Origin of the sequence: Marinobacter sp. M5B (assembly GCF_042604615.1) — a bacterium.
Lineage (GTDB): Bacteria > Pseudomonadota > Gammaproteobacteria > Pseudomonadales > Oleiphilaceae > Marinobacter > Marinobacter salarius.
The window spans coordinates 4,244,952-4,300,768 of record NZ_CP156894.1 but is presented as its reverse complement, the minus strand read 5'-3'; the positions used below and the strand labels follow the sequence as shown (position 1 = coordinate 4,300,768).

Sequence of the window (55,817 nt, the reverse complement as noted above, 5' to 3'; positions counted from 1 at the left end):
TGTGGTGGACTATTACCGCCGCCGCGCTGAAGGCGGTGTTGGTTTGCTGATTACCGAAGGCACTACAGTGAATCATCCTGGCGCCAACGGTTATCCGAATGTGCCGTTCTTTCATGGCGACACAGCCCTCGCCGGCTGGAAAGATGTGGTTGATGCGGTCCACGAGGCTGGCGGGGCCATTTTCCCGCAGTTGTGGCACGTGGGTGCCGTACGCAAGGAAGGCACCGAGCCGGACCCATCCGTACCCGGTTACAGCCCTTCCGGCCTGTTTTCACCGGGCAAACCCAACGGCAAGGCGATGAGCAAGGACGACATTGACGACGTCATCACGGCGTTTGCGGACGGTGCTCAGGATGCGAAGGCGTTGGGCTTTGACGGTGTGGAGATTCACGGCGCCCACGGTTATTTGCTGGATCAGTTCCTGTGGGAAGGCACCAACCAGCGTGATGATGAATACGGCGGCAGCATGGAGAACCGTCTGCGCTTCGTGGTTGAGATCGTTGAAGCGGTCCGCCATCGGGTAGGCCCGGACTTCCCCATCATGCTGCGTTTCTCCCAATGGAAACAGCAGGATTACGAAGCGAAGCTGGTGAACACACCCGAGGAACTGGAGCAGTTTCTGAAACCGTTGGTGGATGCCGGTGTGGATATCTTCCACGCCTCCACGCGCCGCTTCTGGGAGCCCGAATTCGAAGGCTCTGACCTGAACCTGGCAGGCTGGACCCAGAAACTGTCTGGCAAGCCGACCATGTCCGTTGGCAGTGTGGGCCTGACGGAGGACTTCATCAGCGGTACTTTCGCCAGTAAGAAGGAAGCGGTGGAGCAGTCCGGCATCGACGAACTGGTTGAGCGCATGAACAACAGCGAGTTCGAATTGATCGCCGTTGGCCGCGCATTGCTGCAGGACCCCGAGTGGCTGGTGAAAGTGAAGGACGGCCGTATTGGCGAGGTCGAGCCGTTCGCGAAAAAGTCGCTGGCAAAGCTCTACTGATCAGACAAGGCGTTGACAACAGGCCCCGGCGAGACACCGGGGCTTTTTTGTGTCTGTCCGGGCTGTAATTTAACCTGTTGCCGAAACCCGTATGATTAATGCTCTTGTTTTCAACTAAAGGGATACACCATGAAGTCTGTAACTTCTCTTTCAGCCATTGTCCTGCTTGCGTTGACTCTGGTTATGGCCGGCTGCGCCACGGTCGGCCAGGACTTTGCCACCCATAACGTTGACCAGATCGAGATCGGCGATACCACCCGCGCCGATATCCAGGAGATGTTTGGTGAGCCCTGGCGCACCGGTATCGAGGACGGCAAGCGCACCTGGACCTACGGCAAGTATCGCTGGTCTGCTTTCGGTGACGCCGAGACAACGGACCTGGTGGTGCGATTCAACGAAGATGGCACAGTGTCTTCCTACGTCTACAACACCACCAAGTAACGATCAGATTTCCGGAGGCTGGTGAATGGATGACCAGGGTGATCCGGCGGATATCGAACAGTTACTGGACCGTATAGAAGCAGGGGCCGCTGGTCGTTCTCACGTTTCCATCGGTGAAATGATGGATGCAGTCGGGCGCCGGACCTTTGGGCCGCTGGTGCTTCTGGTTGGCCTTATTCTGGTGACGCCCCTCAGTGGCGTGCCGGGAATGCCGACCCTGTTGGGCCTGCTCACACTGCTGACGTTGGGGCAGGTTCTGTTGGGTCGGACCCAGTTCTGGCTGCCCAGCTTGTTGCTCCGGCGTCAGGTTCCCCGCCAGAAGCTTGTACAGGGGCTCCATTTACTGCGCCCGGCCGCACGGCGGATCGACCGCCTGATACGCCCAAGATTCACTTTCCTCGTCAAGGGTCCTGGCCTCTACGCCATGGCGCTTGCGTGCATGGTGATTGCGATCGTGATGCCGGCGACGGAGCTCGTGCCATTCAGTGCCAGTATTGCTGGCGTGGCGCTGATGACATTCGGCCTTGCGATGATTTCGAAAGATGGTCTCCTTGCCGTGCTTGCCTGGGGTGTTTCGCTGGCGGGGCCGGTGATGTTGGTGCGAACCATCGGCAGCTGAATAAGGCCAGATTACGTAAAGTCGGGGGTTATGAACTAAATTGTCAGTAGAAGAACGCCTCATTCACAGGCGAAAGAGGAGAAACACCATGATACGTTTATTCTATCTGGTATCTTCGATTGACAGTGCAAAAGAAATCTCCGACGACCTTCACGAGCACGACGTCACTGACTGGCGCTTCCACATTGTCAGCAAGGACGAGGCCGGCCTCTACACTCACCAGTTACACACCGCGTCCATCCTGGACCGAACGGATCTGCCCAGGTACGTGGAGCGCGGCGCCATAGCCGGCTTTGTGCTGGCGCTGGCCTTCCTTGTACCGTTGGCCTTGCTGGAAGTTCTGAACATGCCGGCGGCGGCCTGGATAGCCCTGTTTATCTTTGTGGTGGTAGCGGGCGCCTGGATTGGTGGCTTTGGTGGTATCCAGAGTGAAAACTACCGTATCGAGCCGTTCCATCATGATATTGAGGCAGGGAAGTACTTGATCATGGTGGATGCCCCGAAGGACCACATTCCCAAGGTCAAGGAACTGATGGCGAAGAACCACCCCGAGGCCAAGTTGCAGGGCAAGGATTCCAGCATTAACAATCCGTTTGCCGGCCGGCGTCGGCATAAGATCAAACAGGCCTGATGCGAGGCACTGTTCAAAACGGAATGGCTTCATGACAAAGAACGGTGTCATTCTCACCGGCGGTGGCGCGCGGGCGGCGTATCAGGTCGGCGTGCTTCGCGCTATCGCTGACATGTATCCGGACTGGAACCACCCGTTCAATGTCATTATCGGTACCTCGGCCGGGGCGATCAATGCCATGGCCCTTGCCGGTAACCGGGGGCTGTTTCGCCACAGTATTGATCATCTCGATAAAGTCTGGTCGGAACTGACTATGGACCGGGTATTCCGGGCGGATACCTTTAGCCTGATGCGCAGCTTCAGCGCCATCGCCCGCAAGATGATCAGTCGCCCCATTGAAAGCGGGCCGGTTTCCTTTCTGGATAATTCGCCACTGCGGGAATTGCTGGAGCGGGAGATCGACCTGCAGAGCATTCGGCAAACCATTCAGGAGGGCCACATCGACGCTGTGGGCCTGAATGCCTGCGGTTACGCGACTGGCCAGAATGTGTGTTTCTTTGAAGGGGCTGAAGGGCTGCAAGGCTGGTCGGTCGGACAGCGTGGCGGCACCCGCACAGAGCTGGCAGTGGACCACATCATGGCGTCTGCGGCTATTCCCACTCTGTTTGCGCCGGTGAAGATCAACCGCGAGTACTTTGGTGATGGCGTGACCCGCCAGATGGCCCACATCAGTCCGGCATTGCGACTGGGTGCGCGCAAGGTGCTGGTGATCGGGGTTAGTGCCAACGCGATGTGCCCGTCCAGGCGCCCGGAAAAGCCCGGTATGCCAACGCTGACCCAGGTACTGGCCCACGTGTTCAACGGCATGTTCCTGGATACGCTGGATTACGACATCGATCGCTCACGGCTGATCAACCAGTTGCTGGAACTGATCCCAGAGAAGAAACTGAAGGAGTCCGGGCTGGACCTGAACCCGGTGGATATTCTGGAAATTTCCCCTTCCGAGCCCATCAACGAAATCGCCATGAAATACATTGACGCCATGCCGCTGGTGTTGCGACGGTTGACCGGTGCTTCGGACAACGCGCCTTTTTCCAGCGCCAATCTCGCCAGCTTCCTGCTGTTCGACAAACGCTTCTGTCGCGATTTGATTGAGCTGGGCTACCGGGACGGCCAGAGCCAGTCCCGGCAGATTGAGCGGTTTTTTGAGAAGGAATCCGGGGCTGAAGAATCAGCCCCTTAACCCACCAACCAGCTTGTCGATGCTTTCCTTGGCATCGCCAAACAGCATGCGGGTGTTGTCTTTGAAGAACAGCGGGTTTTCCACGCCTGAATAACCCGTGGCCATGCCCCGCTTGAGGACAACCACCTGGCGCGCTTTCCACACCTCAAGCACCGGCATACCGGCAATCGGGCTGCCCGGGTCTTCTGCGGCGGCCGGGTTTACGGTGTCGTTGGCACCGATAACCAGCACCACATCGGTGCTTGGGAAATCGTCGTTGATTTCGTCCATTTCCAGCACGATGTCATAGGGCACATGGGCCTCGGCGAGCAACACGTTCATGTGTCCGGGCAGGCGACCCGCCACAGGGTGAATGCCGAAACGCACGTTGACGCCACGGTCCCGCAGGATTTTCGTCATTTCGCTGACGCCGTTCTGGGCCTGCGCCACAGCCATTCCGTAACCCGGCACGATAATCACTGAATCGGCATTGCGCAGTTCCTCGCACACATCATCCGCGGAGGACTCATAGACAGACTGGTCAGTATCGGCCGCGCTTGAGCTGCTGCTGGTCTGGCCGAAGCCGCCCAGGATGACGCTGATAAACGACCGGTTCATAGCCTTGCACATGATGTAGCTGAGGATGGCACCGCTGCTGCCTACCAGGGCACCCACCACAATCAGCAGGTCATTACCCAGCATGAACCCGATAGAGGCCGCCGCCCAACCGGAGTAGCTGTTGAGCATGGACACCACCACCGGCATGTCGGCACCACCGATGGCCATGATCAGGTGAATGCCGAGCACCGAGGCGATGACCGTCATGATGACAAGGGAAATCAGCCCCAGCGCCATGCTGTCGGTACCGAGGAACCAGGCACCCAGCAATACGCAGGCAATGATGGCCACCAGGTTCATCAGGTGTCGGCCCGGCAGGGTCAGGGCTTTGCTGTCGATGCGGCCATCCAGTTTGCCGCAGGCCACCAGCGACCCGGTGAAGGTCACGGCGCCGATAAAGATACCGACAAACACTTCCACCAGCTTGATGGTGTGTTCGGCACCCGTGGTGGCTACCAGGGGCTCGATATAGCCTGAGAAACCGACCAATACCGCCGCCAGGCCCACAAAACTGTGCAGCAAGGCAACCAGTTGCGGCATCTGGGTCATTTCCACCTTGTTGGCGATGGGGATACCAATACCGGCGCCCAGCAGCACCGCAATCACGATCGCGATAACACCACCGTCCACGCTGGCCAGGGTGGCGCCAACAGCGATGATGATGCCGGCGACACCATAAAGGTTCCCGCGCCGGGCGGATTCCTGATGGCTAAGGCCACCCAGGCTGAGGATAAAACAGATACTTGCGACCACGTAGGCCACGCTCACCAATCCTGTGCTCATATCGGGCGCCTCCTACTTGCGAAACATTTTGAGCATGCGATGGGTGACCCGGAAGCCGCCCCCCACGTTGATGCTGGCAATCAGCACCGCGAAAAAGGCCATGATGCCAACGGCCAGATTCTCCGCCTGGGCCAGGTGGAGAATGGCACCGATCACAATGATGCCACTGATGGCGTTGGTCACGCTCATCAGAGGCGTATGCAGGGACGGTGTCACGTTCCAGATAACCTGCCAGCCGATAAAGCAGGACAGGACAAACACCGTGAAGTGCTGCAGGAAGCTTTCCGGCGCATGGGCACCAACCCCGTAGAGCGCCAGGGCCGTGACCAGCAGCAGCGCGCCCTTGCCAAACTGGCTGCGGCGTTTGGCGTCTTGCCTCGCGGCCTCCTTGTCGGCAGCCGTGGGTTCTTCAGTGCCGGGCGCCGGCTTGGGGCTGACCGGCGCTTCCGGTTGAGGTGGTGGCCAGGTAACGTCGTTCTCCCGCACCACCGTCAGGCCACGGATCACATCGTCTTCCATGTTGACCTGGGGCTGGCCGTCTTTCTCTGGTGTCAGTTCAGTGATCAGGTGTGCCAGGTTAGTGGCATAGAGATCGCTGGCCACCTTGGCCATACGGCTGGGCAGATCGGTGTAGCCAATCAGCGTTACGCCATGATGGTGAGCGACCTTGCCGGGCTCCGTCAGCTCGCAGTTGCCCCCGCGTTCCGACGCCAGATCGACAATCACACTGCCGGGTTTCATGGATTTCACCATATCGGCGGTGATCAGCTTGGGCGCAGGCTTGCCGGGAATCAGGGCAGTGGTGATGATGATATCCACCTCTTCGGCCTGTTCCGCGAACAGCGCCATCTCCGCCTTGATGAACTCGTCGCTCATCTGCTTGGCGTAGCCGCCGCCACCGCTGCCGTCCTCGTCGTCGAAATCCAGCACCAGGAACTCGGCGCCCATGCTTTCAACCTGTTCTTTTACTTCCAGACGGGTATCAAACGCCCGCACAATGGCGCCCATGCTGTTCGCGGCGCCGATCGCGGCAAGGCCTGCGACGCCGGCCCCGATTACCATGATTTTCGCCGGTGGTACCTTGCCAGCCGCCGTCACCTGGCCGGTAAAGAACCGCCCGAAGTTATTGGCCGCCTCAATCACCGCGCGGTAGCCGGCAATATTGGCCATGGCGCTCAAGGCGTCCATCTTCTGGGCACGACTGATACGGGGCAGGCTATCGATGGCGAAGGAAGTAATCTTTTTGGCCGCCAACTTCTCCAGCAGCTCGGGATTCTGCGCTGGCCACAGGTAGCTGACCAGGAACGCCCCTTCCTTCATCAGATCCACTTCGTGTTTCTTGAGCGAAGGGTTTTTCATCGGCGCGCGGACCTTGAGGATAAAATCCGCGTCCTGCCAAAGCGATTTGGTGTCCGCCGCAATGGTAGCGCCCACTTTTTCGTAGGCGTCGTCCGTGTAATTCGCGGCCTCACCCGCACCGGCTTCGACCATCACCTCATAGCCAAGGCCTATCAGCTTATGCACCGAGGGCGGCGTTGCCGCTACCCGTCGTTCATCCTCGAAAATCTCCCTGGGGATACCGATCTTCATTGTAAGTACGTCCTCCGGAATGACCGATTCACTGAAAATCTCGGTTTTTACTTATAGGTAGACGCTAACAGATTTACAAAGGTTTTCCTAAAAACGAACAAAGCGAAAAAACGGAAAGGTAAAACGAAAAAAATAATAAGCCCGTTAGAGGTCCTTCTCTAACAGTGCCTGTACCTCACTTTCGGCCAGCCCATCCAGCATTGCCCCCCGAAACTGCCGGTTGATAAAACGCTCGGTTTCATGCTGGATCATTACCCGCTGCGCCGGTTTCTCGATGTAATCCAATGCCCTGAAAAGGATATAGCGAATGGTCATGCGGGAGATCTCATGAATCGTCTCCGTCGGCACAGCACTGACCAGCCGCCGCTCGATAATATCCTCCGCCATCTCGCGCGCGCTGGCATCCAACTGCGCCTCAAGCGCCCTGCGCAACAAAGCCGACGGCCCGTGAAGCTCCCGCACCGCCACGGTCGTCGCTGCCGGGTTGGCCAGGAAGTAGTGGTAAACAAACGTCACCGTATCGTGGGACGCCTGCTCCGACGACTCCGCCATCCGCCGCAACTCCCGCACGCCGGCTTTCATGTCTTCGGCAATGTACCCAAGTACCTGCAGACCGAACTCGTCCAGATTCTTGAAGTGCCGATAAAAAGTATTGGGATTCAGTCCGGCCTCACGGGCCAGTTCCCGGAGACCGAGAGATGTCAGGCTGCGGCTCTGGGTAATCAACCTGAGCGCCGCCTGAATCAGCTTCAGTTTTCCACCGGTAATCATGTTCATTGAGCATGCACCTAAAGTATGCGGACGAGTTGGGGGAGGGGATTCCCGAAACTGTGCGGAGCCATGGATGGCGGAGCTCAAGCCGCACATGGATGTCTTGAGGCGTGTTTCGGGAATCCCCTCCCCCAACTTGTCCTTCTCCAAAGTTTGGTATGAGGGACAGTTGCTTATCAAACGAGGCCAAACGGTCAAATTCTGTAGATCAAAAGTATACAGCTGTCTACTTCGTTGGGTATACATGTGTCTACCGCCAATCATCATGGCGAAACAGACAACAACAGGCAAGGCCAAAAGGCCAGCGAACAACGAGGTGGAAAACATGAGTCAGACAGTAAAAATCGCCATCATCGGTACCGGATTCTCCGGCCTGGGCATGGGCATCAAACTCAAAGAAGCCGGATACGACAACTTCGTCATCCTCGAACAAAGCGACGACGTCGGCGGCACCTGGCACGAAAACCACTACCCCGGCTGTGCCTGCGACGTCCAATCCGCCCTCTACTCCTTCTCGTTCGAACAAAACCCCAATTGGACCCGCATGTTCGCCCAGCAGAAAGAAATCCAGGCCTACCTGCGAAGCTGCGCCGAAAAATACGACCTCATGAAACACGTGCGCCTGAACACCCACGTGGCGGGTGCCCGCTTTGACGAGAAAACCCAAAGCTGGACCGTCGAAACCTGCGACAGCCCCAAGCTCTGGGCCTACATGCAGGACAAGGGCCTGAACCCCGGCGACAAACTCAACCGCAAAGACAAGGGCCTGCCCAAATTCAGCACCTTCAAGGCGGATGTTGTGGTTTCCGGCATGGGCGGCCTTAGCACCCCGGCATACCCCAACATCAAAGGCATCGACACCTTCACCGGCAAAAGCTTCCACTCCCAGGACTGGGACCATGACTACGACTTCAAGGGCAAGCGCGTAGCGGTGATTGGCACCGGCGCCTCAGCCATTCAGTTCGTACCGGAAGTGGCCAAAGACGCAGCTCACCTCGACCTCTACCAGCGAACTCCACCGTGGATCGTGCCCAAGCCGGACCGGGAGATCCGCCCGCTGGAACGGATGATGTTCCGCAAGTTCCCGCAGACCCTGAATGCCTTTCGCCAGAGCATCTACTGGATGCTGGAAGCACGGGTGCTGGGGTTTGTAGGCAACCCACGAATCCTCAAAATCGGCGAACTACAGGCACGCCGCCATATCCGCAACCAGATCAAGGACAAGGAATTGCGCAGGAAAGTCACCCCGGATTTCCACTTCGGCTGCAAGCGGGTGCTCATCTCAAACAACTATTACCCGGCCCTGGCCCAGGATAACGTCGAGGTGCTGACCGACGGCATCCGCGAAGTGCGTGGCAATATGATCGTGGATAACAACGGCCATGAGAGGGAAGTGGACTGCATCATTTATGGCACCGGCTTCAAGGCCCAGGACCCGATACCCACAGGCATGGTACATGGCCGTGGCGGCCAGGACCTGCTGGATGCATGGAAAGGCGGTGCCGAAGCCTACAAGGGTAGCGCCATTGCCGGCTTCCCCAACTTCTTCATGCTCATGGGCCCCAATACCGGCCTCGGCCACAGCTCCATGGTCTATATGATCGAAAGCCAGATCCAGTATGTGCTGGATGCCCTGAAGAAAATGGACAAGCACGGCTGGAAGAGCGTGGAAGTGAAGGAAGACGCCCAAAGCCAATACAACGCCTCTATTCACGCCAAGCTCGGCGACTCCGTGTGGCAGACCGGCTGCAAGAGCTGGTATGTAAACGAGAACGGCAAGAACACCACGCTGTGGCCGGGCTTCACCTGGCAATTCCGCCAGCAGACGAAGCGGTTTGACGCGGGGCAGTATGTGTGTGAGCCAGAGGCTGTTGAAGCGGGCGAGGCTGTTGTGACTTGATCGCTGGCCCCAATGGGGCCATGGTTTGGTAATGGGAGCAAATGGAGCACGCACCATGACCAAACCAACCCTTCCTGACCTATCCCGAATTCAGGCAGCAGAGCAGCGCATTCGACCGAAGCTGGGCGAAACACCGCTCCTGACTGTGCCTGACCTGAACGCCGCAATCGGCCAGCCACTGGGTCTGAAATGCGAGAGTCTTCAGCGCACCGGCAGCTTCAAGGCCCGGGGTGCCCTGAACTGGCTGCTGACCGCCAGTGCTGACGAACTCAAGTCCGGCCTGGTGACGGTTTCCGCCGGGAATCATGCAATCGGCCTGGCCTGGGCGGCGGCCATGCAGGATGTTCCGCTCACGGTGGTGATGCCGGAAGGTTCCAGCCCGTTGAAGATTCACCGCACCCGGGCGCTGGGTGCCGAGGTTATTGTGCACGGTAATATTCAGCAAGCGGTGGCCCGGTGCCACGAATTACGGGACAACAGCGGGTTAACATTGGTCCACCCTTATAACGACGTTCGAATTATGGCCGGGCAAGGCACCGTTGGTCTGGAATTGCTGCGCCAGCAGCCGGATGTGGATCGGATACTGTGCCCCATCGGAGGCGGCGGTTTGATTTCCGGGCTGGGGCTGGCCATTAAGGCACAAAAGCCGGAGGTGGAACTGATCGGCGTGGAGCCGGAAGGCGCGGCCACCATGTTCAACGCCTGGCATAAGCAGGATGCCAGCGCCAGCCTCGACTCGGTGGATACCTGGGCCGCCAGCCTGGCACCGGCAGTGGTCGGTGACTGCACCTATGCCGCGTCCCGTCAGGTGGTGGACCAGATCGTGACGGTTACCGAGTCGGCTATCCGGGAAGCCACACGTCGCCTGCTGACTGAAGCCAGGCTCTATGTAGAGCCTGGTGCCAGTGTCGGGCTGGCGGCGTTATTGGAAAACCAGGTTGCGCCTGATCCGGACAGGGCCACGGTTCTGATTATTACTGGTGGTAACCTGGACCCGGAGCAGGTTAGTCAGTGCCTGAATAGGCTGGCTTAGCTGACCAGCGTTCCGCCATCCACCGCCAGGCACTGTCCGGTAATGTGTCGTCCGGCTTCAGACGCCAGCAATATCGCAGCACCTTTCAGGTCTTCTTCGCCACCAAAGCGCTTCAGCGGAATGCGCTCAAGCATTTTGTCGCCTTGTGCATCCAACAGTCCCTGAGACATCTTGGACGGGAAGAAGCCTGGACAAAGCGCGTTCACATTGATGTTGTAATGACCCCATTCGGACGCCAGTGCGCGGGTGAAGTTCACCATGGCGCCTTTGCTGGTGTTGTAAGCGATGGTTTGCATACCTTCCGGGTTGCCGGATAGCCCCGCAATGGAGGCAATGTTGATGACCTTGCCGGTTTTGCGCGGGATCATGCAGCGCTTGCCGACGGTCTGGGTGAGGAAGAAGCTGGCGTTCACATTCAGGTTCATTACCTTCATCCAGCCTTCGGGCGGATAGTCTTCTGCCGGGGCGCCCCAGGTGGCACCGGCGTTGTTCACCAGAATGTCGATGTCGCCGAGCTGCTTGACCACCTGATCCACGACCTTGGGAATACCTTCCAGATCGCCCAGGTCTGCGGCGATGGTCACGACCGTCACGCCCTGGCTTTCCAGGCGTTCTTTGGCCGCATCCAGCTCGTGCTGTTTGCGGGCGCTGATGGCGATTTTCGCGCCCAGTTCACCCAGCGCCTCGGCCATTTGCAGGCCCAGGCCACGGGAGCCGCCGGTGATGAAGGCGACTTTTCCGGACAGGTCCAGTAGCTGCTTTACGCTCATAAAATCGTCCTTTTGTGAGTCCGGTGGTTCAGGCGCTGGCGGCCATCAGGCTATCGCTGACTTGTGCCAGATGATGGTCCGCGTCGCCGAACAGCAGGTTAATAGTGGTCAGCCGCTTGAACAGATGGGCGGCGAACATTTCGTCGGTCACGCCCATGCCGCCGTGCAGCTGGACGCCTTCCTGAGCCACATAGCGCGCACCTTGGCCCACCAGCGTCTTGGACATGGACAGGGCGTTGCGGCGCTCTTCGGTGTCGTCTGAATCGGTGGTGTTGGCGGCCAGAATGGCCATGGACTTGGACTGCTCCGCCTGAATGAACATGTCCGCCATGCGGTGCTGAAGCACCTGGAATTTGCCGATGGGCACACCGAACTGCTTGCGGGTCTTGATGTAGTCCAGCGTGGTTTCGTTCATGGCCTCCATGGCCCCCACGGCTTCCGCACACACTGCTGCAATCCCCAGATCGATGGCTTTCTCGATGTGCGGGAACGCCTGATCCAGTTCGCCCAGCAGATTGTCGGCGCTGACGGCGACATTGGAGAAACTGATGTCTGCGATGCGGTAGCCGTCATGAGCGGCGTAGTCGTCAATTTTCACGCCTTTGGCATTGGCATCGATGATGAACAGGGACAGCCCGGTCTCGTCATTGGCGTTGCCGCTGGTGCGTGCAGAGACGACCAGTTGGTCCGCCTGGCCGCCGTGGATGACGGCGGTTTTCTGGCCGCTGACCATAAAGTGGTCGCCGTCCTTGCGGGCGGTGGTCTGTACCTGGCTCAGGTTGTAGCGCGCGCCGGGTTCGTAGTGGGCCAGCGCCATTTTGCGCTCGCCGGAGGCAATGGCCGTTAGATAGTCGTCTTTCTGGGCATCGTTGCCCAGATCACCAATCAGCCCGCCGGCCAGAACGACCGTAGCCAGATAGGGCTCAACCACCAGGCCCCGACCGAAGTTTTCCATCACCACCATGGTGTCGACGGCGTTGCCATCCAGACCGCCAAAGGCTTCGGGGAAGGTGAACGCCAGCAGGCCCATATCCGCCAGGGCGGCCCAGGTGTTCGGGTCGGTGCCCTTGCCGGATTCGATGAAGGTGCTGCGCTTTTCAAAGCTGTACTCGTTGGTCACAAAGCGGCGCAACGAGTCGTTCAGCATTTGCTGTTCGTCGGTAAGATCGAAATTCATAAGACCGCCTCCTTTAAAGACCAAGCACGAGCTGGGCAATGATGTTGCGCTGGATCTCGTTGGACCCGCCAAAGATCGACAGCTTGCGCATGTTGAAGTAATCGCCGGCCGCCGGGGTAGCATCGATGGACCCGGCACGGGGGCCGTTGTAGTCCAGTTCCAGGGCGTCCGGAATGTGCGCAATGGCATCCTGTCCGGTGGCTTCCATCAGCAGTTCAAACAGTTTTTGGCCGATCTCTGTGCCACGGATTTTCAAAATCGATGCCTGGGGGCCGGGGCCGCGCTTGTCGGTCAAAACCCGCAGCACGGTCAGCTCCAGCGCGCGCAGCTCAATATCCAGTTGCGCCAGACGATCGCGGAAACGGGTATTTTCGATCAGCGGCCGCTGGCCGTCCTGCTCCTCGTTGGCCACGACTTTCAGGCGCTTCATCAACGCTTTCCACTGCCCGACGTTCGCCAGCCCGGTACGCTCGTGCCCAAGCAGGAACTTGGCGTAGGTCCAGCCCTGGTTCTCTTCGCCGATCAGGTTCTCGGCGGGCACTTTCACGTTATCGAAATAGACTTCGTTAATCTCGTGCTCGCCATCCAGCATGATGATGGGCTTCACATCGATGCCGGGGTCGTTCATGTCGATCAGCAGGAAGGAGATGCCCTGTTGCGGCTTGCCTTCGTTGCTGGTGCGCACCAGACAGAAGATCCAGTCAGCGTGCTGGCCAAGGGTGGTCCAGGTTTTCTGGCCGTTGACGATGTAGTGATCGCCTTCGCGCTTGGCGGAGCAGCGTAGTGACGCGAGGTCGGAGCCGGAGCCCGGCTCGGAATAGCCCTGACACCACCAGTCTTCGCCGCTGAGAATGCCCGGCAGGAAGCGCTTCTTCTGCTCGTCGTTGCCGAAGGTTATGATCACCGGGGCGACCATGCGCAGGCCAAAATCGAGCTGGCGCGGGGCACCGGCGAGGGCACACTCTTCTTCAAAGATGATCTGCTCAATCGGGCTCCAGCCCGGGCCGCCGAACTCTTCCGGCCAGGTGGAAGCGCCCCAGCCTTTGTCGTGCAGAATCTTCTGCCAGCGCTGGGTCATGTCTTTGTCGTGGCGCAGGCGTTTCTGAACGCGCTCGCGGATGTCGTCCGGGAGGTTGTCGTCCAGGAACTGGCGAACGTCGGCTCGGAAGGCCTCTTGCTCGGGTGTGTAATTTAGATCCATGTTGCACCTCTTGTCTGTTTGGCTGAGGTAGATGGTTTTAACTTGTGAGTGGCCTTTTGGTTTCTGATGCCGGGCCTATGTACTCGGGGGCGGCGCCGAATGGGTATCCCCTTTCAAAACACGCTCCTTCGGCCCATCCATGGGGCGCTTGGACTCCGCCATCCATGGCTCCGTACAGTTTTGAAAGGGGATACCCATCCGACGCTTCGACACTGTGCTTGCCTATTTTTGAGAACACTTTGCGGGGCACCGCACTGCGCTTAACGGTTGCACTTGTTCGCCTTCGCACACAGCTCTGGGTGGCCGTTGGGAGTGGGTGTCCAAAACCGTGCGGAGCCATGGATGGCGGAGCCCGAGCGTCACATGGACGTGCCGTAAGGAGCGTGTTTTGGACACCCACTCCCAACGGGCACTTCCACCCAAGATAAGGGCAATCGAGGCTTCAGGCAGCAACCAAAGCTTTAGGCAACCTCAAACAAGCCGGCAGCACCCATGCCAGTGCCTACGCACATGGTGACGACCACGTATTTGACGCCGCGGCGTTTACCTTCGATCAGAGCATGGCCGACCAGACGGGAGCCGGTGGTGCCGTAGGGGTGGCCTACGGCGATGGCGCCGCCGTTGACGTTCAGGCGGTCCATGGGAATGCCGAGTTTGCGCTGGCAATAGAGAACCTGAACGGCGAAGGCTTCATTCAGTTCCCACAGACCGATGTCGTCGACGGACAGGCCGGCGCGTTTGAGCAGTTTGGGAACCGCGAAGACCGGGCCGATGCCCATTTCGTCGGGTTCGCAACCAGCAACCGCGAAACCACGGAAGATGCCCAGCGGAGTGGCGCCGCGCTGTTCGGCGACTTTGCTGTCCATCAGCACGCAGGCGGAGGCGCCGTCGGAGAACTGGCTGGCGTTACCCGCAGTAACCACGCCGCCTTCCATCGCGGAGCGGATTTTGCTGACGCCTTCCAGGTTGGTTCCCGGACGGATGCCTTCGTCCTGGCTGACGGTCACTTCCTGGCTGCTGAGCTGGCCGGTGGCTTTGTCAGCCACGCCCATGGTGGTGGTGATGGGCACGATTTCGTCGTCGAATTTGCCGTCTTCGCGGGCCTGAGTGGCCAGGTTCTGACTGCGGACGCCGTATTCGTCCATGTCTTCTTTTTTGATGTCGTAACGTTTGGCTACGGTTTCCGCCGTGTCCAGCATGGACCAGTACAGCTCCGGCTTGTGCTTTGCCAGCCAAGGTTCCATGAAGTAGTTCTGGTTCACGTTGGCCTGCACGGTGGAGATGGATTCCACACCGCCGGCGACCATTACTGGCACCCGGTCCACTGCAATGTGGTGGGCGGCCATGGCGATGGCCTGCAAGCCGGACGAGCAGAAGCGGTTGATGGTCGCGCCGCCTACGGTCACAGGCAGGCCAGCACGGATGGCACCCATGCGGGCCACGTCGTTACCGGTGGAGCCTTCTGGCAGGGCGCAGCCCATCAGCACGTCTTCGATCTCGTTGGGGTCGACCTTGGAGCGCTCGACCGCGTGCTGGATGGCGTGACCGGCCAAAGTTGCGCCGTGGGTCATGTTCAGGCCGCCGCGCCAGGATTTGGCCAGGGGCGTGCGGGCGGTGGATACGATGACAACATCATTAGACATAACAATTCTCCTTCGTTCGAAGCGCCTGTTTATCGATAAAGGGCAGGCGCCCCGAGGGTATTGGTGGACCGGTTATTTAGCGTCGAAGCCTTTGCCTTCTTCGGCACGCTTGGCCAACAGGGCTGCGGGCTCCCAGAAACCAGGCTGGGTGTGGCGGTCTTCGGTGAAGGCCTGCATGGCGCGAACCACGTTGGGCAGCCCGACTTCTTCGGCGTAGTGCATGGGGCCACCGCGGAACACGGGGAAGCCGTAACCGGTCAGGTAGACCATGTCGATGTCGGAGGCGCGCTGGGCGATGCCCTCGTCCAGAATCTGGGCGCCTTCGTTCACCAGTGCATAAACGCAACGTTCAACGATTTCCTGATTGCTGATCTTGCGTGGTTTGATGCCCAGTTCAGCGCGGACTTCGTCCACCACTTTATCCACTTCCGGGTCGTGCAGGGCGTTGCGGTTGCCCGGCTCGTAGCGGTAGAAACCGGCACCGGTCTTCTGGCCGTAGCGGCCCATTTCACAGATGCGGTCGGCCAGAACCATCTTCACCATGTCCGGGTTTTCTTCGTACTGACGCTTGCGGATGGCCCAGCCGATGTCGCCGCCGGCCAGGTCGGCCATGCGCAGCGGGCCCATGGCAAAGCCGAACTTCTCGATGGCCTTGTCGATCTGCTGAACGCTGGCGCCTTCTTCCAGCATCAGCAGGGCTTCGCGCTGGTACTGGTTGATCATGCGGTTGCCGATGAAGCCGTCGCACACGCCGGACACCACGGCGGTCTTCTTGATGGCCTTGGCCAGCTTCATGGCGGTGGCCAGCACGTCTTTGGCGGTTTTCTCGCCGCGCACTACTTCCAGCAGTTTCATGATGTTGGCCGGGCTGAAGAAGTGCAGGCCGATCACGTCTTCCGGGCGTTTGGTGAAGCTGGCGATCTTGTCCAGGTCCAACGTCGAGGTGTTGGAGGCCAGGATCGCGCCCTGTTTGCACACCTCGTCCAGCTTCTCGAACACGGACTGTTTGACGCCCATCTCTTCGAATACGGCTTCGATCACCAGATCCACGTCGCTCAGGTCGTCATAGGTGAGGGAAGGTTTGAGCAGAGCCATCTTGGCCTTGGCGTCGTCTTCGCTCATGCGGCCTTTCTTCACACGGCCCTCGTAGACTTTGCGAATGGCTTCCACGCCACGGTCGAGGCCTTCCTGCTTCATCTCGACCAGCGTCACTGGGATGCCGGCGTTCAGGAAGTTGATGCTGATGCCGGTGCCCATGGTGCCGCCGCCGATTACGCCGACAGATTTGATGTCTCGGGTCGGGGTGTCAGACGGCACGTCGGAAATCTTGCTGGTCAGGCGCTCGGAGAAAAACGCGTGACGCAGGGCGCGGGATTCCGGGGTCTGCATCAGGTTCACAAAGGCTTCGCGCTCCACTTCCATGCCCTTGTCGAATGGCATGGTGACGGCGGCTTTCACAGCTTCGACACACTTCAGCGGGGCCGGGTAGTTCTTGGCCATGGCGCCGACGGTGTTCTGGGTGAACATGAAGAAGCCTTCCGGGTTCGGGTGCTTGGCTTTCAGGTCGCGCACTTTTTTCAGTGGCAGGTTCTCGCTGACCACCTTGGTGGCGTAGGCGATGGCCGCGTCCAGCAATTCGCCGTCGATAATCTCATCGAACAGGGCGCTGCCCTTGAACTGTTTGGCAGGTACGACGCTGCCGGAGACGATCATATTTACAGCGTGCTCAGCTCCGATGACTCGTGGCAGGCGCTGAGTACCGCCGGCGCCTGGCAGCAGGCCCAATTTTACTTCCGGCAGGGCGATTTGCGCGTCCGGCTTGGCGATGCGGTAGTGGCAACCCAGGGCCAGTTCCAGTCCGCCGCCCATGCAGGCGCCGCTGATGGCCGCGATCACCGGCTTGCGGCTGCTTTCCACGTAGTTGACTACCGTGTTCAGGTTGGGTTCGGCAAAGGCTTTGGGAGAGCCGAACTCGCTGATGTCGGCGCCGCCGGAGAAGGCACGGTCGGAGCCGATCAGTACCACGGCTTTCACTGCATCATCGGCTTCTGCCTGCTGGATACCGTTAACAATACCCCGGCGGAGTTCAAGGCCCAGGCCATTGACGGGCGGGTTGTCGAGTCGGATGACGGCGATGTTGCCGTTCACATCGTAATGGGCAGTACTCATGTAGCAGCTCCCTGATACTGGCATTGGATAGTAGGCGGTGTACGGAAGACCTGTTGAATTATCCATACACTGGTGTATTGTTTGTCCATACACTAATGTATGTTTTGGGCGGGGTCAACGCTTTCAAACATGACTCCGCTGTTGATGTAGAATTCACACCCAACAGCCAGTAGCAGGACCAGATTCCACCATGACGGATGCCAAACCTCAGAAACGCCGCAGCCGCAAGACGCCGGAAAAAGCGCAGTTGACCCGCGACGACTGGCTGGATGCGGCCGCCGGCGAGGTTGCAGCCGGTGGTTTCAGCAACCTGAGGGTGCTGACCCTGGCAAAAAAGCTCGGTGTGACCCGTGGCAGTTTTTACTGGCACTTCAAGGATCACGAAGACCTGGTGGTGCGCTTCCTTAACCGCTGGCGGGACCGGCGTCTGCACGAGCTTCAGTACTGGAAACCCAAGGGTGGGGATGTCGAAACCGAATTGCGGCAAATTCTGGAACTATTGCTCACGGATGCGTCCCGTAATATCCGTCGCCTGCAGGTGGAGCTGGCGGTGCGGGATTTTGCCCGCAGGAATGACTACGCGGCTGATCTGGTCACGCAGGTGGACGAAGCGCGCATCAACCAGAACTGCGAGCTGTACGAACGGCTGAGCAGCGATCCCCAGCGCATTCGCGATCTGTCGCTGCTGATGTACGTGGCCACCATCGGCTCCCAGGTGGTGCTTACGGGGAAGAAGGGCGATGCTGAAACCATACGCCGGGTGGAAGACTTGATGGCGCGCGTGGCGTTGGGGCAGCGTGATGACGGTTAGATGGCTGGCCCTGATCCTGCTGGGGCTCTGTGCCGGTGCCGTTCATGCAGCCGGAGATGAATGTATGGACGGCGCCACCACTGAACTGGAACAGATGTATTGTCGCGTAGTGAGCGAAGGGCTTGGCGGGGGCTTGCCGTCCCCCACGGATTTCAAGCGCAACGATCCGCAGGTGCAGGCATTGCTTCTGCGGCGCCCTGCCGGGCGACTGGGCCTGGAAGTGCCTGAGCCGGGTGCTCCCGCGCAAGCCGACTCCAGCCCCGGATCGTCTGGCGCGGAACCGGAACCCGTTCGAACCGGGTCTGAAGAAGACCCGTCGCAAAGCGGGTTGCTTTCGGATTGCCAACTGGAAGGCCAACGCATTGCCTGTCCCCGACGCCGCTATGATCTGGTTTCGAACCAGCCCAACAGTCAGCTCGCAGGTGGTGCCCTGAAGGAGGATAACCGCCTTGGCTTGCGCCCGTTCGAAGGCAACCGCGATGATGAAGAGGCTGTCCGCCGATATCTCTCCAATGCCTATGATCGGTACATTCCCAAGATGGTGGATATTGGTCTGGGAGCCAACACTATGAGCTTCACCGCCTTTCACAACGCATTCCATACCATGGAAGACGGCGGTGTCGACTTTGCCCAACGTATGGAGCAGACCTTCACCCTCCTCAAGCAGGACAAGAAAAATCTGGGGATCAAAGCCCGTTACCACGACGAGCTTCCCGACGACCTCTCCCTGTGCTCGGTCATCAACCGTGACATCATCGTGTGTGACAATGTCGGCACCAACTGGGTCTTCGTCAGTCCATCCCGCTAGCGTTTCAGTCGGTTGTCAGAAAACTGTTCAGGTAGCCCGCCACGGCCGCGGGCTGTTCTTCCTGTAGGAAGTGGCCCGCCTCCACCTGTTCCACCCGCAGATCCTCGAAGCATTCCTCGATATGATTGAGGTACTCCGGAATGATCACCCGGTCCTTGTTGCCATAAATATACAGGGCGGGCATGGGCCACGTATGGCCCGCCGTGGTGGCCCAGCGTTTGGCGTCTTCGTGGAAGGTGCGGTAGTAATTGGAGCTGGTACCCGGCGTTCCCGGAATCCGGAAGGTGCGCACGTATTCGTCGAATGCGTCCCGTGGAAACGGTTCGCGGTTCCAGGTGCGCAGGAAATGCCCCAGCCAGGTCTCTTCGGCGCCGGGAATCATCGCTTCAGGCAGGCCTGGCGTCTGCATGAAGTGCTGATACCAGTAGGCTGCACCGCTGCTGGCGCGGACCTTCTCGATCACTTCCTGGTTGCCCTTGAGGTTGTTGATGATGGCGATGTTCATGATCACCAACCTTTGCACCCGGTCGGGAATGGCCAGTGCGACTTCCTGGGCGACGATGCCGCCCCAGTCGTGGCCCACCAGCTGAAACTCATCAATACCGAGCTGGTCCAGCAGGCTGATCACATCCTGTGCCATTTCCTGCTTGCGGTAGTGTTCGATGTCCGGGCTGCGTTCACTGTCGCCCAACCCTCGCAGGTCGGGGGCGATGATGTGAAAACCCGCCTTCAGATACGCTGCCACGTGCTCCCAGCAGTAGGAGCTCTCCGGCCAGCCGTGGATCATCACCAGCGCCTTGCCACCGGGTGCCCCGCCTTCTCGCCAGGCGAAGCGTCCCCGGGGCGTTTGTCGCTGTTTTGGTTCAGACAGGTGCATGGCTGGGCTCCGTGAATGCGAATGGTACTGCTGCCAGACCATAAACGGACTGACGCAATCGCGCAATCAGAGGGTGTCCACCGGCCTGCCCAGATCCCGAAGCACCGTGTCTACAACCATGGGGCTCCATAGCAGGCGGTGGTGGCCCAGGCCACGGGTGCGGAGTACGTTGGCGTTTTCCCAGTTGTTGAAAACCCGTTCGCTTTCGTCTGGCGAGATGGAGGTGTCATCGTCATCAATGACCATCAGGCCTCGCTGGGTGAGGGTCCGTGACAGGGCTTCCAGGTCTAGTTGCTCCCAGACGGATTTGCCGAAACGCTCCTCCATCAATTGCAGATGCACCGCCAGAACGTCCTGACTCAGGCCGAGTTGACGGCCCAGGTTATCCATCACCGCCGTGAGGCTGACAGGGGGCGCCAGCATGACCAGATAATCAGGCTGAAGGCCGTCCGCGATTGCGCGGGCAGCGGCAATGCAGCCAATGGAATGGGCCAGCACCCCGTGGACCCGGCCGACGCTGGCCGCCACCCTGGCAACGACTTCGGCCATCTCGAACAGGTTGGTGCTCTCGCCCTGGGCACGGCCGTGGGCGGGGGCGTCGAACAGCACCACACGATAGCCGGCTTCCACCAGCGGGTTGACCCAGGCGCCGAACTGGATGCCGGCACCGGCCCAGCCGTGAACGCCCAGAATCACAGGCCCCTGGCCCCAGGAATACACCGGAATGGTCCGGGCGCCGTGCTGCAGCTGGGTATAGCTGTCAGCATTGTCCAGCAGGTATTCATAGCGGGATGGCATGGGCAGGCGCGAGGGCCTGAACGCCATGCGGTTAACCAGCCGGCCGGCTTTTTCAGGAGCCATTCGACCGTAGAGTTGAAGTGCCAGGCGGATGGGCGAAAACCCCTTCGGGCCTTCAACCTTGTGGGTTGTCGGTCGCTCGAAGATCACTGATTGAGTGTTCAGTTGTGAGGTCATGGTGAAAGTCCTTCTTCCAGTGGTAGTGGATGACAGGTTCAGGTTAGGGCTTGCGGGTTGCCAGCAGGAGTGTCATATTTGACATATAAAGTGCTGAAAGGGCCATTTCCATGTTCAACGTTGCCATTGTTGCCTTTCCCAACTGCCATGCCTCCGGCGTGCACGGCATCATGGATTTTTTCACCGTTGCCAACTTCTGTGGCCGCGCCCCGGCTGGCCGCAGCGAGCCCCTGTTTAATTGCCAGGTGGTGACGGTGGACGACCAGCCAGTCCGCGGGTACAGCGGCGCGGTGGTGACGCCAACCTGCAAGCGTGGGGATTTCGAGCCGGACCTGATCGTGGTGGGCTCCTCGGTGGAAGCCGCCGTGGGCGCGGAACGGCTGGAGAAGACGCTCGCACCCTCAAGACCGCTCTACGGCTGGTTGCGGGAAGGCCTGGAGAGGGGCGCCGTGCTGGCGAGCGTCTGCACCGGCAGTTTCGTACTGGCGGAGGCCGGTTTGCTGGACGACCAGGTTGCCACCACCCACTGGCGGGCAGCGCCGCTGTTCCGTGCCCGCTATCCGCACCTGCGCCTGGAGGAAGACCAGTTGCTGGTGGATAACGGCCGCATCATCTGTGCCGGCGGCGCCACGGCGTTTGTGGATCTGTGCAGTTACCTGGTGGAGCGCTTCTCGTCACCGGCGGTTGCCTTGGCCTGCAGCAAGATGCTGGTGCTGGACGGCCGCCGGGCGGAGCAAACGCCCTACATGGCCTTCTACAGCCAGAAAGCTCATCAGGATGACGCTATCCGCAAGGCACAGTCCTGGCTTGAACAGCACTACGCCGATGCACTGACCATCGACGAAGTGGCTGCCGTAGCGGGCCTCGGCACCCGCACCTTCAAGCGTCGTTTCAAGGAAGCCACTGGCGAAACCCCGATCGGCTACCTGCAGCATCTGCGGATCGAGGCGGCCAAGCACCTGCTGGAGTCCAGCCGCGAACAGACTGCACGCATCATCTGGAGTGTGGGTTACGAAGATGCCAGTTCGTTCCGGAGGCTGTTTAAACGCACGGTAGGCTGTACCATGGAGCAATACCGCAAGCGTTTCAGCTATGTATCCCCAAAAGTGGCCTGATGCCCCGACGATCCCCGACCGAAGACAGGACTCCCATGCCCGGCAAAAACTCCACCCGCCTCAACAAATACATCAGCGAGAGTGGCATGTGTTCCCGGCGGGAGGCCGACCGCTATATCGAGAACGGCAACGTTGCCATTAATGGCAAGGCGGCCCAGGTGGGCGATCAGGTGCTGCCCGGTGACAAAGTCACGGTGAACGGTCAGTTGATCGAGCCGCGAGACGAAGAGGACCTGATCTTTATCGCCCTCAACAAGCCCGTGGGCGTGGTCAGCACCACCGACCCGGCGGAGCGCCGTAACATCGTCAACCATGTGGGTCATGGTGAGCGGATCTTCCCCATTGGCCGACTGGACAAGGACTCCCAAGGGCTGATTTTCCTCACCAGCAACGGTGATCTGGTGAACAAAATCCTGCGCGCGGGCAACAACCACGAGAAGGAATACCTGGTCACCGTCAACAAGCCGGTGACCGCAGAATTCGTGCAGGGTATGAGCGCCGGGGTACCGATACTGGGCACGGTCACCAAACGCTGCAAGGTCGAAAAGGTGTCCCGTTTCGTGTTCCGTATTACCCTGGTTCAGGGCCTGAACCGACAGATTCGTCGCATGTGCGAGTTCTTTGATTACGAGGTCACGAAGCTCGAACGTGTGCGCATCATGAATATCAGCCTCAAAGGACTAGCAGTCGGAGAGTGGCGGGATCTGGGGCCGAAGGAGCTGGCCGGGTTGTTTGACATGATCCGCGATTCGTCCTCGGAAGTGAGCTCCGATACCCGTAGCGAAACGAAAAAGCCGGCGAGCAAGCGGCCTGGCAAAAAGCCCGGGACATCGCCATCGGGACCGCGTGGAAAGGGCGCAAAGGCAGGACAGTCCGGTAGGCCAGGAAAGCCCGCTGGAAAACACGGCAAACCCTCGCGCCCGGGAAAACCCGGCAAGCCCGGAAAGTCACGCAAACCCAGGCAGAGCAGCGTTAAGCGCTAGGATACGTTCAGTTCCGTACGGCGCTGTGACGCAACTGTCGCTATGCTATACCGCTTTTACCCCTGACCGGATATTCTGAATGTTTGAAGCGTTTATCAGTACCTACATCAGCAGCACGATCCGCTTTATGTTCCTGCTGGCGCCGTTTTTCGTGGTCACCATGTTTCTGGCGTTAACCCGGGGGCTGCCGGCGTCTGAAAAGCGTTCGATCATCCGCCGTTCCACCGTATCCGCAATGATTCTGGGGTTGGTACTGTTCTTTGCCGGCCCACTGTTGTTCAGTGCCATTGGCATTACCCTGAATTCGTTCCGGATCGGTGCTGGCAGCCTGCTGTTCCTGACCGCCATCAGCCTGGTCACCAGTGGTACCCGCAACCACGCCACGGGGTTGCCGGATGAAGACCGCGATGACATTGCCGTGGTGCCACTGGCGATTCCGGTGATGATAGGCCCTGCGACCATCGGTGCCATCCTGGTTTACGGGGCCGAGCTGAACGCTGTGCCGGAAGTGGCCGGAGGGCTTCTGGGGCTGGTGTCGGGGCTGGTTATCCTGGCGGTTCTACTGCACTTGTCCGGATACCTGGAAAAGGCGCTGGGTAAGACCGGGCTGAACATTCTCTCCAAGATCAGCGGCCTGATTCTGTCTGCCATGGCGGCGGAAATTGTATTAACGGGCATCGCTGGATTTATTGCTTCCACGTCGGCCTCCTGATGTCTTTCGATACCGTAGCGCACAATCGCAGTCGCCAGCAGTTTAACGGGGTGTCTTCCGTGTGGCTGTTCGGCTATGGCTCGCTGATCTACAAGGTGGACTTCCCCTTCCTTGAGCAGCAGCCGGCGACGATTGAAGGCTGGGCCCGGCGTTTCTGGCAGGGCTCCCATGATCATCGCGGTACTCCGGAGGCTCCCGGGCGTGTGGTCACGCTGATCAGCCAGCCTGGTGCGACATGCAAGGGTATGGCCTATCGGGTATCACCGGACGTGTTTGAGCACCTGGATGTACGTGAGAAAAACGGCTATTTGCGCTTCAGCACACCCATGAGGTTCGATGATGGCAGTAGTGCGGAAGGCCTTGTCTACATTGCCACCGAAGATAATGAGGCCTTCCTTGGCCCCGCACCTTCCCTCGATATTGCCCGCCAGATTGCCAGTTCGTCTGGTCCGAGCGGTCCTAACAGTGAATATTTGTTTAAGCTGGCCGAGGCATTGAGAGCCCTTGGTGATCACGATCCCCACGTGTTCGAGCTGGAATCCCACCTGCGTTGATTCTGTCGTGACGGTCAGCCGGCCACGGCAACTGTAAAGACTGTCCGCGCCTGCGTAAAAGAAGTGCAAAGCCGTCGCCGATCGCCTGACTTTCCCCGGAAGTTCCGTACTCTGAAGTCAGGGAGCAGCCACAGAGTTTTCGTGGATGCTAATCCGGGATCTGAAAAGATCGGGAGAAGAGCGATGAAAGCATTTCTGATTGGCAGTTGTTTCGTTGGCCTGATAATGGCCACCAGCCCGGCTGTGGCAGACTCTGACAGGCGGGAGAACCACAGGGCAGGGTTCCACCAGAAAGTGGACCACGACAGGGGCATACCCCACCACAAGAAGCTTCTGTCATCCCGGTACCGCGATGCGGATGCACACCACGGCCACCGGGATCGCAAGCATGGCTGGAAAAACAAGGCTCACAACCGACACAAACACGGTTGGAAGCATAAGAAGTACCACCAGAAAAGGCATGGTTACCAACACCACTGGAACAACGATCGCCACTATTATCGGGACGACCGTGGTACCGGTTTTCGATTCTATTACAACAACAGCACCTCCCCCATGGAGTATCAGCTACTGCAGGGTGCTCAGTTACTGATTGACGTAACCCGTTGATCATCGGGTTGAAGCCTCTCACCGGCGCCTGTGAACGGCGCCGGCTCTTTAGTCCAATCATTATCAGCGGGGATTCTGCCTCAAAAAAAAAGACCGCTTCTAAACAAAAGCGAACATTCACCGCGCTGACCTGCGGATCAAAGCCCCTCCACAATTAGAATATCTACCTCAGATGCCCCTCGGCGTGCCTGTCGCGCTTTTTTGTATGCTTCTGAGTGATAGCAATTGTAGGCGTGTTGGTAGCTAGGGAACTCGATAACCACCGTTCGTTGCGGTGATTCTCGGCCTTCAAGAGCTTCGTTGCGGCCGCCTCTGGCGATAAAGCGCGCTCCGTACGCCTGAAACGCTTTTGGGGCTAGTATTTGGTAGTCGGCGTAGTTGTCGGGGTTGGTCACGGTGACGTTCGCGATCCAATAGGCTTTGGCCATACTTGGTTCCCTGAATTAAATGGTATTCTATATTATGGTATGCCAAAATTGCAGAGAGCGAAAGACGGTGTCAATTGATTCCATAGAGTGATGAACATTATGAATTTCGACCCGACCGAGAGCCTGATTGAAGACATCCGCAACGGACGCATGGTGGTCCTGCTGGACGATGAAGACCGTGAGAACGAAGGCGACCTGGTGATGGCCGCGGAGTTCGTCACACCGGATGCCATCAATTTTATGGCCACCCATGCCCGGGGGCTGATCTGCCTGACTCTGAGCGGGGAACGCTGTGAACAACTGGACCTGTGGCCGATGGTGGCCAATAACGGGGCCAGCTTCGCGACGGCGTTTACCGTGTCCATAGAAGCCCGTGAAGGGGTGACCACTGGCATTTCGGCGGCGGACCGGGCGATGACAGTGAAGGCCGCCGTCGCCCCGGATGCTCACCCCCGGGATCTGGTTCAGCCGGGCCATATTTTCCCGCTGCGGGCTCGCGACGGCGGCGTACTGAGCCGCGCCGGGCACACCGAGGCGGGCTGCGATCTTACGCGCCTGGCGGGTCTGGAGCCGGCGGCGGTGATTGTCGAGGTTATGAACGACGACGGCAGTATGGCGCGACGTCCGGATCTGGAGGCCTTTGCCCAACGCCATGGTATCAGGATTGGCACCATTGCGGACCTGATCCAGTATCGGCTGGCGAGAGAGAAAACCGTCGAACATACCGGGCAACAACCGTTGTCCACCGCACACGGGGATTTCGTCCTGCACACTTATGAGGATCTGATCACCGGCGATGCGCACTTGGCCTTGACCATGGGCGATGTCAACGGACCAGAGCCTACACTGGTCCGGGTGCACTCGGTGGACCCGCTGCGTGACCTGGTGGGGGCGGATTACCAAGGGCCGAGGGCTTGGTCCCTGTGGTCGGCATTGGAAAACGTGGCGCGGGCAGGGCACGGCGCGGTGGTGATTCTGGCCAGCCATGAATCCCCCCAAAGCCTGCTGTCGCGCGCGACACGGCAAAACACGCCACCACCAGATGCGTCATCGATCCGCTATTCGAGTGTGGGAACGGGCTCCCAGATTCTGTCCGACCTGGGTATCCGCAAACTGCGATTAATGGGCGCACCGCTGAACTATAAGGGGTTGTCCGGGTTCGATCTGGAAGTGGTTGAGATCGTCGAGCCGTAATGGTGAAGTGGTCCGGCAGGCAGGAGGCTTGCTGCTTGCCGGACCGGTCAGCGCATGAAATGAATGTTGCCGGTTTCCATGCTGCCGGTGTAGATGCCGTAGGTGCCGCCGGCACGCTCGGCGATATAGCGTTCCAGAATCTGGTGAATGGCTGGATAGAAAATCAGCTCCCAGGGAATCTGCTCGGGGGCAAACCAGTCAACGGCCTGGGTTTCGTGACCGGGGGGATCATTCCAGGCGAGAACGTTGGCCCGGTAGATGATGTACAGCTCATTGGTAGGCGGCACACTGAAAATGGAGTAGGGGGTAGTCACTTCAGCGTCAATGCCGGTTTCTTCCCAGACTTCGCGGCGAGCCGCTTCCTCAACGCTTTCCCCGCGCTCCATGAAGCCCGCTGGCAGCGTCCAGGTGCCTACGCGAGGTGGGATACCCCGCTGGCAAAGGAGCAGGTGCCCGTCCTGTTCAATGATGGCGCCGGCAATAACTCGGGGGTTGTCGTAGACAATGCCGCCACAGGCGGTGCAATAATCCCGCTCGTGGGTGTCTCCGGCAGGAATTCCCCGGGAAAGGGGGCCGCTACCGCATTGTGCACAGTACCTGAGCATAGCATGCCTCACCGCAGGCTTTGGGTCGTGTTTAGGGGTGGTGTGATCGGATCGACGGCTTTGCCCTGCTTTTCCGCGAGCGCTGCCAGGGCGACCCTTGAAGCCGCCTTGATGTGTTCAACGCAGGCCTCGTGGGCGGCTTCGGGATTTCGTGCCTGAATGGCATCGACGATTTTCGTCATTTCCTTGAAGCTGTCCACGTAGCGCTCCTTCTGCGACACTGATGTGGCGCGCAGGTAGTTGACGCGGGCCTGCAGTTGGCTCAGGAACTGTCCGGCGATGCGGTTGCCCGCACCTTCGTACAAAACGCCGTAGAAGTCACTCACGGCATTGACGATGGCGACTGTGTCGCCGCTGCGTAGGGCTGCCTTGAGGATCTCCCAGGCGTGATCGAACTCTGCCATCTGTTGCCGGGAGGCTTTTTGGGTGAATAGCTGGACCACCATGCTTTCCAGTACGCAACGCAGTTCGTAGATATCGCGTGCGTCTTCCAGGGTAATGATGGCAACCCGGGGCCCACGGCTGCTTTCGCTTTCGACCAGGCCCTCGGCTTCAAGGTGGCGTAGAGCTTCACGCACTGAGGTCCGGCTGACCCCCAGTTTGTCGCAGAGATCCCGTTCCACCAGGCGGTCGCCGGGCAGAAGCTGGAAGCTCATGATGGCCTGGCGCAGCTTGTCTAGCACCATCTCCCGCAATGTCGGTTGATTGCGAGTGACTTTGAGGCTGTCGTCCAATGGGGTCCGTTGCATTTCTTCTCCTGGGTACAGGCAATGGCTAAATTTCGCCCATTTCGCTGAGCACGTCGCGGGCCTGACGGAAGGCGTCGATGGCGGCGGGAACACCGCAGTAAATCGCCGTCTGCATCAGCACCTCACGGATTTCATCAACGCTCATGCCGTTATTGATAGCGCCCCTTACGTGAAGGCGCAGCTCGTGTGGACGGTTAAGGGCCGTAATCATAGCCAAGTTTATCATGCTGCGATCGCGGTCGCTGAGGCCGTCCCGCTGCCACACGTTTCCCCAGCAGTATTCGGTGACCAGTTCCTGGAGCGGCTGGTTAAAAGAATCGGCGTTGCGCATGGATTGGTCAACGTACTCTGTACCCAGGACCCGCCTGCGTTTCGCCAGGCCGCGTTCAAAACGTTCTTCTGACATGGGAATGTCCCCGTTCAGGTGAGTCAGGAGGCGCGCGCCAGGGCGCGCAGGTTCTCCGGCAGTTGATCCATCTTGCCGCGGCAGTACAAGAGAGGGTCGACCTCGCTGCCGCCGCACCACAGTTTCTGTACTTCGCCAACTAGAATAGCGTGATCGCCGCCCGGGTAATCTTCCCAAATGCGACACTCAAGACAGGCCGCCGCGCCGTTGATCAGGGCATTTTCCAGTTCGGAACGATGCCAGTCGATGCCTTCGCCTTTATCGCGACCTTTGCCGGCGAACCGGTAGGCGATCGCCTGCTGATCCTGACCCAAGATGTGGATTGCAAAGCGGCCAATGCGTTTGATGACCGGATAGGAATCCGAATTCAGGCTCGGGCAGATCAGTACCAGCGGCGGTTCCATGGAAACGGCGGAAAAGGCGCTGGCGGTAAACCCTACCAGCCGACCGTCGTCGTCAATGGCAGTGACCACAGTAACACCGCTCGGAAAGGCGCCCAGGACCTGTTTGTAGTCTTGTGTTTCGATCATGGTTCTCTCCCGCATTAACGCATAATGAAAGGGTCAGGCATGGGATCTGTGGACAGGTTGATCCACAGGGTCTTAAGGTCGGTGTAGTCGAGCACCGCGTCGATACCGCATTCGCGACCGTATCCGCTGGCGCCGAAGCCGCCGATCGGGGCCATTGCCGATACCGCACGGTAGGTGTTCACCCAGAGGATGCCGGAGCGCACGTCGCGGGCCAGGCGATGGGCGCGGCCTACGTTTTGTGTCCAGAGGCCCGCAGCCAAGCCGTATTCGGTGTCGTTGGCGAGCCGCAGCGCTTCCGCCTCGTCATCAAAGGGGACAACGGCTACGACCGGGCCGAAGACTTCCTCCTGGACGATGGGCATCTGGTGGGAATCGCAGGTCAGGATGGTGGGCGAGTAGTACCAGCCGGCCCTGTCTGTGATGCGTTCGCCGCCATAGACGAGTTTGGCGCCATCGGCTTTGGCCTGGGTGACCATGCGGTCGATGGTTTCCAGCTGTGCTTCGGTGGCGATGGGGCCCATCTCGGTGTTGGTTTCCGCCGGGTCGCCGATGCGGATGCCAGCGGCACGATCGCGCAGTCGCTGAACCACCTCGTCGTAAATGCTGCGTTGCACCAAAAGGCGTGAGCCGGCTACGCAGCTCTGACCGGATGCCGCGAAGACGCCGGCGACCACGCCGTTGATGGCGCTTTCCAGATCCGCATCTTCGAACAGGATGTTGGGAGATTTGCCGCCCAGTTCGAGGGACAGCTTGGCGAAGTTCTCGGCACTGTTACGCACCACGTGGCGGGCAGCCGTGGCGCCGCCGGTAAAGGCGATCTTTCGCACCAGCGGATGGGCCGTCAGTGCGGCACCTGTGGACGGACCAAAGCCAGTGACCAGATTGACCACGCCTTTGGGGAAGCCCGCCATTTCCACCAGGCGCATCAGTTCGACCAGGCTCGCGGAGGCGTGTTCTGAGGGTTTGATGACGATGGTGTTGCCCGCAGCCAGGGCCGGAGCCAGTTTGATGGCGGTCAGGTACAGTGGGCTATTCCACGGGATGATGGCAGCCACCACGCCTATGGGTACCCGCACCGTGGCACCAAACATATCTGGCTTATCCAGGGGCAGGGTTTCGCCCACCACCTTGTCTGCCAAGCCAGCGTTGTAATAGAAAAACTCGGGTAGATAGCCGACCTGGCCGCGGGTCTCGCGAATGAGCTTGCCGTTGTCCCGGCTTTCCAGTTGTGCCAACGTCTCGGCATTATCAGCAATTAGCTGGCCGAGACGGTACAGTAATTTGCCTCGCGCGGTGGCGGTCAGGCCTGCCCACTCCGGGGCTTCGAAGGCGCTGTGCGCGGCCTGGACCGCGTCGTTGACGTCGGTCTCGTCCGCATTGGGCACGCGACACCAAACCTCACCGGTGGCCGGGTTGTAACTGTCGAAGGTGGCGCCGGAGCGGGCGCCCCGCCAGTCACCGTCAATGAACATCGTCAGCGAATCCAGGTTCATCCGGGAATCTCCTCTTGCAGGGTACGGTTGTGGACGTTATCCAGAAAGCGGACCAGCAGGGCATTGACCTCGCTGGCTGCTTCCACCGGGGCCATGTGCCGCTGGCCGCGTAAAATGTGAACGTGGGCGTTAGGCAAGTGTTCCGCCAATGCGCTCGCCATTTGTGGTGTCGACCCCGGGTCCAGCTCGCCGGTGACGATGAGCACGGGCACACGGATCGACGCCAGCTTATCCTGTCCGAAGCTGTCCTGGGTCACGAACAGTGCGTAACTCCGATAATACCCTTCTGGGTGGTTGTTGGTTACCCGGTCGCGAACGGCAGCTATGCACTCGGGGTGAGCGTCGCGAAACGACGGACTGAACCAGCGTTCCAGGGCACCATCCACATTCGCTGTCGGCCCCTGTTTACGGGTCTCGACCAGGCGCCGGATAGCACCGGCGCGTTGCCGCTCATTGCGGTTAAACACACTGGACAACACCACCATCGCGTTTAGCCGGTCAGGATGGCGCAAGGCAAAAGCTCTAGCTACCAGCCCACCCATCGAGAATCCCACGACGGTCGCGGCGGGCAGGTCCAGTTCGTCGAGCAGGGCCAGCAGCTGGTCGGCATAGTCGTCCAGTGTGGCGTCTTCTGTTGGCAGGACGCTCTCGCCATGGCCCAGCATATCGTAGGCGATCACCTCATAATGCTCGGCAAGCGCCTCCACCTGGGCCTGCCACAAGGTGGCATCCAGCCCAACGCCGTGTATCAGCACGACCGGCGCGCCCCGGCCGACTCGCCAGTAGCGGGTCCCGGAGGGACTCTTTTGTGCGTCAGTGAGTTTCATCTGACCTCCCGTGAAGCTCACTGGTTGCCGGCCTGTTCCGCTTCTTCGGCCAGTTCCTTCAGATCCTGGTAGCGGTTGCCGATGCGTGGGTGCAGGCGGCCGCCATCCGAGGCGCCGAGGGCTACGACAATCTCGTTGGCGCGCGGGGCATCCTCAATGCGCATCTCCAGGGTAATGTAGTGGGAGCGGAAGCCCTCATCGTCCTTGTGCATCATCGGGATCTGGATGGAGGATCCCGGCGCGCCGCGCTTGTTGGTGAAGCTCAGGTAGCTCTTCGCGCCAACGGCTTCCCGGTAGTGATTGCCAAAGCGCAGGGTGTGAATGATGGCCGACGCATGCTCGATCTCGCCTTCGGCACCGACGACGGCGGCCTTGCCGTACGCCTCGATCTGCTCGCTGCCAATTTCATCCAGTATGTGCTTGACGATCAGTTCACCGAGTTCCGAACAGCCACTGCGGATTTCCGGCGACAGGTCTTCTACAAAGCCCCGGCCGCTCCATGGATTGGTCACCACAGCCGCGACACCGACCATGGTCACGGGTTTGTCTCCCGCTTTACCGCCTTCAATGTAGGTGGTCTCTCGAAAGGTGGCGATCTTGCGAATCTCGAAGCTCATTTGCGCTCTCCTCGTGGTTTTGGCGCGGACCTGTCCGGGCTGTCGGGCGATCCTTGATTTTGGTATACCATAATACATTGAATTGATTTCGACAATGTTTAAGCAGTTTGGATCTGAGAATGGTCATCGATTTAGTCGATTCAAAAATTTAAAAAGTATATGTAACAGAGCTTTAAGGTTAATTTTTCAGTTATTTCAGTTCTTGGCTTAGAAAATCTTTGCATTCTGTATGATGGTATACCAAGATATTTGAGAGGTCCTCAGATGGCCTGTGTACGAAAAACGAGCGTTAGCGCTCGGCAGGCTGCTGAAAATCAACAAGAACGCCAACGACGGAACTCAGGAGAGCCTGAATGCACAATCCTCAATCCAGTATGCCCGGGCAAGGCTTCTTTGCCGGGGTAAATAAGACGATGGCCATTGCCTCCATCACCATGGTGGCGGCTTTCGTGCTGTTCACAGTGTTGCAGCCGGAACTGGCCAACACCATTTACACGGGGGTCAAGCAGTACATCGAGAGTGAGCTTGGCTGGTACTACATTCTGACGGTGAATGTGGTGCTCTTTGTTTCCATTGCGATTGTCGTCAGCCCCTACGGCAAACTGCGGCTGGGGAAAGACGACGAACGACCGGAATTTTCCAACTTCACATGGTTTGCCATGCTGTTCAGTGCGGCCGTCGGCACGGGGCTCCTGTTCTGGAGTATCGCCGAGCCCTTGAGCCACCTGCAGGGGAATCCGTTCATCGCGACGGAGGGGATTGCGCCCAATACCTTGGATGCGGCGCAAACCGCTCTTCGCGTCACGATCTTCCATTGGGGCTTCCACGGCTGGGCGATCTATATCCTGGTTGGCACCATCCTGGCGTATTTCGCCTATCGGCGTGGACTGCCGCTGACGATTCGCTCAGCGTTCTATCCGCTGCTCGGTGAACGCATCTACGGCCCGATCGGCCATGCCATCGATCTGCTGGCGATCTTTGCCACCCTGTTCGGGACAGCCACCACGCTGGGTCTGGGTGTCTCACAGATGAATGCGGGGCTAAACAGTCTGTTCGGTCTGGAGATTTCCAGCACCAATCAGGTGTTACTGGTCATGGGTGTGACTGTGGCAGCTACATTGTCTGCCGTGTCCGGTTTGAAGAAAGGCATCCGCTTCCTTAGCGAATGGAATATTCACCTCAGCATGATCCTGTTTGCGTTCTTTATTCTGGCAGGTCCCACTGTATTCCTGTTGACCATTTTCACCACCAGCGTGGGTGATTACCTGGGCAATCTTTTGCCGATGGGGTTCTGGACGAATCCCGATCCCGAAAGCCAGTGGCAGGGTTGGTGGACGCTGTTTTACTGGGGCTGGTGGCTGTCCTGGGGCCCGTATGTGGGAATGTTCATTGCGCGTATTTCGCGAGGACGCACGATTCGCGAAGTGCTGTTCGGCGGGATGATGGCGGCCACTCTGGGTGCGATGTCCTGGATTGTGATTTTTGGTGGCACTGCTCTTCACCTTCAACTGTTCGGCGGTGTTGACCTGGCGACGGTAGCCAACGACAACGTGACGCAGGTGTTGTTCCAGACCATCGAAGCTCTCGATGTGCCTTGGGCCTCCAGTTTCATGGTTGGTATGGCCACGTTAATGATCGTGACCTGGTTCGTAACCTCAGCTGACTCCGGAACCCTGGTGATCTGCACCATCCTGTCCCAGGGCAATCCGCATCCGCCCCAAGCGTACCGAGTGATCTGGGGGTTGGGCCTGGGCGCGACGTCTGCCGTGCTGTTGCTGGCCGGTGGTTTGCAGGCCCTGCAAACCGCTGCGATTGCGGCCGCCTTGCCGTTCTCCGTGGTCCTGCTAGTGATGTGCTATTGCATGTTCAAGGCGCTGGCCAGTGAGCAGGTTGGTGGTGTGGTTGCAGTTGAACAATCTGAAGCGTCTTAACGACGAATACCGAGGAGATCCTACAATGCAGTTTTCTTTATTCCTTCATATGGAGCGCTATCCGGGCGACAAGAGCCATCAGCAGCTGTTCGAGGAACTCTGCGAACTGGTGAAGATTGCCGAAGATGGCGGTTTCCGGGCAGCCTGGATCGGTGAGCATCACGGCATGCAGTTCACCTCGTCGCCCAGTCCGATTGCCCAGCTTTCCTATCTGGCGGCCAAAACCGAGCGAATCCGCTTGGGGGCGGGGACATTTGTCGCGCCCTTCTGGGATCCCATCCGCCTTGCGGGCGAGGCGGCACTGCTGGATGTCATCAGTGGTGGCCGGCTTGAGTTCGGCATCGCCCGCGGTGCCTATCAGTTCGAATTCGATCGCCTGACCGATGGTCTCCAGGCCTCTGAGGGTGGCGAGGCTCTGCGCGAGATGGTCCCGGCCATGCGGGGTCTGTGGCAGGGCGACTATGCTCACCAAGGCAACGTCTATAACTTCCCCACAACCACCAGCGTACCCAAACCGCTGCAGCAACCACTGCCGCCAATCTGGATCGCCGCGCGGGATCCAGCTTCCCATGATTTTGCAGTCAAGAACGGCTGCAACGTGATGGTCACGGCTCTGATGAAAGGCGACGAGGAAGTGGCCGATTTGGCTCGCAAGTTTAACACCGCTTGCGCCGACCACCCGGAAGTGGACCGTCCGGAACTGATGTTCCTGCGCCACACCTACGTGCACGAGGAGAGCGATCCGGAAGGCTGGCGGCCCGGTGCCGAAGCCCTCAACCGCTTCTACCGCTATTTCATGGCGTGGTTCAAGAACGACCAGCAGGCAGTGGATGGCTTTTTTGAACCGGTATCGGAAGAAACGGTGGCCGAGAACCCGGAGTTCTCTCTCGATAGCCTGCACCGCAACATGATGATTGGTACACCCTCGGAGCTGGTCGAACGGCTCAAGGGCTACGAAAAGCTGGGCATTACCGAATACAGCTACTGGACCGACAACACGCTGCCTTTCGAGGAGAAGAAACGGTCGCTGGAACTGTTCATCCGTGAGGTTGTACCGCACTTTCAGTGAGTGACGGCGACGGCTACTCGGCTGGGAGCTATCTGTCGGGCTGTCGTTAACCGCGAACAGAGCATCAGCCTGACTCAGTCGACAATGGAAACGCACCCAAGAATCTAAGGTCCATTATGTTGAGAGGAGAATGCCTTGAATATCAATAAGACCGCATTGCTCTTGATAGATCTGCAAAAAGAGAAAGGGACTTCCGACATTGTCGGGATGGAAGAGATAGTAGCCAGAACGCAGTCGCTTATAGAGACCTGCCGGGCGCAGAGTATTCCGGTTATTTATACCCGGCACATCAATCGAGGGGATGGTGTCGGGCTGGCAAATAATGAACCGGTAAACGAAACCGGCAGCCCGCTCTATTACAACTCTGATACCGACGCCATTGACATCCTGGATGAAGTGGCGCCAACAAGCAGCGATATTGTTATCGACAAAAGCCGTTACAGCGGTTTCTTTGAATCCAGTCTGGATGCAAGGCTTAAGGAACTGGATATTCAGCATTTGCTTATCGGCGGCGTGCTGACAGACGTGTGCGTGTTGGCCACGGTGAACGATGCGTTCTCACTCAATTATCAAGTGAATCTCATCAGTGATTTGAGTGGGACCACATCGGAAGGGGCTCACATGGCGGCCACATTGATCATGGCGAACTGGATCTATGATCTAAAAATATTTCAAGCGAGTCAGATGCAAAACCTGTTAAAGGGAAAAGAGTATCAAGTATGGGAGACAGCGGCTCCCGATGAGCTGAACTTTGCACCAGAAAGCATGAAAGATGCTTTTAAAAGAATAAAAAAACACTGACAAAGAGGTATTTACAATGGGATTAAGTCAAAGCGCAGATCAAGGCGTAAGTAAAAGCACCTCCGCCTCTGCCAGTGGGGGCATAGCCGAAGCGACTGTTGAACACTATGCAACAGAAGAAGTGCCCATGGGACAAAGGAACATGGGGTTCTGGGACATGGTGTTCTTATGGTTTGGCGCTAATACCAATAATGCCTCCTGGTATCTGGGCGGGTCGGTTGCAGGTGCCACGTTTGGCGGTGCCATAATTGTAGCATTGGTTGCCAACCCGATAGCCTATCTGGTGCTCGCGCTTGTGGGGTGGATGGGTTTCAAGGTTGGCGTCTCGACCATGGCACTCACGCGACCGTCGTTTGGGGTCAAGGGAAGCGCTCTGCCCACTCTATTAAATACCACGGTGTTTACCGGTTGGGCAGTGGTGAACACATTCATTGCTGTGATTTCCATGAGTATTATCTTTTCCGAATTGTTGGGCTGGGCCTCTTTTGGTCAGCCGGGCAGCTTTTGGCCGATGATACTCAGTATCGTCTTCATGAGTGTATTGAATTTTATTGCCGTGTCGCTGGGTCGTAAATCGGTCAAGATTGTTGAGCGGGTCGGCGCTTTTATCATTCTTGGTTTAGGGTTGCTGGTGACTTATATCGTGTTTCAGCAACATTCATTTGCAGAAATCATCGCCTGGAGACCGGCTCCGGAAGATGCAATGAGCGTGGGCACCGCAGTGGACGTGATGGCGGCTTTCAGTCTGGCGTGGGTGCTTGGTATCGCCGAGTTTACCCGGTACACCCGTACAACGAAATCCGCAACAGTTGCCCCACTAATTGGTGCTACGGTCTCATTGGTGTGGTTTATCTTTGTGGGTGTGGTTGCAACCATCGGCGTCGCCCTGGTGACCGGTGAGTTTAACCCAGACAACTCAGACCCCAGCTCACTGGTGAGTGGTATGGGACTTGGCTGGGTGGCGCTGGTGCTCATCATCGTTGCCAGCGTGACCACCAATGTAGTCAACCTGATGGCCGCGGGAATCTCTGTCACCAACGTGACCAAAAAGCTGAAACCGCTGCACTCTATCTGGGCGATAACCATTCTGTCCGGCGTACTGATGCTTATTCCACTCTACATGAACAGTTTCCTATACACCTTTATGTGGTTCCTGGGTTGGGTTGGGATGGCGCTGAGTGCGTTGCTAGGCATCCTTGTTGCGGACTATTTCTTCGTTCGCAAAAGAACCTACGATGCCAGCAGCCTTGAAAAAGTAAACGGTATCTACTGGTACTACAAAGGGGTGAACCTGAAGGCGGTCGCAGTGTGGTGCCTGGGTGTCGTTGCCTATTTGTTGATGGTTGATTGGCCCCTGCTCGCGGACAACATAGGCGCGGTCTATCCAACAGTACTCATTACTGCCGTGCTTTACGCCCTTGTATCTTTGCCGGATAAGCGCGGGGCGCGGGAAAAGTAAAAACTCGAACGGTACTGCCCGAGGTAACAGGCAACGGCAGTACCGGCATCTGATATCGCAAACTTGAGGCTGTCAATGACACTAAAACTGAAAGACTCCAGATTATTCAAGACACAAGCCTACATCGATGGCCAGTGGGTGAGCGGGTACCAAGGCGCGACTTTCAACGTGGTCAATCCCGCCAATGGTGAAACAGTCGCTCAGGTAGCGGACATGGGTGCCGAGGATGCGCGTGATGCCGTCGCTGCGGCCGAGCGTGCGGGGCAGACGTGGCGCAAGGTGTCTGTGAAAGAGCGCGCCCGGCTGCTCAAGCGCTGGTTCGATCTGGTCATGGAGGAAACAGAGGCCCTTGCCCGGATTATGACAATCGAGCAGGGAAAGCCTTTGGCCGAAGCGCGCGGTGAGGTGGTCTACGGGGCGTCGTTTATTGAGTTTTTCGGCGAAGAAAGCAAAAGAATGGCAGGGGAAGTCTTGCCGGGCCCCGACTCCGGTAAGCGCCTATTGGTGACGCGTGAACCGGTTGGGGTTGTCGCGGCGATTACACCGTGGAATTTCCCGCTGGCGATGATTACCCGAAAGTGTGCGCCTGCTCTCGCGGCGGGCTGTAGCGTCGTCATCAAACCAGCTGAGGCAACCCCGTTGACTGCACTGGCATTGGCGCGCCTGGCGTTACAGGCGGGCATACCGGAAGGCCTGATTAACGTGGTTACCTGTTCCAGTCCAGCTGAGGTAGGCGATGTTCTGACGACGGATAGCCGTGTACGGAAAGTGTCGTTTACAGGCTCAACCCAGGTGGGCAAATACCTGTTGTCCCAATGCGCCGGTACGGTCAAGAAAACAGCCATGGAACTGGGTGGAAACGCTCCTTTTATCGTTTTCAACGATGCTGACCTGGACGCTGCCGTGGATGGCGCCATAGTGTCCAAATTCCGCAATGCCGGACAGACCTGTGTCTGTACCAACCGATTCCTGGTGCAGGCGGATGTCTACGACGCCTTTCTGGAGAAACTTGTTGACCGGGTGAGCGGCCTTACCGTCGGCAGCGGGCTGGATGAGGGGGTCACGGTTGGTCCGCTCATTAACGCAGCAGCCGTAGAGAAGGTGCAGAGCCACGTTAATGACGGTCTGCTCAAGGGAGCCCGGCTTTTAGTAGGCGGTCAGTCCCATGAACTGGGTGGGAATTTCTTTGCCCCGACGGTCATGGCGGACGCCACGGCAGAGATGCTTGTGGCGTCGGAGGAGACCTTTGGCCCCCTGGCCGCCGTCTTCCGTTTCGAGACGGAGGCTGAAGCTATTGAGATGGCCAACGACACTCCCTCTGGGCTGGCCGCTTATTTTTACACCAGGGATTATGGTCGAGTTTTTCGAACGATTGAGGCGCTTGAGTACGGCATGGTCGGCGTCAATGAAGGGCTGATTTCAACCGAATTGGCACCTTTTGGGGGTATCAAGGAGTCCGGACTCGGACGGGAAGGATCCCACTATGGCCTTGATGAGTTTACTGAACTGAAATATGCCTGTTTGGGAGGGCTTTGAATTATGGCTCTGACTTCGTTTTAGTAGCGCTCATTGTCGGATAAATCTGGCCAATGACCTGACTGATGGAGGCCGGTAGACTTAATGATTGCCTGAGTCGTTGCTGGTAAACCCGGAAAACGCCACAGTCATGCTACGCCAGGCAGAACTTCCCGGGCTACTTGCTCCGCTTTGCAGATTTTAGCCTGGCAATGCTCATAGTTAGCGTGTAGGTTCAGCCATAAGCGCTCGTTTGTGCCAAAATAGCGTAAGTCGGTCAGAGTGGCCTTCTGCATTTCGTCCTTGAGAACCATCGGAGCGTGGAAAAGATGGACTTGATATTTCCGGTTTCCTTTCCCTGGCCATTCGGGGAAATGCTGGAAGAGCTTGCGGCCATCAATGAAAGGATTAACAACCTCAATGCTGAAGAGTGAGTGGACTTACCCCGGTCCACTAGACACTCCTGGCCTATCAATAAATGGGGTGTGTCCATTTTATTGGGGGAAGTCCACAAGGAATCCCCATTCCTAGGCAAGGCCACCATGACCTACAGCATGGGGCTCCCAGAGCCAGAGAAGAACTTCGGCGTTGATCTATCGACCTTCTGGGAGGATTAAGGTATTGATGGAGCAGCAAGGATCGTCAACCACTTAATCCGGATACCCCAAAAACTCATGAACTAAAAGGCACAGTGCGTGACGTTTAACTTATGCGCGATGCCTTTATTCATAAGCTCAAGCCTGATGCCACGGGCCAGAATGTATAAGAAATATTTTCAATAAGTCGCTGAGAATTTGGGATTAATGCCCGCAACACGCATATCGAAGGTAATATTTACATGCAAGATATTGGGGTATCCGTCAGTGGGCTGCTGGGGCTAATTATTACCAGCTCGATACTCATTGCTGTACCTGGCCCAAGCATCATGCTTTTTATCGGGCAAGTTATTATGAAGGGCAGAAGTCATGCGTTGCGTGGCGTGATCGGCAATGCAATTGGCATGTTAAGCGTTGCGATACTTCTTTCCTTTGGACTTGGCCCTCTTATACTGAAATCCGATTTTGCTTTGCCTGCTATTAGAATGCTGGGTGCGGTCGCCTTGCTGCTTATCGGCATAGGGTATCTTGTAGCCTCAAAAGCGGCGAGTCCGGCTGCAACTGGCCGGCCAGCAAAGAGAAAGTCACCGCTCACTGCGGGAGTAATAGTGGGTATAACCAACCCCAAGGCATTGATCATGTTCGGAACCATAGTTCCAAGCTTCCTCAGCGGCAATCTTGCGAGCCCCACGAACGTCCTAATCATGTACTCGATGATACCTATCCTATTGGGTATTGCGATCGATAGCGTGTGGGTTGTAGTTGCTCACAGCTTAAGCTCCCGCCTTTTTTCCAACGCAGACAGTGTCAGAATAGTAAACCGTATCGGAGGAGGCTTAATTATTCTGATGGCCCTTATATTGGCACGCGAAGCTGTTTCTGGGTTTTTGTCAATCAACAGGTGGCCGGCACCGTGGGCGTGACCGAACTGGGGGAAGCTTTCGCTATTTGTTGAAAAACTGAGTGTGCCGTGGCATAGAACCGGGCCGCTGTTATTCCCTCCGGTAGTGATCACGGGTATTCCGTATCTGAAGATAATCGATTTCTGGTGGCCGGTTTACCCCGGCAAATGAATCAGCGGAAGTGGCGATTGGGGTTTGACGGTCTGGATCGCAAAGTTGCTTCGAATGTCCCGAACTCCAGGTAACTTGAGCAGCGTATTGCTCAAAAACTCCTTGTAGGCGCGAAGATCGGGCACCACAACCTGCAACAGGAAATCCGACTCCCCGGACACCAGGTGAGCCATCACCACTTCCGGCATAACACTTACCGCCTCGCAAAAAGCCTCGGCTTCCTTTTCCTGATGACGCTCCACTTTGATGCCAACGAATACGGTTAGCCCCAAACCCACTTTTTCCTGATCCAGGATGGCGCTGTAGCCCTTGATCACTCCGGATTCTTCAAGCAGCCGCACCCTCCGTGAGCAAGGCGACGGGGACAGGTCTATTCCCTCGGCCAGATCCGTGTTGGGCGCGCGGCCATCCGTCTGCAGTGCCTCCAGAAGCTTTCGATCAAATCGGTCTAACTTATGGATTGGCATAAGAATCTCCATATAAGAATAAAATTAGCGAATAGCACCAATTTTATATTCTTTTGTGGCTGAAAGCGCAACCATCCGCTAAGCAACGGACGGTATAATCAAGGCTTTAATACCAGCAAGAGACATGACCCGTGGCTGACCTTCTACTGTTCCTGACTGCGCTCGTTGCGATTTACCTTACGCCAGGACCGGACATGCTCCTGGTACTTGGTACCTCCGTGAGCAGTGGCCCCAGAAACGCCATGGCCGTCGCTGTGGGCCTTGCCATTGCCCGGGGCTGCCATGTCCTGCTGGCGGCGGTGGGGCTTGCAACTCTGTTTGCGACTCATCCCTGGACCTACCACACGGTACGATTACTGGGCGCGGCCTATCTGCTCTACCTGGGTTGGCAATTCTTCCGGACAGGTCATTCTCTCCCTGATCAACCCCAGTCAGCGGCAGGTACTCTGCCATCAGTGGGATATCTGGCTGATTTCCAAAGAGGGCTGGCAACCAACCTGCTCAACCCCAAATCCCTGATCTTCTGCTCTGTACTGCTTCCGCAGTTCATCCACCCGGAACTCTCAGGCATTGCCGGACAGTTCGCCATACTGGCACTGATTCTGGTGCTGACCGGACTGGTCTTTGATTTTACCTACGCAGTTCTGGGGCGGGCACTCTGGGCAGTTACCAGCGGCAATGCCCGATACCGCAGAGCCCAGAACAACCTCTTTGGCTGTCTGCTGACAGGCATCGGGCTGAAGGTTGCGTTGGGTTGATGCAGCGTAAGCGTCTGGCTATCACACCCTGCATGGGGAAGTGTATACTTGTGCAAGCTTAAGGCATCTGTACTGGTCCGCTCTAACGTTAGAGAAGAAATTGGGAGCGACACCGGGCCTTTTTGCGGCCTCCGCATACTCTAACCATTTTGTAATTCCAACAAATGGTTAGAAACATGCAAAAGTCTCACGTATTCCTCCTGTTACTCATACTTGGAACGGCCTTCTGGGGAGTGTCGTTCTCTTTCGTCAAAGTCGGTGTGGCAGACGGCTCACCTTATGTCTTCCTGACCTATAAATTTGCCCTGGCAGCAATAGTCCTCGCGGTACTGTTCGCGAAAAGATTCAACCGCCTGAACCGGAAAACCATTGTCGCCGGCGCGTTGATTGGACTTCCGTTGCTCTTGGGGAACGTGTTTCAGACTATTGGGCTACAACACACCAGTGTCACCAACACCGCATTTATCACCGGCCTGGATGTTCTTCTGATTCCGCTATTCAAGTGGGGCCTATTCCGAAAGCCAGTGCAAAACCGCATATGGATTTCCTGCTCAATTGCACTTTTCGGGCTTTATTTGATAGTCGCGCAATACGGTTTACACCTGAATGTTGGCGATCTATGGACGATGGCCTGTGCAGTGTTCTTTGCTTGCTATGTTATGGCTGTAGGGTATTTCTCACATCGATGTGACGCAATGCTGACAGTGACAATTGCGATGACGGTATGCAGTCTCGGCAGTGGTCTCGCGGCACTGTTCGATAAGGAAGCAGTATGGATGCCTTCAGATACGCACTTTTGGGAGGGGATTTTGTTTGCGGGCATGCTTGGTACTGCTTACATGTATAGCATACAAAGCTCCGCTCAAAGGTATCTTGAAGAAGAGAAAGTAGCATTAGCCTATCTTTGCGAGCCTATTTTCGCAGCCATCGCCGGCATGATCATGCTCGGGGAGCCTCTCAGTCTTCGGACCATGGCTGGCGGGGGGTTGATCTTGATCGCGCTAGTAGTAGCAGAACTTGATTTCAAGCGCCTGCAACCGCGAGATGCTTAACGGATCAGGGATCATGCCTCTTGAGTTTGGCAGACTGGGTCAACGTCATCACCGCAGCGGCATTCCCGAATATTCGGAATGTCAGGCATTCTCACCAAACGTTTTGCGCCAAACCCGAGGACTTACATGGTGACGCTGTTTGAAGTGTTGCCGGAAGGACGTTGCGGTATGAAAGCCGATTCTTTCCGCGATGGCTTCCACTGAAAGTGATGTGCTTTCCAGCAGCTCACGTCCTTGCCGCAGCCGCTCACCGACCAACCACTCCATCACCGTCATGCCGGTTGCCTTCTGAAAATGGCGTGTGAAAGTGCGCCGGCTCATGGCGGTGCGGGCAGCCAACTCATCGATGCTGTGGGTGTCGGCCAGATGTTCCCGCAGGTGATCCAGTAGCCGGTTGATGTGGGCATCCTGGGTGGAGATCGCGACCGGCTGTTCGATGAACTGGGCCTGGCCGCCCTCCCGGTGCGGCGGGACCACCATCAGACGGGCAAGGGTATTGGCGGTCTTGGCACCGTGATACTCCCGCACCAGAAACAGGCAGCAATCCAGCCCGGCTGCCGTGCCAGCGGAGGTAACCAGCCGGTCGTCTTCCACATAGAGGGCATTGGTATCCAGGTTCACCTGCGGAAACCGTTTGAGGAAGTCCTGCTCCGCCAACCAGTGGGTTGAGGCCCGTTTGTTATCCAGCAAGCCCGCATAGGCCAACGCATAGGTGCCGTAGCAAAGGCCCACCACATGAGCGCCGCGCTCATGGCAGCGGAAAAGGGCTTCAGACAACTCAGGGGGTGGTGGTTCGTTCAGATCATGCCAGCCGGGTACCAACGCAATATCAACCGCATCCAATAGTTCCAGCCCGCCTTCCGGCTGCACGGTCATGGCCCGCTCGGATGCCAGGGGCTTTCCGTCCGGGGTGATAATCAGCAACTCGAACAAGGGGCCCTCAGGCAGGGCAATGCTGAACACCATGTAAGGAACGGAAAAGTGGAAGGGGCTGAATTGTGGATGAAGAACAAGCCCGACTCTGGGTAGTGCCACGGTGTCACTCCTGAGGTTCATTTAACCTGATGATAACTGATTGGCCCGATTCTTTCGATCATTGTCTTTCAGGTCAATATTGGCGGTGATCAGATCTCCGTAGACTTTATTCCATCAACGAACACCCTGTTGGAGGATGAATACCATGTTGATTAAAACCTTCGCTGGCGCTCTGGTGCTGGCTTCGACTGTTTTTGCCGGCGCTGCTTTCGCCGAATCTGGCACTCAGGCATCCAGCCACCAGATACAGCAAATCCGTAATGCCACCATCAAAGTCACTTACGGAGAGACTACCTTTCTGATCGACCCCATGCTGGCGGAACAGGGTGCTTATCCGGGCTTTCCGAACACGTACCGTAGTGAGCTGCGGAATCCTCTGGTTGACTTGCCCATGGCGGCAGAGGACGTGATCGAGGGTACCGATGCGGTGATTGTGACCCACACCCACCTGGACCACTGGGACGATGCCGCCCAGAAGCTGTTGCCGAAAGAGCTTCCCCTGTTTGTGCAGAGCGCGGCGGATGCCGAGATGATCCGTTCACAAGGCTTCCAGGATGTACGTATCCTCGATGGCCAAGCGGAGTTTGGCGGCGTGACACTCCACAAAACCGGCGGGCAGCACGGCTCCGATACCCTCTATGCCGTTCCCGAACTGGCCAAGGCGCTCGGTGAAGTAATGGGTGTGGTTTTTGAAGCCGAGGGACGGGAAACCACGTACGTGGTAGGCGATACCGTGTGGCGTGATGAGGTGGTGCAGTCGCTGGAGCGCTTCCAGCCGGATGTTGTTGTACTGAATGCCGGCGCTGCGGAGTTTACCGGCTTTGAGGGCGACCCGATCATCATGGGCAAAGAAGATACCCTGCGCGTTCACCGCGCTTTGCCAGATGCGGACATTGTCGCCGTGCACATGGACGCCGTGAACCATATGACCCTGAGCCGCGAGGAGTTGGCGGAGTTCGTTCAGAGCGAGGGAATTGATGAGCAGGTTTTGATCCCGGCGGATGGTGAGAATCTTTCTTTCTGACCAGAACACACCTGAAATAAATGACCAAATGAGGAACCGTCTAATGAGTAAACGAGCCGTTATTGTTGTCGATATCCAGAATGAGTATTTTGCCTCCGGCAAACTGCCACTGGTGAATATTGAGCAGGCAGCCGCCAAGGCGGCACAGGTGATCGACGCAGCGCGTCAGAACAAAGACCTGCTGGTGCACGTTCACCACGAGTTTCCGGATCCGAATGCGCCTGTGTTCACACCTGGCTCAGACGGCGTGAACATCCACGAATCTGTGGCACCAAAAGGCGATGAGCCGGTTATTCTCAAGAACTATCCCAACTCATTCCTAAAAACCAACCTGAAAGAGCTGCTGGATTCTAACGACATTGAGGAAGTGGTGGTGATCGGTGCCATGAGCCACATGTGCATTGAGGCCACCAGCCGCGCCGCTTCAGACTTCGGTTACAAGGTCGCTGTGCTAGAAGATGCCTGCGCCACGATGGATCTTGAGTTCAACGGTATGACCGTGCCTGCGGCACAGGTTCATGCCACGGCTATGGCGGCTCTTGGGTTTGCCTATGGGAGTGTCCAGTCCACCCGGGATTACCTGTGAGGATCCTGCTCTTCGTATCTGTCGGGTGGTTGCTCCCATAAATTGAACGCCGACCGGCTAGAAGCATTTCAGCCGGTCGTTTCGATGGTATCGTTCGACTCGGATTCATCGCTGACTCGCTTAGAACGGATACTAAATGCCTTCTTCCATCACGCTGATCCACTGGCTGGTGGTGAACTCATCTATATTGGCGGGCCCTCCAAAACGACCGCTGTTGGTGAGTGCAGATGTTCTAACAATCTGAATGTTCGCTTTGCGACCGTAGCTTCAGTTCCGTATCTTGGCCAATCAAACTTTGGAACGCCGCATTCAGTTTCGTGTGACCTACGAAGCTGAGGAGTAACCGCAGGATTAGGTCCATCAGATGGGCGCAGGTTACTCCTTGGTATCTCTATGGACTGAACGCGTCAACTATTCACCGGCTGAGGCTGCAATACCCGGCGACTCCGATGACGCGAACGCAACCCCACCATGATAAGTGGCACCACAATCATGGCACTGCCCACGGCGAACCAAAGGTCGGGCATTTCATTGAAACCTATCCATCCAATTAGTACCGCCCAGATCAGGCCGGTGTATTCGGCGCTGGTCACCTGGTTGGCATCCACCTGCTGGTAGGCCAGCAAAACGGTGATGTTGTAGCCCAGAATAAACAGGGCAGATCCCAGTGCACTGATAAGTATGGAGCTGTCCCAGGCGGCGCCTTCCCATAAGGCCAGTGCGCCGGCAGCCGGAATAATTAATGCGTAGTTGAGGAACAACTTGTGAACGGTGGACTGCTGCTTCGGCAGTTTACGCACCATGACGGCGTTGATGGCCAGTGCAAAGGCGGAGGCCAGTGCGGCGATGGCCGCCCAGTTGAATTCCACTGGCCGCAGGATGACGACGATGCCGCCGAATCCGCTGAAGACGGCAAAGACGCTCAGCGGGGTCAGCTTTTCCCGGAACAGGATGACGGACAGCACCATGACCAGGATGGGGGCTGCGTAGAACACGGCGTTGGCGGTGGCCAGCGGGAGATTGCCGAGGGCGACGACCATGCACAGGATGCCAGCCAGGTGTATGTGGGCCCGCACGGCGTGGACCTTGATGCCGGAAAACAGGTGTTTCCGGTTGAGTTGGCCGGCCAGGGGCAGTAGCAGCAACAAGGTGATGACGCAGCGCAGGAAGGCAAACTGGAATACGGGGGCGCCGGGTTCCAGCAGTTTGATGAACACATCGCTGATCAATGCCATGGCGTTGCCGATCACCAGCAGAAGGATTGCACTGTTTACGGTTTTGCCTGACATGATTTCGGCTCCTCTTGGTTTTGCTCCGACATCGGAGTTGTCGCCCTGCACACCACCCTTTCCAAAACACGCTCCTTCGGCACATCCATGTGACGCTTGGACTCCGCCATCCATGGCTCCGTACAGTTTTGGAAAGGGTAGTGTGCAGGGCTCCCTGAATCTTGTGATGGTGAGTCTAGTGGTGTATTACTATCCGATAAAATGATCTTTAATCACTTATCATTAGAAATTTAGATAATGAAGCTTCCACCCCTCAAAGCCCTACCCGTCTTCGAAGCCGTTGCCCGGCTGAACAGCTTTTCGCTGGCGGCGGAGGAGCTGGCGGTCAGTCAGAGTGCGGTCAGTCATCAGATCAAGCAGTTGGAAACCTATCTCGGTGAGAAACTGTTCTGGCGCAGTGGCCGCACTCTGACGTTGACCGACGAAGGCCGGCAGTATCTGGATGGCGTGGGGTCGGCGTTGTTGCAGATTGAACGGGTGAGTGAGCAGTTGCTGGGCCATGAGGAGTCGCGGTTACGGTTGTCGGTGTTCAGTTCATTTGCGGTGCGCTGGCTGGTGCCGCGGTTACCGGATTTGCAGCGGGAGTATCCGCAACTGGATCTTTCCCTGGAGATGAGCAGTGAGAACCCGGTGCTGTCCGACCGGGTGGCGGACTGTTTTATCACCATCAAGCCGTCTTCCGCGGCATTCAGTTATGAGTTGCTGTATACCGAGCGGCTGTTTCCGGTGTGCAGCCAGGATTACTGGCAGCGCATCCGTCGGGAACTGGGCCGGGATTCGGAGGTTGAAGGGAGGGATGAGCCAGAGCTGTCGTCGGAGGAGGTGAGTCGTTTCCCACTGTTGTCCACCCACAGCATTTTCGATAAGGCCGCCGGCGACTGGGAAGCCTGGTATCGGGCGGTGGATCAGAAGATTCCCGGTACGGCGCGGATACAGCACTTCAGCCACATGTTGCTGGCTCTGGAGGCGGCCCGTTTTCATCAGGGCATCGCGCTGACCAACGATTACATGCTGAGCACACGACTGGATTCCGGCGATTTTGTCCGTTTGCCCAGTCACTCGGTGATGACGGGCGACAAGTTCTATTTCGCCTGGAAAACCAGCCGTCGGCGGGAGCGTGGGCTGCAGGTGTTGCGTCGCTGGTTGGTGGATGAAGCCATCCGTGGCGGCTTGCGGGGCGAGTAACAAGCCCCGGGGCCTATTTATCCGCTTTTTTCTTCAGCAGCCGATGCTGTATTTCACCGACAATGCCGCGGCGGAATACCATCACGCAGACGACGAACACAGTCCCCAGGATCACCTGTACCCAGGAGCCGAATGCTGACAGTTCATGGCTGAGTGCGCCGACGGTAATCGCACCCAGTACCGGTCCGAAGATGGTGCCAAGGCCTCCCACCAGTGTCATCAGGATGACTTCCCCGGAGGTTTGCCAGTGCGCGTTGGTTAATGCCGCAAACTGGAATATCACGGCTTTTGTGGCACCGGCGGTTCCGGCGAGTGTGGCGGAAATGATAAACGCAAGTAGCTTGAAATGGTCGACGTCGTAACCGAGCGAGAGTGCTCTGGATTCGTTTTCCCGGATGGCCTGGAGGACCTCGCCAAAGGGGGAGTTGATGGTTCGGTGGATGATGGCGAAACCAATCATGAATACCGCAAACACAAAGTAGTACATGGCGATTTCGTTGTTGAGGCTGATGAAGCCGAAGAGTTCGCCACGGGGAATGCCCTGGAGACCGTTTTCACCGCCGGTGAACGGCATCTGAAGCGCCAGAAAGTAGATGATCTGCGCCAGCGCCAGGGTCACCATGGCAAAGTAGATGCCCTGTCGACGGATGGCGAGGAAGCCGAATATCGTGCCGAGGATCAACGCAAACCCGGTGCCGGCAAGAATGCCGAATATCGGGCCGAATCCCCACTCTTTGGTCACATAACCGGTAATGTACGCCGCACCGCCGAAGAAGGCGGCGTGCCCGAACGACAACAGGCCGGCGTAGCCGAGCAGCAGGTTGAAGGCGCAGGCGAAGAGCGCGAAGCACAGCAGGTCCATCACAAAGACCGGGTAGGCATAGAAGGGCGCGCCAAGGCCGGCGACCAGCATGATGATAAACAGAACGCGGTTGATCATGGCCTTACTTCTCCTTACCGAATAAGCCCGCAGGGCGGAACAACAGCACCAGCACCATCAGGAAGAAGATCACGGTGCTGGCCGCTGGCGGGTAAAACACTTTGGTAAGGCCCTCAATCAAGCCCAGCGCAAGTCCGGATAGAATGGCGCCCATAATCGAGCCCATGCCGCCGATCACCACCACGGCAAACACGACGATGATCAGGTCCGCCCCCATTAACGGGCTGACCGAATAGATTGGCGCGGCCAGTACACCTGCCAGGCCGGCGAGGCCGGCCCCGAAGGCGAAGGTGAGGGTGATCATCAGTGGCACATTCAGGCCAAATGCCTGGGTCAGGTCCGGGTTCTCGACACCGGCCCGTAGCCGTGAACCCAGTTTGGTGTGTTCGATGACGTACCAGGTGGCAAAACAGACCACCAGCGAGAAAATGATGGCGAACAGTCGGTAGGTCGGGAAGTACATGAACCCGAGGTTTACTACGCCACTGAGGCTCTCCGGTTGCCCGGGATAGGGTGTGCCGGAGACGTTGAAGTAGTTGGCAAACAGACCCTGCAGGATCAGCGTGATACCGAACGTCAGCAGCAGGCCATAGATGTGGTCAAGGTCATAGAGACGCTTGAGCATGAAGCGTTCAATGGTCACCCCCAGAATACCGACGATCACGGGCGCCACCAGCAGTGACGCCCAGAATCCGATCTGAAGGCTGATACCGAACCACTGCTCCAGCAGAGAGTAGCCAATGAGTGCGATGAAGGCACCCAGCATGTACATGGCACCGTGGGCAAAGTTGATGATATTCAGCAGCCCGAATATCACCGCGAGCCCGAGGCTCAACATGGCGTAAAACACACCCACATTCAGCCCAAGCAGCGCCTGGGCCAGTATGACCTGCATCGACACGTTGGCTATCTCCCCTGAAGCAGTGGTTAATCGGCGTGGTTAGTTAACCAGCGAACACTTGGTGTCTTCCAGCGAGATGTAGGCCTGATCCGCGGGGATCTTCGAGACTACCCGCAGCAGGTCCCATTCCTCACTGGCTTCGTCCGGCTTCTTCACTTCCACCAGATACATGTCGTGGAGCATGGAGCCGTTGGGCAGAATCTTGCCCCCTTTCACGAACATGTCGTTAAGGGTCATGTCGCCCAGTTCGGCACGAACGGTATCGCTGTCGTCAGAACCGGTGGCTTTGACTGCTTTCAGGTAATTGGTGACCGCCGAGTAAACACCGGCATGAACCATGGTGGGCATGGCGTTGTGGCGTTCATAGAAGCGGCGGGACCAGGCTTCGGTCTCGTCGTTCTGGTTCCACACGAAGGCCGTGGTGAACTGCAGGCCCTGGGCAATGTCCAGCCCCATGCTGTGGACGTCGGTGATGAACACCAGCATGCCGGCCAGTTTTTGTCCGCCCTGCACAATGCGGAACTGGTTGGCCTGTTTGATGGCGTTCACCGTGTCCTGGCCGGCATTGGCCAGGCCAATGACATCGGCTCCGGAAGACTGGGCCTGGAGCAGGTAGGAGGAGAAATCGTTGGTGGACAGTGGCGCATTGACGTTACCGACCACCTCACCACCGAGACTTTCCACCACGGCGCCGGTGTTGTCCCGCAAAGAGTGGCCGAAGGCGTAATCGGCGGTAATGAAGAACCAGCTTTCACCGCCGTTCTTGACCATCGCCGTAGCAGTGCCAACCGGCAACGCGTGGGTGTCGTAGACGTAGTGAATACCGTAAGGCGTGCACTGTTCTTCTGTCAGTGCGGTGGTGCCGGCGCCGGTGTTCATGGTGATGATTTTCTTGTCGTTGGCCAGGCCCTGAACGGACAAGGCAACGGAGGAGTTGTCGAGGGCGGTGATCATGTCCACCTCTTCCGCATCGATCCACTCCCGGGCGGTACTGGCGCCGATATCCGGCTTGTTCTGGTGATCCGCGGAAATGATCTCAATGGGTTTGCCCATCACCGAACCGCCAAAATCCTCGACCGCCATTTTGGCGGCAGTCACCGCGCCCGGCCCTTCGAGGGCCTTGTAAACGCCGGACATGTCACTGAGGACGCCGATTTTTACTTTGCCGTCGGTCAATTCGGCCGCTGCCGTGAGGGGCATTGCCAGGGTAGCCGCTGCCACGGCGCCTGCCAGTCCAGATTTCCAGTGCTTGAACATGGTGGGATTCCTTTTGTTATTAGATTCGGGTTCAGACACTCAGGTGCCTGTTCAACTGCTCTTTCTTGGCCTCGAGATCGGCCGCTTCTATCTGCTCAACCACTCGTCCGTGCTCAATCACATAGTGTCGGTCGGCCAGCGGAGCGGCAAAGCGGAAGTTCTGCTCAACCAGAATGATGGTGAATCCCCGGTCACGCAGTTTGCGGATGACATCATCCAGGGATTTGAGGATAACCGGCGCAAGCCCTTCGGTGATCTCGTCCAGTAACAGGAGATTGGCGCCGGTACGAAGGATGCGGGCAATTGCCAGCATCTGTTGCTCGCCCCCGGAGAGCTTGGAGCCCTGGCTTTTGCGGCGCTCTTCAAGATTCGGGAACATTTTGTAGATCTCGTCCGCGGACATCCCGCCATCGGCCACCACTGGGGGAAGCTCCAGGTTCTCGTCCACGTTGAGAGACGCAAAAATCCCCCGCTCCTCGGGGCAATACCCCAGCTTGCCAACGTGGGCAATGCGGTGGGTGGGCATGTTGATGATTTCGGTGCCGTGGATCTTGATGGAGCCGGTGCGTTTGCTGACCAGCCCCAGAATCGACTTGAGCGTGGTCGTGCGTCCGGACCCGTTGCGGCCAAGCAGGGTAATTACCTCGCCTTCCCGCAGAGTCAGATCGAGGCCATGGAGAATGTGGGATTCGCCGTACCAGGCGTGAAGATTCTCGATTTTGAGCATTTCCGGGCGTTGATCAGGCTGCATCGGTGGTTCCCATGTAGGCTTCCATGACGGCGGGGTTGGTCGATACCGTGTCGTAGTTGCCTTCAGCCAACACCTCCCCGCGGTTCAGGACGGTGATGGTGTCGGCCAGCGTGGACACCACATTGAGGTTGTGCTCAACCATCACGATGGTTCTGCCATCCACCACCTTGCGAATCAGCTCGGTGACCGTGCCTACGTCCTCTGAACTCATGCCCTGGGTGGGTTCATCAAGCAGCATGAGCCTGGGCTTGAGTGCAATGGTGGTGGCAATCTCCAGCGCCCGCTTCTGTCCGTAGGCGAGTTCCACCGCCTTGGTATCGGCAAAGGGCCCCAGGCCGACCTGTTCCAGGGTGGCCTGCGCTTCTTCATTCAGTTGATCAAGAATTCGTACCGGCCGCCAGAAGTGATAGGAAATGCCCAACTTGCGTTGCAGGGCGACCCGAACGTTTTCGCGGGCAGACAGGTGGGGAAATACCGCCGAAATCTGAAAAGAGCGAATCAGCCCCTGCTGGGCAATACCCGCGGGGCGCGCGTTGGTAATGTCTTTGCCAGCGTAGATAATCTGCCCGGCGCTGGGCTTGAGGAATTTGGTCAACAGGTTGAAAAACGTCGTTTTTCCGGCCCCGTTCGGGCCTATCAACGCATGTATGGAGCCTGTCTTGACGTTGATGCTGACGTCACTGATGGCGGTAAAGCCTTTGAAATCCTTGGTCAGGTTCCTGGTTTCAAGGATGGTTGAGGATGGTTGTGTCTGCTCGCCTGCAGCCTGCTCTTCCACGGAAAGACACCCCTTTCAATTCAGGTGAGCGGCGCTGATGCCGCGTGTTTTTATTCGTTGTTGTGACAGCTGGTTTCTTGAAAGGTCGCAAATACAGCTATTTGAACCGACATTCAGTAATAGTTGGCGAATGTGGATTCTGTCAAGAATGGGAGAGGGGAACAGTGGGGGAGACACGCCCCGTTCAGGGCGTGCCTTTAGTGGTTATTCCAGTGGTTATTCTTCGTCCCGTGGCGGGCGTTCGACCACTTTGCGCTTACCCTTGGCACACCGGGACAGGGCTTTCAGCCCGTCGGCTTCGAAGGCATCCACGCGGATGACATCGTAGAGTGCTTCCAGTGCCTCAAGAAGTTTGTCGCATTCGTCTTTCTGAACAACGCCCTGCTCGCAGGCCCAGTCCACCAGTTCCTTACGCTGATGCCCCATCAGCAGGTCGATACCGCCCAGCTCGTCTTCATCCCGATTGCGCAGGGCTTCATGCAGGCGATCGCGCATGTCCTTGGTTTCATTGGCCAGCCGGTACGCGTTCAGTACACGGCCCAAAGGGTCGTCCGGATCGGTATTGATATAGCTGCCGCGGCTGATGCGCTGGCGCAGCGGCGTATCGTTCACAATGCTGGCGGCCACCTCCGTGCCCAGGGCGTCGTCCGGGCCGTTGAGGCCGGTGGCGCCCAGAGGGAACACCAGCATCCGCAGCGGCCAGCGCAACAGCGGAACCGGGAAGTTGATGATCAGCTCACGCATGGATGTCTTGAGGTCGCGCAGGCTGGTCTGAAGGCACCATTCCACCAACGGCCGCTGGTCTTCCGGGTAGCCTTCCTCGTGCCATTGCTTGATCACCGCCGTGGCGTAGTACAGGTGTACAAGGCAGTCCGCCATCCGCCCGGACAGGCGCTGACGTGCCTTGAGGCCGCCACCAACAGTGAGCAGGGTAACGTCGGTCATCAAGGCAAACGCGGCCGAGAACCGGGCAAGCTGGCGATAGCTGGACTGGATGTTACCCTGGCGGGGCACGGTTTCCAGCAAGCCGCCGCTCAGTGCCAGCACTAACGAGCGTAACGCATTGCGGGTGGTGTGGGCGATATGGCGGTAGAAGATGCCGTCGAACTTCTCGACCGCCGCCTTTTTATCGTCCATGCCCGCTGCTTCGATTTCTTCAACAATAAACGGGTGACAACGGATGGCACCCTGGCCGAACACCATCAGGCTGCGGGTCAGGATGTTTGCGCCTTCCACCGTGATGCCGATGGGCACTGCCTGATACGCCCTGGCCAGGAAGTTGCGGGGGCCGGTAATAACACCGCGGCCGGCGACCACGTCCATGGCATGATTGATCACCGTGCGCATCAGGTCGGTATTGCGATACTTGAGAACCGCTGACGGCACGGAGGGGCGTACACCCCGGTCCAGCATGCCGGAGGTCAGCAACCGTGCGGCATCCATCATGTAGGTGTAGCCGGCGATGGGCTCCAGCGCTTCCTGAACCCCCTCAAACTGGCTGATGGAGCGGCCGAACTGTTCCCGGGTCAGGGCATAGGAACCTGTGGCCATGCTGGCCACTTTGCCAGCGCCGGTGCCCAATGCGGGCAGGGAGATGGAACGCCCGATGGACAGGCATTCCAGCAGCATTTTCCAGCCTTTGCCCAACATGTCCTGGCCGCCAATCACCTGATCCATGGGGATAAACACGTCGTTGCCCCAGGTCGGACCGTTCATGAACACGGTATTCATTGGCAGGTGACGGGCGCCGGAGTGAACCCCTTCAAGGTCCTGTGGAACCATCACGCAGGTAACGCCGATGTCGTCGGAGTCGCCCAGTAGTTTGTCCGGGTCGTAGACCTTGATGGCCAGGCCAATCAGCGTCGCCACCGGTGCCAGTGTGATGTAGCGCTTGTTCCAGGTGACTTTCAGGCCCAGTACTTCCTCGCCATTCCACTGGCCCTTACAGACGATGCCCTTGTCCGGAATAGCTCCGGCGTCAGAACCGGCGACCGGCGACGTCAGTGCAAAGCAGGGGATTTCCTCGCCGCCGGCCAGCCGGGGCAGGTAATGTTCTTTCTGGGCATCGGTGCCGTATTCCATCAGCAGCTCGCCCGGGCCAAGCGAGTTGGGCACCATGACGGTCACAGCGGCGGATACGCTGCGGGTGGAAATCTTCATCACGATCTCGGAGTGGGCGGTGTGGGAAAAGCCCTTGCCGCCCTGTTCCTTGGGAATCATCAACCCGAAGAAGCCATTCTCGCGAATGAACTTCCAGACCTTGTTGGGCAGGTCGTACTCTTCGTGGGTGATTTTCCAGTCATCCAGCATGCCGCAAAGCTTCTCGACCGGCCCGTCGAGGAACGCCTGTTCTTCGCTGGAGAGGTGGGCCGGTTTGGCATCGAGCAGTTTCGACCACTTGGGTTGCCCGGAGAAAAGCTCGCCATCCCAGTCTACGGTGCCTGAGCGCAGGGCCTCGGCCTCGGTATCCGAGAGCTTCGGGAGCCGACCGCGCACCCAGTTCAGCAGCGGAGCGCTGAACTTCTCGCGCCGCAGGTCACCTGGGAGCACCAGCACCAGGCTGAGGGCAAGCAGCCCGCCACCAAACAGTATACTGAGGATGTGCCAGCCATCCTGAAACAGCCCGACGACCGTTGCAATCACAAGCACGGTGGCGGCAGTGGTGCCGCCGATGCCAAGGTAGATCAGTACCAGCGCACTGATCAGTAGAAGCAGAACACTCATGGGCGGATCTCCATATCGAGAAGAAATTCAACCTGAATCGTTCTTACCTTCGGCCAAAGCCAGAGAGGTTGCAAGCGCTTGCGCTAGTGATCTTGACGCATCAGCGAGGATTCCGACATTGATCGTTATCTGAAGCGGTTCATACATAGCCGGCTGTAAAGACCAGGCCCAGCACAATCGGCATCACCACAAGGCTTCCGAGGTTACTCATAAGCACCAGTGAGGCTACTTTATGAGGTTCCTGTTGATACTGCTCCGCCAGCATGTAGTTCAACACAGCAGAGGGCATGGCGGCGAAGACCCACAAAGCAGCTATCTGCAGGCCCGGCAGATCCAGAATTGCTATCATTGGCCAGGCAAGAATCAACCCGGATGCAGGCGCGGAAATAGCGCCCAGAACCCCGAGTTTCCAGTCGCTGAAATCCACATCCAGCATGCGAACACCAAGCGTAAAGAGCATGAGCGGGATACACACTCCGCCTAGCATGTTCAGGGTTTCCAGCAGCCATTGTGGCATGGGTACGCCACCGAAGTTGACGGTAAGGCCGGCGATGCTTGCCGCAATAACGGGTATGCGAAGCCGTCTGATGATCGACGTGTGCGGGTCCAGCATGTAGATGCCCACCGTAAAGTGCAGCAGCATTTCCACGACAAATAGGACAACGGCCGCGGGCAGGGCTGCCTCGCCGAACGCAAATACCAGTACGGGAATGCCCATGTTGCCGGAATTGTTGAACATCATCGGCGGCAGGAAGGTTTTAAGGTTCAGGTTCAGAATCCTGGCCAGCGGATAGAGCACGATGCCGGAACCCAGAACGACCACCGTTGCCGCCA

Annotated in this window: 54 protein-coding genes (2 of these 54 cut by a window edge); 26 read left to right on the top strand and 28 right to left on the bottom strand. The window is 57.9% G+C overall.

Going from position 1 to position 55,817, the window contains the following annotated elements; genetic code table 11:
- The 5 genes from AAGD24_RS19555 to AAGD24_RS19535 form a co-directional block, all read left to right on the top strand.
- Positions 1-991: the 3' portion of an NADH:flavin oxidoreductase gene (locus AAGD24_RS19555; RefSeq protein WP_041332930.1), read on the top strand. The gene continues 122 nt to the left of window position 1, outside the view; 991 of the gene's 1,113 nt are visible here — the last part of the coding sequence; the start codon falls outside the window, past its left edge; it ends in the stop codon at positions 989-991.
- Between the two features lie 129 nt (positions 992-1,120).
- Positions 1,121-1,432: an outer membrane protein assembly factor BamE gene (gene bamE, locus AAGD24_RS19550; RefSeq protein ID WP_041332932.1), complete on the top strand. Its 312-nt coding sequence runs from the start codon at positions 1,121-1,123 to the stop codon at positions 1,430-1,432.
- 25 nt (positions 1,433-1,457) lie between these two features.
- Positions 1,458-2,051: an exopolysaccharide biosynthesis protein gene (locus tag AAGD24_RS19545; RefSeq protein WP_075194639.1), complete on the top strand. Its 594-nt coding sequence runs from the start codon at positions 1,458-1,460 to the stop codon at positions 2,049-2,051.
- Between the two features lie 88 nt (positions 2,052-2,139).
- A complete protein-coding gene (locus AAGD24_RS19540; protein ID WP_075194640.1) occupies positions 2,140-2,682 on the top strand; it encodes a hypothetical protein in 543 nt (180 codons plus the stop codon).
- A gap of 31 nt (positions 2,683-2,713) precedes the next feature.
- On the top strand, positions 2,714-3,865 hold the full coding sequence (locus AAGD24_RS19535; RefSeq protein ID WP_036211581.1) for a patatin-like phospholipase family protein: 1,152 nt from the start codon (positions 2,714-2,716) through the stop codon (positions 3,863-3,865).
- Here the strand turns inward: AAGD24_RS19535 and pntB are convergent.
- The 3 genes from pntB to AAGD24_RS19520 all read right to left on the bottom strand — a co-directional run bounded on the left by pntB (position 3,854) and on the right by AAGD24_RS19520 (position 7,612).
- The gene (pntB, locus tag AAGD24_RS19530; protein ID WP_075194641.1) at positions 3,854-5,245 is read right to left on the bottom strand and encodes a Re/Si-specific NAD(P)(+) transhydrogenase subunit beta; all 1,392 of its coding nucleotides are present in this window, start codon (positions 5,243-5,245) and stop codon (positions 3,854-3,856) included. The two genes, AAGD24_RS19535 and pntB, sit on opposite strands and share 12 nt — an antisense overlap.
- Positions 5,246-5,257: 12 nt before the next feature.
- Entirely contained in the window at positions 5,258-6,835 is a 1,578-nt protein-coding gene (locus tag AAGD24_RS19525) for a Re/Si-specific NAD(P)(+) transhydrogenase subunit alpha (protein ID WP_379866083.1), read from the bottom strand.
- Positions 6,836-6,979: 144 nt separating this feature from the next.
- A complete protein-coding gene (locus AAGD24_RS19520; protein ID WP_379866082.1) occupies positions 6,980-7,612 on the bottom strand; it encodes a TetR family transcriptional regulator in 633 nt (210 codons plus the stop codon).
- Between the two features lie 319 nt (positions 7,613-7,931).
- Between AAGD24_RS19520 and AAGD24_RS19515 the strand changes: the two genes are divergently transcribed.
- Both AAGD24_RS19515 and AAGD24_RS19510 read left to right on the top strand, forming a co-directional pair.
- A complete protein-coding gene (locus tag AAGD24_RS19515) occupies positions 7,932-9,506 on the top strand; it encodes a flavin-containing monooxygenase (protein WP_379866080.1) in 1,575 nt (524 codons plus the stop codon).
- 55 nt (positions 9,507-9,561) lie between these two features.
- Positions 9,562-10,539 carry a threonine/serine dehydratase gene (locus AAGD24_RS19510; protein WP_379866078.1) on the top strand — a complete coding sequence of 326 codons (978 nt, stop codon included), beginning with the start codon at positions 9,562-9,564 and terminating at the stop codon, positions 10,537-10,539.
- On the opposite strand, the gene AAGD24_RS19505 is transcribed toward AAGD24_RS19510, so the two are convergent.
- The 5 genes from AAGD24_RS19505 to AAGD24_RS19485 form a co-directional block, all read right to left on the bottom strand.
- Positions 10,536-11,309, bottom strand: coding sequence for an SDR family oxidoreductase (locus AAGD24_RS19505; protein ID WP_379866077.1), 774 nt, complete (start codon positions 11,307-11,309; stop codon positions 10,536-10,538). The genes AAGD24_RS19510 and AAGD24_RS19505 overlap by 4 nt on opposite strands.
- Before the next feature lie 28 nt (positions 11,310-11,337).
- Entirely contained in the window at positions 11,338-12,486 is a 1,149-nt protein-coding gene (locus AAGD24_RS19500; protein ID WP_379866075.1) for an acyl-CoA dehydrogenase family protein, read from the bottom strand.
- Positions 12,487-12,499: 13 nt separating this feature from the next.
- Positions 12,500-13,687, bottom strand: coding sequence for an acyl-CoA dehydrogenase family protein (locus AAGD24_RS19495; protein ID WP_379866074.1), 1,188 nt, complete (start codon positions 13,685-13,687; stop codon positions 12,500-12,502).
- Between the two features lie 461 nt (positions 13,688-14,148).
- Positions 14,149-15,330 carry an acetyl-CoA C-acyltransferase gene (locus tag AAGD24_RS19490; protein ID WP_379866072.1) on the bottom strand — a complete coding sequence of 394 codons (1,182 nt, stop codon included), beginning with the start codon at positions 15,328-15,330 and terminating at the stop codon, positions 14,149-14,151.
- Between the two features lie 72 nt (positions 15,331-15,402).
- Positions 15,403-17,499 (bottom strand): 3-hydroxyacyl-CoA dehydrogenase NAD-binding domain-containing protein, encoded by a 2,097-nt coding sequence (locus tag AAGD24_RS19485; RefSeq protein ID WP_379866070.1) that lies wholly within the window; start codon positions 17,497-17,499, stop codon positions 15,403-15,405.
- Positions 17,500-17,689: 190 nt separating this feature from the next.
- On the opposite strand from AAGD24_RS19485, the gene AAGD24_RS19480 reads away from it, so the two are divergent.
- Complete coding sequence (locus tag AAGD24_RS19480) at positions 17,690-18,310, top strand: TetR/AcrR family transcriptional regulator (RefSeq protein ID WP_036211544.1); 621 nt, start codon at positions 17,690-17,692, stop codon at positions 18,308-18,310.
- Entirely contained in the window at positions 18,300-19,118 is an 819-nt protein-coding gene (locus tag AAGD24_RS19475) for a hypothetical protein (RefSeq protein ID WP_379866068.1), read from the top strand. Before AAGD24_RS19480 ends, AAGD24_RS19475 begins: the two co-directional genes overlap by 11 nt.
- A gap of 4 nt (positions 19,119-19,122) precedes the next feature.
- Here the strand turns inward: AAGD24_RS19475 and AAGD24_RS19470 are convergent, their stop codons facing one another.
- Together AAGD24_RS19470 and AAGD24_RS19465 are read right to left on the bottom strand one after the other, a co-directional pair.
- Positions 19,123-19,995 carry an alpha/beta fold hydrolase gene (locus tag AAGD24_RS19470; protein WP_379866066.1) on the bottom strand — a complete coding sequence of 291 codons (873 nt, stop codon included), beginning with the start codon at positions 19,993-19,995 and terminating at the stop codon, positions 19,123-19,125.
- A gap of 66 nt (positions 19,996-20,061) precedes the next feature.
- The gene (locus AAGD24_RS19465; protein WP_317307501.1) at positions 20,062-20,970 is read right to left on the bottom strand and encodes an alpha/beta hydrolase family protein; all 909 of its coding nucleotides are present in this window, start codon (positions 20,968-20,970) and stop codon (positions 20,062-20,064) included.
- 110 nt (positions 20,971-21,080) lie between these two features.
- Between AAGD24_RS19465 and AAGD24_RS19460 the strand changes: the two genes are divergently transcribed.
- The 5 genes from AAGD24_RS19460 (at position 21,081) to AAGD24_RS19440 (ending at position 24,943) form a co-directional block, all read left to right on the top strand.
- Complete coding sequence (locus AAGD24_RS19460; protein WP_041332961.1) at positions 21,081-22,085, top strand: GlxA family transcriptional regulator; 1,005 nt, start codon at positions 21,081-21,083, stop codon at positions 22,083-22,085.
- A 35-nt stretch (positions 22,086-22,120) separates the two neighbouring features.
- Positions 22,121-23,068, top strand: a complete 948-nt coding sequence (gene rluF / locus AAGD24_RS19455; RefSeq protein WP_379866063.1) for a 23S rRNA pseudouridine(2604) synthase RluF — start codon at positions 22,121-22,123, stop codon at positions 23,066-23,068.
- 79 nt (positions 23,069-23,147) lie between these two features.
- A complete protein-coding gene (locus tag AAGD24_RS19450) occupies positions 23,148-23,780 on the top strand; it encodes a MarC family protein (protein WP_036211528.1) in 633 nt (210 codons plus the stop codon).
- The gene (locus AAGD24_RS19445; RefSeq protein WP_379866061.1) at positions 23,780-24,334 is read left to right on the top strand and encodes a gamma-glutamylcyclotransferase; all 555 of its coding nucleotides are present in this window, start codon (positions 23,780-23,782) and stop codon (positions 24,332-24,334) included. Before AAGD24_RS19450 ends, AAGD24_RS19445 begins: the two co-directional genes overlap by 1 nt.
- 183 nt (positions 24,335-24,517) lie before the next feature.
- A complete protein-coding gene (locus AAGD24_RS19440) occupies positions 24,518-24,943 on the top strand; it encodes a hypothetical protein (RefSeq protein WP_379866060.1) in 426 nt (141 codons plus the stop codon).
- A gap of 137 nt (positions 24,944-25,080) precedes the next feature.
- On the opposite strand, the gene AAGD24_RS19435 is transcribed toward AAGD24_RS19440, so the two are convergent.
- A complete protein-coding gene (locus AAGD24_RS19435) occupies positions 25,081-25,371 on the bottom strand; it encodes a DUF1330 domain-containing protein (protein ID WP_288367934.1) in 291 nt (96 codons plus the stop codon).
- 99 nt (positions 25,372-25,470) lie between these two features.
- On the opposite strand from AAGD24_RS19435, the gene ribBA reads away from it, so the two are divergent.
- Complete coding sequence (gene ribBA / locus AAGD24_RS19430; protein WP_379866058.1) at positions 25,471-26,565, top strand: bifunctional 3,4-dihydroxy-2-butanone-4-phosphate synthase/GTP cyclohydrolase II; 1,095 nt, start codon at positions 25,471-25,473, stop codon at positions 26,563-26,565.
- A 47-nt stretch (positions 26,566-26,612) separates the two neighbouring features.
- On the opposite strand, the gene AAGD24_RS19425 is transcribed toward ribBA, so the two are convergent.
- Genes AAGD24_RS19425 through AAGD24_RS19395 form a run of 7 tightly spaced genes read right to left on the bottom strand, consistent with a single transcriptional unit; the run spans position 26,613 to position 31,792 of the window.
- On the bottom strand, positions 26,613-27,170 hold the full coding sequence (locus tag AAGD24_RS19425) for an NUDIX domain-containing protein (protein WP_379866056.1): 558 nt from the start codon (positions 27,168-27,170) through the stop codon (positions 26,613-26,615).
- Positions 27,171-27,178: 8 nt separating this feature from the next.
- A complete protein-coding gene (locus tag AAGD24_RS19420; protein ID WP_379866054.1) occupies positions 27,179-27,919 on the bottom strand; it encodes a GntR family transcriptional regulator in 741 nt (246 codons plus the stop codon).
- Positions 27,920-27,944: 25 nt separating this feature from the next.
- Entirely contained in the window at positions 27,945-28,325 is a 381-nt protein-coding gene (pcaC, locus tag AAGD24_RS19415) for a 4-carboxymuconolactone decarboxylase (RefSeq protein ID WP_379866052.1), read from the bottom strand.
- 23 nt (positions 28,326-28,348) lie between these two features.
- Positions 28,349-28,855 carry a flavin reductase family protein gene (locus AAGD24_RS19410; RefSeq protein ID WP_379866050.1) on the bottom strand — a complete coding sequence of 169 codons (507 nt, stop codon included), beginning with the start codon at positions 28,853-28,855 and terminating at the stop codon, positions 28,349-28,351.
- Between the two features lie 14 nt (positions 28,856-28,869).
- Positions 28,870-30,348 (bottom strand): aldehyde dehydrogenase, encoded by a 1,479-nt coding sequence (locus AAGD24_RS19405; RefSeq protein WP_379866049.1) that lies wholly within the window; start codon positions 30,346-30,348, stop codon positions 28,870-28,872.
- Positions 30,345-31,175: an alpha/beta fold hydrolase gene (locus AAGD24_RS19400; protein WP_379866047.1), complete on the bottom strand. Its 831-nt coding sequence runs from the start codon at positions 31,173-31,175 to the stop codon at positions 30,345-30,347. The genes AAGD24_RS19405 and AAGD24_RS19400 overlap by 4 nt, the downstream gene beginning before the upstream one ends.
- Before the next feature lie 17 nt (positions 31,176-31,192).
- A complete protein-coding gene (locus tag AAGD24_RS19395) occupies positions 31,193-31,792 on the bottom strand; it encodes an amino acid synthesis family protein (protein WP_275704143.1) in 600 nt (199 codons plus the stop codon).
- A 353-nt stretch (positions 31,793-32,145) separates the two neighbouring features.
- On the opposite strand from AAGD24_RS19395, the gene AAGD24_RS19390 reads away from it, so the two are divergent.
- The 6 genes from AAGD24_RS19390 (at position 32,146) to AAGD24_RS19365 (ending at position 40,086) form a co-directional block, all read left to right on the top strand.
- Positions 32,146-33,723 carry a BCCT family transporter gene (locus tag AAGD24_RS19390; RefSeq protein WP_379866045.1) on the top strand — a complete coding sequence of 526 codons (1,578 nt, stop codon included), beginning with the start codon at positions 32,146-32,148 and terminating at the stop codon, positions 33,721-33,723.
- A gap of 25 nt (positions 33,724-33,748) precedes the next feature.
- A complete protein-coding gene (locus AAGD24_RS19385) occupies positions 33,749-34,792 on the top strand; it encodes an LLM class flavin-dependent oxidoreductase (RefSeq protein WP_379866043.1) in 1,044 nt (347 codons plus the stop codon).
- Between the two features lie 135 nt (positions 34,793-34,927).
- Complete coding sequence (locus AAGD24_RS19380; RefSeq protein ID WP_379866041.1) at positions 34,928-35,593, top strand: cysteine hydrolase family protein; 666 nt, start codon at positions 34,928-34,930, stop codon at positions 35,591-35,593.
- 16 nt (positions 35,594-35,609) lie between these two features.
- The gene (locus tag AAGD24_RS19375) at positions 35,610-37,052 is read left to right on the top strand and encodes a purine-cytosine permease family protein (RefSeq protein ID WP_379866039.1); all 1,443 of its coding nucleotides are present in this window, start codon (positions 35,610-35,612) and stop codon (positions 37,050-37,052) included.
- Positions 37,053-37,127: 75 nt separating this feature from the next.
- Entirely contained in the window at positions 37,128-38,588 is a 1,461-nt protein-coding gene (locus tag AAGD24_RS19370; RefSeq protein ID WP_379866038.1) for an NAD-dependent succinate-semialdehyde dehydrogenase, read from the top strand.
- A gap of 817 nt (positions 38,589-39,405) precedes the next feature.
- Positions 39,406-40,086 carry a LysE family translocator gene (locus tag AAGD24_RS19365; RefSeq protein WP_379866036.1) on the top strand — a complete coding sequence of 227 codons (681 nt, stop codon included), beginning with the start codon at positions 39,406-39,408 and terminating at the stop codon, positions 40,084-40,086.
- 134 nt (positions 40,087-40,220) lie between these two features.
- Here AAGD24_RS19365 and AAGD24_RS19360 read toward each other — a convergent pair whose 3' ends face one another.
- Positions 40,221-40,703 (bottom strand): Lrp/AsnC family transcriptional regulator, encoded by a 483-nt coding sequence (locus tag AAGD24_RS19360; protein WP_309045948.1) that lies wholly within the window; start codon positions 40,701-40,703, stop codon positions 40,221-40,223.
- Between the two features lie 131 nt (positions 40,704-40,834).
- On the opposite strand from AAGD24_RS19360, the gene AAGD24_RS19355 reads away from it, so the two are divergent.
- Together AAGD24_RS19355 and AAGD24_RS19350 are read left to right on the top strand one after the other, a co-directional pair.
- Complete coding sequence (locus AAGD24_RS19355) at positions 40,835-41,461, top strand: LysE family translocator (RefSeq protein ID WP_379866034.1); 627 nt, start codon at positions 40,835-40,837, stop codon at positions 41,459-41,461.
- Between the two features lie 176 nt (positions 41,462-41,637).
- On the top strand, positions 41,638-42,513 hold the full coding sequence (locus tag AAGD24_RS19350) for a DMT family transporter (protein WP_379866032.1): 876 nt from the start codon (positions 41,638-41,640) through the stop codon (positions 42,511-42,513).
- 81 nt (positions 42,514-42,594) lie between these two features.
- Here the strand turns inward: AAGD24_RS19350 and AAGD24_RS19345 are convergent, their stop codons facing one another.
- On the bottom strand, positions 42,595-43,548 hold the full coding sequence (locus tag AAGD24_RS19345) for a GlxA family transcriptional regulator (RefSeq protein WP_379866030.1): 954 nt from the start codon (positions 43,546-43,548) through the stop codon (positions 42,595-42,597).
- Between the two features lie 145 nt (positions 43,549-43,693).
- Here AAGD24_RS19345 and AAGD24_RS19340 point away from each other — a divergent pair, with 145 nt between their 5' ends.
- Complete coding sequence (locus AAGD24_RS19340; RefSeq protein ID WP_379866028.1) at positions 43,694-44,572, top strand: MBL fold metallo-hydrolase; 879 nt, start codon at positions 43,694-43,696, stop codon at positions 44,570-44,572.
- 43 nt (positions 44,573-44,615) lie between these two features.
- Positions 44,616-45,158, top strand: a complete 543-nt coding sequence (locus AAGD24_RS19335) for a cysteine hydrolase family protein (protein WP_379866026.1) — start codon at positions 44,616-44,618, stop codon at positions 45,156-45,158.
- Positions 45,159-45,565: 407 nt separating this feature from the next.
- On the opposite strand, the gene AAGD24_RS19330 is transcribed toward AAGD24_RS19335, so the two are convergent.
- Entirely contained in the window at positions 45,566-46,447 is an 882-nt protein-coding gene (locus tag AAGD24_RS19330) for a DMT family transporter (protein WP_379866024.1), read from the bottom strand.
- A gap of 237 nt (positions 46,448-46,684) precedes the next feature.
- Between AAGD24_RS19330 and AAGD24_RS19325 the strand changes: the two genes are divergently transcribed.
- On the top strand, positions 46,685-47,632 hold the full coding sequence (locus tag AAGD24_RS19325; RefSeq protein WP_085678433.1) for a LysR family transcriptional regulator: 948 nt from the start codon (positions 46,685-46,687) through the stop codon (positions 47,630-47,632).
- Positions 47,633-47,645: 13 nt separating this feature from the next.
- Here the strand turns inward: AAGD24_RS19325 and AAGD24_RS19320 are convergent, their stop codons facing one another.
- The 7 genes from AAGD24_RS19320 to AAGD24_RS19290 all read right to left on the bottom strand — a co-directional run.
- A complete protein-coding gene (locus tag AAGD24_RS19320; RefSeq protein ID WP_007155124.1) occupies positions 47,646-48,572 on the bottom strand; it encodes a branched-chain amino acid ABC transporter permease in 927 nt (308 codons plus the stop codon).
- A 4-nt stretch (positions 48,573-48,576) separates the two neighbouring features.
- On the bottom strand, positions 48,577-49,467 hold the full coding sequence (locus tag AAGD24_RS19315) for a branched-chain amino acid ABC transporter permease (RefSeq protein ID WP_036211490.1): 891 nt from the start codon (positions 49,465-49,467) through the stop codon (positions 48,577-48,579).
- Positions 49,468-49,512: 45 nt separating this feature from the next.
- Positions 49,513-50,730, bottom strand: a complete 1,218-nt coding sequence (locus tag AAGD24_RS19310; RefSeq protein WP_036211487.1) for an ABC transporter substrate-binding protein — start codon at positions 50,728-50,730, stop codon at positions 49,513-49,515.
- A gap of 31 nt (positions 50,731-50,761) precedes the next feature.
- A complete protein-coding gene (locus tag AAGD24_RS19305) occupies positions 50,762-51,481 on the bottom strand; it encodes an ABC transporter ATP-binding protein (RefSeq protein ID WP_041332967.1) in 720 nt (239 codons plus the stop codon).
- The gene (locus AAGD24_RS19300) at positions 51,471-52,259 is read right to left on the bottom strand and encodes an ABC transporter ATP-binding protein (RefSeq protein ID WP_091643085.1); all 789 of its coding nucleotides are present in this window, start codon (positions 52,257-52,259) and stop codon (positions 51,471-51,473) included. The genes AAGD24_RS19305 and AAGD24_RS19300 overlap by 11 nt, the downstream gene beginning before the upstream one ends.
- Positions 52,260-52,475: 216 nt before the next feature.
- Positions 52,476-54,983, bottom strand: coding sequence for an acyl-CoA dehydrogenase (locus tag AAGD24_RS19295; protein WP_041332969.1), 2,508 nt, complete (start codon positions 54,981-54,983; stop codon positions 52,476-52,478).
- 139 nt (positions 54,984-55,122) lie between these two features.
- Positions 55,123-55,817: the 3' portion of an AEC family transporter gene (locus tag AAGD24_RS19290; protein ID WP_036211478.1), read on the bottom strand. Its footprint extends 193 nt past the window's final position; the window shows 695 of its 888 coding nt (coding positions 194-888); its start codon lies off the right edge, out of view; it ends in the stop codon at positions 55,123-55,125.

Coding starts and splice junctions, on each gene's coding strand:
- AAGD24_RS19485 (WP_379866070.1), bottom strand. CDS start 17,499: ATGAGTACTGCCCATTACGATGTGAACGGCAACATCGCCGTCATCCGA.
- AAGD24_RS19335 (WP_379866026.1), top strand. CDS start 44,616: ATGAGTAAACGAGCCGTTATTGTTGTCGATATCCAGAATGAGTATTTT.
- AAGD24_RS19420 (WP_379866054.1), bottom strand. CDS start 27,919: ATGCAACGGACCCCATTGGACGACAGCCTCAAAGTCACTCGCAATCAA.
- rluF (WP_379866063.1), top strand. CDS start 22,121: ATGCCCGGCAAAAACTCCACCCGCCTCAACAAATACATCAGCGAGAGT.
- AAGD24_RS19540 (WP_075194640.1), top strand. CDS start 2,140: ATGATACGTTTATTCTATCTGGTATCTTCGATTGACAGTGCAAAAGAA.
- AAGD24_RS19525 (WP_379866083.1), bottom strand. CDS start 6,835: ATGAAGATCGGTATCCCCAGGGAGATTTTCGAGGATGAACGACGGGTA.
- AAGD24_RS19390 (WP_379866045.1), top strand. CDS start 32,146: ATGCACAATCCTCAATCCAGTATGCCCGGGCAAGGCTTCTTTGCCGGG.
- AAGD24_RS19445 (WP_379866061.1), top strand. CDS start 23,780: ATGTCTTTCGATACCGTAGCGCACAATCGCAGTCGCCAGCAGTTTAAC.
- AAGD24_RS19340 (WP_379866028.1), top strand. CDS start 43,694: ATGTTGATTAAAACCTTCGCTGGCGCTCTGGTGCTGGCTTCGACTGTT.
- ribBA (WP_379866058.1), top strand. CDS start 25,471: ATGAATTTCGACCCGACCGAGAGCCTGATTGAAGACATCCGCAACGGA.
- AAGD24_RS19305 (WP_041332967.1), bottom strand. CDS start 51,481: ATGCAGCCTGATCAACGCCCGGAAATGCTCAAAATCGAGAATCTTCAC.
- pntB (WP_075194641.1), bottom strand. CDS start 5,245: ATGAGCACAGGATTGGTGAGCGTGGCCTACGTGGTCGCAAGTATCTGT.
- AAGD24_RS19460 (WP_041332961.1), top strand. CDS start 21,081: ATGTTCAACGTTGCCATTGTTGCCTTTCCCAACTGCCATGCCTCCGGC.
- AAGD24_RS19375 (WP_379866039.1), top strand. CDS start 35,610: ATGGGATTAAGTCAAAGCGCAGATCAAGGCGTAAGTAAAAGCACCTCC.
- AAGD24_RS19370 (WP_379866038.1), top strand. CDS start 37,128: ATGACACTAAAACTGAAAGACTCCAGATTATTCAAGACACAAGCCTAC.
- AAGD24_RS19505 (WP_379866077.1), bottom strand. CDS start 11,309: ATGAGCGTAAAGCAGCTACTGGACCTGTCCGGAAAAGTCGCCTTCATC.
- bamE (WP_041332932.1), top strand. CDS start 1,121: ATGAAGTCTGTAACTTCTCTTTCAGCCATTGTCCTGCTTGCGTTGACT.
- AAGD24_RS19310 (WP_036211487.1), bottom strand. CDS start 50,730: ATGTTCAAGCACTGGAAATCTGGACTGGCAGGCGCCGTGGCAGCGGCT.
- AAGD24_RS19410 (WP_379866050.1), bottom strand. CDS start 28,855: ATGATCGAAACACAAGACTACAAACAGGTCCTGGGCGCCTTTCCGAGC.
- AAGD24_RS19515 (WP_379866080.1), top strand. CDS start 7,932: ATGAGTCAGACAGTAAAAATCGCCATCATCGGTACCGGATTCTCCGGC.
- AAGD24_RS19475 (WP_379866068.1), top strand. CDS start 18,300: ATGACGGTTAGATGGCTGGCCCTGATCCTGCTGGGGCTCTGTGCCGGT.
- AAGD24_RS19545 (WP_075194639.1), top strand. CDS start 1,458: ATGGATGACCAGGGTGATCCGGCGGATATCGAACAGTTACTGGACCGT.
- AAGD24_RS19395 (WP_275704143.1), bottom strand. CDS start 31,792: ATGAGCTTCGAGATTCGCAAGATCGCCACCTTTCGAGAGACCACCTAC.
- AAGD24_RS19315 (WP_036211490.1), bottom strand. CDS start 49,467: ATGCAGGTCATACTGGCCCAGGCGCTGCTTGGGCTGAATGTGGGTGTG.
- AAGD24_RS19490 (WP_379866072.1), bottom strand. CDS start 15,330: ATGTCTAATGATGTTGTCATCGTATCCACCGCCCGCACGCCCCTGGCC.
- AAGD24_RS19405 (WP_379866049.1), bottom strand. CDS start 30,348: ATGAACCTGGATTCGCTGACGATGTTCATTGACGGTGACTGGCGGGGC.
- AAGD24_RS19400 (WP_379866047.1), bottom strand. CDS start 31,175: ATGAAACTCACTGACGCACAAAAGAGTCCCTCCGGGACCCGCTACTGG.
- AAGD24_RS19465 (WP_317307501.1), bottom strand. CDS start 20,970: ATGACCTCACAACTGAACACTCAATCAGTGATCTTCGAGCGACCGACA.
- AAGD24_RS19495 (WP_379866074.1), bottom strand. CDS start 13,687: ATGGATCTAAATTACACACCCGAGCAAGAGGCCTTCCGAGCCGACGTT.
- AAGD24_RS19435 (WP_288367934.1), bottom strand. CDS start 25,371: ATGGCCAAAGCCTATTGGATCGCGAACGTCACCGTGACCAACCCCGAC.
- AAGD24_RS19425 (WP_379866056.1), bottom strand. CDS start 27,170: ATGCTCAGGTACTGTGCACAATGCGGTAGCGGCCCCCTTTCCCGGGGA.
- AAGD24_RS19480 (WP_036211544.1), top strand. CDS start 17,690: ATGACGGATGCCAAACCTCAGAAACGCCGCAGCCGCAAGACGCCGGAA.
- AAGD24_RS19350 (WP_379866032.1), top strand. CDS start 41,638: ATGCAAAAGTCTCACGTATTCCTCCTGTTACTCATACTTGGAACGGCC.
- AAGD24_RS19520 (WP_379866082.1), bottom strand. CDS start 7,612: ATGAACATGATTACCGGTGGAAAACTGAAGCTGATTCAGGCGGCGCTC.
- AAGD24_RS19360 (WP_309045948.1), bottom strand. CDS start 40,703: ATGCCAATCCATAAGTTAGACCGATTTGATCGAAAGCTTCTGGAGGCA.
- AAGD24_RS19295 (WP_041332969.1), bottom strand. CDS start 54,983: ATGAGTGTTCTGCTTCTACTGATCAGTGCGCTGGTACTGATCTACCTT.
- AAGD24_RS19330 (WP_379866024.1), bottom strand. CDS start 46,447: ATGTCAGGCAAAACCGTAAACAGTGCAATCCTTCTGCTGGTGATCGGC.
- AAGD24_RS19510 (WP_379866078.1), top strand. CDS start 9,562: ATGACCAAACCAACCCTTCCTGACCTATCCCGAATTCAGGCAGCAGAG.
- AAGD24_RS19320 (WP_007155124.1), bottom strand. CDS start 48,572: ATGATCAACCGCGTTCTGTTTATCATCATGCTGGTCGCCGGCCTTGGC.
- AAGD24_RS19470 (WP_379866066.1), bottom strand. CDS start 19,995: ATGCACCTGTCTGAACCAAAACAGCGACAAACGCCCCGGGGACGCTTC.
- pcaC (WP_379866052.1), bottom strand. CDS start 28,325: ATGTCAGAAGAACGTTTTGAACGCGGCCTGGCGAAACGCAGGCGGGTC.
- AAGD24_RS19500 (WP_379866075.1), bottom strand. CDS start 12,486: ATGAATTTCGATCTTACCGACGAACAGCAAATGCTGAACGACTCGTTG.
- AAGD24_RS19535 (WP_036211581.1), top strand. CDS start 2,714: ATGACAAAGAACGGTGTCATTCTCACCGGCGGTGGCGCGCGGGCGGCG.
- AAGD24_RS19325 (WP_085678433.1), top strand. CDS start 46,685: ATGAAGCTTCCACCCCTCAAAGCCCTACCCGTCTTCGAAGCCGTTGCC.
- AAGD24_RS19450 (WP_036211528.1), top strand. CDS start 23,148: ATGTTTGAAGCGTTTATCAGTACCTACATCAGCAGCACGATCCGCTTT.
- AAGD24_RS19385 (WP_379866043.1), top strand. CDS start 33,749: ATGCAGTTTTCTTTATTCCTTCATATGGAGCGCTATCCGGGCGACAAG.
- AAGD24_RS19440 (WP_379866060.1), top strand. CDS start 24,518: ATGAAAGCATTTCTGATTGGCAGTTGTTTCGTTGGCCTGATAATGGCC.
- AAGD24_RS19365 (WP_379866036.1), top strand. CDS start 39,406: ATGCAAGATATTGGGGTATCCGTCAGTGGGCTGCTGGGGCTAATTATT.